Annotated in this window: 44 protein-coding genes, 6 tRNA genes and 1 riboswitch (1 of these 51 running past the window's edge); of the genes, 29 read left to right on the top strand and 21 right to left on the bottom strand. The window is 71.4% G+C overall.

Annotated features, from left to right (window positions below; all coding sequences use genetic code 11):
• The 8 genes from purQ to purM form a co-directional block, all read left to right on the top strand.
• Nucleotides 1–454, top strand: partial view of a phosphoribosylformylglycinamidine synthase subunit PurQ gene (purQ, locus tag IE153_RS15960; RefSeq protein ID WP_189590371.1) — the 3' portion only. It extends 227 nt beyond the left edge of the window; 454 of the gene's 681 nt are visible here — the last part of the coding sequence; its start codon lies beyond the left edge, outside the window; its stop codon occupies nucleotides 452–454.
• On the top strand, nucleotides 451–2709 hold the full coding sequence (gene purL / locus IE153_RS15955) for a phosphoribosylformylglycinamidine synthase subunit PurL (protein WP_189590370.1): 2259 nt from the start codon (nucleotides 451–453) through the stop codon (nucleotides 2707–2709). Before purQ ends, purL begins: the two co-directional genes overlap by 4 nt.
• Before the next feature lie 114 nt (nucleotides 2710–2823).
• Nucleotides 2824–3324 carry an ArsR/SmtB family transcription factor gene (locus IE153_RS15950; protein ID WP_189590369.1) on the top strand — a complete coding sequence of 167 codons (501 nt, stop codon included), beginning with the start codon at nucleotides 2824–2826 and terminating at the stop codon, nucleotides 3322–3324.
• A gap of 20 nt (nucleotides 3325–3344) precedes the next feature.
• Nucleotides 3345–4181 carry a M23 family metallopeptidase gene (locus IE153_RS15945; RefSeq protein ID WP_189590368.1) on the top strand — a complete coding sequence of 279 codons (837 nt, stop codon included), beginning with the start codon at nucleotides 3345–3347 and terminating at the stop codon, nucleotides 4179–4181.
• Nucleotides 4182–4191: 10 nt separating this feature from the next.
• On the top strand, nucleotides 4192–4989 hold the full coding sequence (locus IE153_RS15940) for a maleylpyruvate isomerase family mycothiol-dependent enzyme (RefSeq protein ID WP_189590367.1): 798 nt from the start codon (nucleotides 4192–4194) through the stop codon (nucleotides 4987–4989).
• Between the two features lie 94 nt (nucleotides 4990–5083).
• Entirely contained in the window at nucleotides 5084–5857 is a 774-nt protein-coding gene (locus IE153_RS15935; RefSeq protein ID WP_189590366.1) for an META domain-containing protein, read from the top strand.
• A 63-nt stretch (nucleotides 5858–5920) separates the two neighbouring features.
• A complete protein-coding gene (purF, locus tag IE153_RS15930) occupies nucleotides 5921–7450 on the top strand; it encodes an amidophosphoribosyltransferase (protein ID WP_189590365.1) in 1530 nt (509 codons plus the stop codon).
• 45 nt (nucleotides 7451–7495) lie between these two features.
• Nucleotides 7496–8575: a phosphoribosylformylglycinamidine cyclo-ligase gene (gene purM, locus IE153_RS15925; protein WP_031108295.1), complete on the top strand. Its 1080-nt coding sequence runs from the start codon at nucleotides 7496–7498 to the stop codon at nucleotides 8573–8575.
• 83 nt (nucleotides 8576–8658) lie between these two features.
• Here purM and IE153_RS15920 read toward each other — a convergent pair whose 3' ends face one another.
• Both IE153_RS15920 and IE153_RS15915 read right to left on the bottom strand, forming a co-directional pair.
• Nucleotides 8659–8910: a DUF3073 domain-containing protein gene (locus IE153_RS15920; RefSeq protein ID WP_189590364.1), complete on the bottom strand. Its 252-nt coding sequence runs from the start codon at nucleotides 8908–8910 to the stop codon at nucleotides 8659–8661.
• Between the two features lie 319 nt (nucleotides 8911–9229).
• Nucleotides 9230–10336, bottom strand: coding sequence for a Leu/Phe/Val dehydrogenase (locus IE153_RS15915; protein ID WP_189590363.1), 1107 nt, complete (start codon nucleotides 10334–10336; stop codon nucleotides 9230–9232).
• A gap of 251 nt (nucleotides 10337–10587) precedes the next feature.
• Between IE153_RS15915 and IE153_RS15910 the strand changes: the two genes are divergently transcribed.
• Together IE153_RS15910 and bldC are read left to right on the top strand one after the other, a co-directional pair.
• Complete coding sequence (locus IE153_RS15910; RefSeq protein ID WP_189590362.1) at nucleotides 10588–11433, top strand: DUF8083 family protein; 846 nt, start codon at nucleotides 10588–10590, stop codon at nucleotides 11431–11433.
• Nucleotides 11434–12032: 599 nt separating this feature from the next.
• On the top strand, nucleotides 12033–12239 hold the full coding sequence (bldC, locus tag IE153_RS15905; RefSeq protein ID WP_003949541.1) for a developmental transcriptional regulator BldC: 207 nt from the start codon (nucleotides 12033–12035) through the stop codon (nucleotides 12237–12239).
• A 463-nt stretch (nucleotides 12240–12702) separates the two neighbouring features.
• Here the strand turns inward: bldC and IE153_RS15900 are convergent, their stop codons facing one another.
• The 3 genes from IE153_RS15900 to hrpA form a co-directional block, all read right to left on the bottom strand.
• The gene (locus IE153_RS15900) at nucleotides 12703–12894 is read right to left on the bottom strand and encodes a DUF6274 family protein (protein ID WP_189590361.1); all 192 of its coding nucleotides are present in this window, start codon (nucleotides 12892–12894) and stop codon (nucleotides 12703–12705) included.
• A gap of 156 nt (nucleotides 12895–13050) precedes the next feature.
• Nucleotides 13051–13125, bottom strand: a tRNA-Asp gene (locus tag IE153_RS15895).
• Nucleotides 13126–13218: 93 nt separating this feature from the next.
• Nucleotides 13219–17187: an ATP-dependent RNA helicase HrpA gene (gene hrpA / locus IE153_RS15890; protein WP_189590360.1), complete on the bottom strand. Its 3969-nt coding sequence runs from the start codon at nucleotides 17185–17187 to the stop codon at nucleotides 13219–13221.
• 158 nt (nucleotides 17188–17345) lie between these two features.
• Between hrpA and IE153_RS15885 the strand changes: the two genes are divergently transcribed.
• On the top strand, nucleotides 17346–18518 hold the full coding sequence (locus IE153_RS15885; protein ID WP_189590359.1) for an RNA-guided endonuclease InsQ/TnpB family protein: 1173 nt from the start codon (nucleotides 17346–17348) through the stop codon (nucleotides 18516–18518).
• Between the two features lie 153 nt (nucleotides 18519–18671).
• On the opposite strand, the gene IE153_RS15880 is transcribed toward IE153_RS15885, so the two are convergent.
• The 4 genes from IE153_RS15880 to IE153_RS15865 form a co-directional block, all read right to left on the bottom strand.
• Nucleotides 18672–18745 (bottom strand) — tRNA-Phe (locus IE153_RS15880).
• A gap of 24 nt (nucleotides 18746–18769) precedes the next feature.
• A tRNA-Asp gene (locus IE153_RS15875) sits at nucleotides 18770–18844 on the bottom strand.
• A 35-nt stretch (nucleotides 18845–18879) separates the two neighbouring features.
• A tRNA-Glu gene (locus IE153_RS15870) sits at nucleotides 18880–18952 on the bottom strand.
• Between the two features lie 80 nt (nucleotides 18953–19032).
• A complete protein-coding gene (locus tag IE153_RS15865; protein WP_189590358.1) occupies nucleotides 19033–20607 on the bottom strand; it encodes a metallophosphoesterase family protein in 1575 nt (524 codons plus the stop codon).
• Nucleotides 20608–20690: 83 nt separating this feature from the next.
• Between IE153_RS15865 and IE153_RS15860 the strand changes: the two genes are divergently transcribed.
• The 4 genes from IE153_RS15860 (at nucleotide 20691) to IE153_RS15845 (ending at nucleotide 24418) form a co-directional block, all read left to right on the top strand.
• Nucleotides 20691–21041 (top strand): metallopeptidase family protein, encoded by a 351-nt coding sequence (locus IE153_RS15860; RefSeq protein WP_031108284.1) that lies wholly within the window; start codon nucleotides 20691–20693, stop codon nucleotides 21039–21041.
• Nucleotides 21042–21128: 87 nt separating this feature from the next.
• A complete protein-coding gene (locus IE153_RS15855) occupies nucleotides 21129–21659 on the top strand; it encodes a hypothetical protein (protein ID WP_189590357.1) in 531 nt (176 codons plus the stop codon).
• Nucleotides 21660–22049: 390 nt separating this feature from the next.
• Nucleotides 22050–24131: a DEAD/DEAH box helicase gene (locus IE153_RS15850; protein ID WP_189590356.1), complete on the top strand. Its 2082-nt coding sequence runs from the start codon at nucleotides 22050–22052 to the stop codon at nucleotides 24129–24131.
• Between the two features lie 214 nt (nucleotides 24132–24345).
• A tRNA-Lys gene (locus IE153_RS15845) sits at nucleotides 24346–24418 on the top strand.
• Nucleotides 24419–24478: 60 nt separating this feature from the next.
• Here IE153_RS15845 and IE153_RS15840 read toward each other — a convergent pair.
• Entirely contained in the window at nucleotides 24479–25339 is an 861-nt protein-coding gene (locus tag IE153_RS15840; RefSeq protein WP_189590355.1) for an RNA polymerase sigma factor SigF, read from the bottom strand.
• Nucleotides 25340–25672: 333 nt separating this feature from the next.
• Complete coding sequence (locus tag IE153_RS15835) at nucleotides 25673–26167, bottom strand: MarR family transcriptional regulator (RefSeq protein WP_189590354.1); 495 nt, start codon at nucleotides 26165–26167, stop codon at nucleotides 25673–25675.
• A 136-nt stretch (nucleotides 26168–26303) separates the two neighbouring features.
• Here IE153_RS15835 and IE153_RS15830 point away from each other — a divergent pair, with 136 nt between their 5' ends.
• The 5 genes from IE153_RS15830 (at nucleotide 26304) to IE153_RS15810 (ending at nucleotide 30456) form a co-directional block, all read left to right on the top strand.
• Nucleotides 26304–27476, top strand: coding sequence for a PP2C family protein-serine/threonine phosphatase (locus IE153_RS15830; protein ID WP_229829009.1), 1173 nt, complete (start codon nucleotides 26304–26306; stop codon nucleotides 27474–27476).
• 145 nt (nucleotides 27477–27621) lie between these two features.
• The gene (locus IE153_RS15825; RefSeq protein WP_435811797.1) at nucleotides 27622–28533 is read left to right on the top strand and encodes an STAS domain-containing protein; all 912 of its coding nucleotides are present in this window, start codon (nucleotides 27622–27624) and stop codon (nucleotides 28531–28533) included.
• Nucleotides 28530–28943, top strand: a complete 414-nt coding sequence (locus tag IE153_RS15820; protein ID WP_031104954.1) for an STAS domain-containing protein — start codon at nucleotides 28530–28532, stop codon at nucleotides 28941–28943. Before IE153_RS15825 ends, IE153_RS15820 begins: the two co-directional genes overlap by 4 nt.
• Nucleotides 28943–29386 carry an anti-sigma regulatory factor gene (locus IE153_RS15815; protein ID WP_030850460.1) on the top strand — a complete coding sequence of 148 codons (444 nt, stop codon included), beginning with the start codon at nucleotides 28943–28945 and terminating at the stop codon, nucleotides 29384–29386. Before IE153_RS15820 ends, IE153_RS15815 begins: the two co-directional genes overlap by 1 nt.
• The gene (locus IE153_RS15810; RefSeq protein WP_189590352.1) at nucleotides 29386–30456 is read left to right on the top strand and encodes an ATP-binding SpoIIE family protein phosphatase; all 1071 of its coding nucleotides are present in this window, start codon (nucleotides 29386–29388) and stop codon (nucleotides 30454–30456) included. Before IE153_RS15815 ends, IE153_RS15810 begins: the two co-directional genes overlap by 1 nt.
• A gap of 109 nt (nucleotides 30457–30565) precedes the next feature.
• On the opposite strand, the gene IE153_RS15805 is transcribed toward IE153_RS15810, so the two are convergent.
• The 3 genes from IE153_RS15805 to IE153_RS15795 form a co-directional block, all read right to left on the bottom strand.
• Nucleotides 30566–31069 carry a MarR family winged helix-turn-helix transcriptional regulator gene (locus tag IE153_RS15805; RefSeq protein WP_189590351.1) on the bottom strand — a complete coding sequence of 168 codons (504 nt, stop codon included), beginning with the start codon at nucleotides 31067–31069 and terminating at the stop codon, nucleotides 30566–30568.
• Nucleotides 31070–31187: 118 nt separating this feature from the next.
• On the bottom strand, nucleotides 31188–31829 hold the full coding sequence (locus tag IE153_RS15800) for a GTP cyclohydrolase II (protein ID WP_189590350.1): 642 nt from the start codon (nucleotides 31827–31829) through the stop codon (nucleotides 31188–31190).
• A 132-nt stretch (nucleotides 31830–31961) separates the two neighbouring features.
• On the bottom strand, nucleotides 31962–32477 hold the full coding sequence (locus tag IE153_RS15795) for a MarR family winged helix-turn-helix transcriptional regulator (protein ID WP_189590349.1): 516 nt from the start codon (nucleotides 32475–32477) through the stop codon (nucleotides 31962–31964).
• A gap of 77 nt (nucleotides 32478–32554) precedes the next feature.
• Between IE153_RS15795 and IE153_RS15790 the strand changes: the two genes are divergently transcribed.
• The 4 genes from IE153_RS15790 (at nucleotide 32555) to IE153_RS15775 (ending at nucleotide 36465) form a co-directional block, all read left to right on the top strand.
• Entirely contained in the window at nucleotides 32555–33718 is a 1164-nt protein-coding gene (locus IE153_RS15790) for a dihydrofolate reductase family protein (RefSeq protein ID WP_189590348.1), read from the top strand.
• A 65-nt stretch (nucleotides 33719–33783) separates the two neighbouring features.
• A tRNA-Met gene (locus IE153_RS15785) sits at nucleotides 33784–33857 on the top strand.
• 288 nt (nucleotides 33858–34145) lie between these two features.
• Nucleotides 34146–34302: riboswitch (cyclic di-AMP (ydaO/yuaA leader) on the top strand.
• Nucleotides 34303–34313: 11 nt separating this feature from the next.
• Entirely contained in the window at nucleotides 34314–35354 is a 1041-nt protein-coding gene (locus IE153_RS15780; protein WP_189590347.1) for a M23 family metallopeptidase, read from the top strand.
• A 166-nt stretch (nucleotides 35355–35520) separates the two neighbouring features.
• The gene (locus IE153_RS15775; protein ID WP_189590346.1) at nucleotides 35521–36465 is read left to right on the top strand and encodes an aldo/keto reductase; all 945 of its coding nucleotides are present in this window, start codon (nucleotides 35521–35523) and stop codon (nucleotides 36463–36465) included.
• 16 nt (nucleotides 36466–36481) lie between these two features.
• Here IE153_RS15775 and IE153_RS15770 read toward each other — a convergent pair whose 3' ends face one another.
• From IE153_RS15770 to IE153_RS15755, 4 genes are all read right to left on the bottom strand, one after another.
• The gene (locus IE153_RS15770) at nucleotides 36482–37873 is read right to left on the bottom strand and encodes a PrsW family intramembrane metalloprotease (protein ID WP_189590345.1); all 1392 of its coding nucleotides are present in this window, start codon (nucleotides 37871–37873) and stop codon (nucleotides 36482–36484) included.
• 59 nt (nucleotides 37874–37932) lie between these two features.
• The gene (gene trmB / locus IE153_RS15765) at nucleotides 37933–38820 is read right to left on the bottom strand and encodes a tRNA (guanosine(46)-N7)-methyltransferase TrmB (protein ID WP_189590344.1); all 888 of its coding nucleotides are present in this window, start codon (nucleotides 38818–38820) and stop codon (nucleotides 37933–37935) included.
• Between the two features lie 439 nt (nucleotides 38821–39259).
• Complete coding sequence (gene lhgD, locus IE153_RS15760; protein ID WP_189590581.1) at nucleotides 39260–40462, bottom strand: L-2-hydroxyglutarate dehydrogenase; 1203 nt, start codon at nucleotides 40460–40462, stop codon at nucleotides 39260–39262.
• A 77-nt stretch (nucleotides 40463–40539) separates the two neighbouring features.
• Nucleotides 40540–41964: an NsdA family TPR-like regulatory protein gene (locus IE153_RS15755; protein ID WP_189590343.1), complete on the bottom strand. Its 1425-nt coding sequence runs from the start codon at nucleotides 41962–41964 to the stop codon at nucleotides 40540–40542.
• Nucleotides 41965–42849: 885 nt separating this feature from the next.
• Here IE153_RS15755 and IE153_RS15750 point away from each other — a divergent pair.
• Both IE153_RS15750 and IE153_RS15745 read left to right on the top strand, forming a co-directional pair.
• Nucleotides 42850–44967, top strand: a complete 2118-nt coding sequence (locus IE153_RS15750; RefSeq protein ID WP_189590342.1) for an asparagine synthase-related protein — start codon at nucleotides 42850–42852, stop codon at nucleotides 44965–44967.
• 400 nt (nucleotides 44968–45367) lie between these two features.
• The gene (locus tag IE153_RS15745; protein ID WP_189590341.1) at nucleotides 45368–48634 is read left to right on the top strand and encodes an ATP-binding protein; all 3267 of its coding nucleotides are present in this window, start codon (nucleotides 45368–45370) and stop codon (nucleotides 48632–48634) included.
• A 21-nt stretch (nucleotides 48635–48655) separates the two neighbouring features.
• Here IE153_RS15745 and IE153_RS15740 read toward each other — a convergent pair whose 3' ends face one another.
• Together IE153_RS15740 and IE153_RS15735 are read right to left on the bottom strand one after the other, a co-directional pair.
• Nucleotides 48656–50665 carry a sigma-70 family RNA polymerase sigma factor gene (locus IE153_RS15740; protein ID WP_189590340.1) on the bottom strand — a complete coding sequence of 670 codons (2010 nt, stop codon included), beginning with the start codon at nucleotides 50663–50665 and terminating at the stop codon, nucleotides 48656–48658.
• 347 nt (nucleotides 50666–51012) lie between these two features.
• On the bottom strand, nucleotides 51013–51777 hold the full coding sequence (locus tag IE153_RS15735; protein ID WP_031109790.1) for a TetR/AcrR family transcriptional regulator: 765 nt from the start codon (nucleotides 51775–51777) through the stop codon (nucleotides 51013–51015).
• Between the two features lie 375 nt (nucleotides 51778–52152).
• Between IE153_RS15735 and IE153_RS15730 the strand changes: the two genes are divergently transcribed.
• Together IE153_RS15730 and IE153_RS15725 are read left to right on the top strand one after the other, a co-directional pair.
• Nucleotides 52153–53532, top strand: coding sequence for an NAD(P)/FAD-dependent oxidoreductase (locus IE153_RS15730; protein WP_189590339.1), 1380 nt, complete (start codon nucleotides 52153–52155; stop codon nucleotides 53530–53532).
• 174 nt (nucleotides 53533–53706) lie between these two features.
• Nucleotides 53707–55374, top strand: a complete 1668-nt coding sequence (locus IE153_RS15725; RefSeq protein WP_189590338.1) for an ATP-binding SpoIIE family protein phosphatase — start codon at nucleotides 53707–53709, stop codon at nucleotides 55372–55374.
• A 39-nt stretch (nucleotides 55375–55413) separates the two neighbouring features.
• Here the strand turns inward: IE153_RS15725 and IE153_RS15720 are convergent, their stop codons facing one another.
• Nucleotides 55414–56679, bottom strand: a complete 1266-nt coding sequence (locus IE153_RS15720; protein WP_189590580.1) for an MFS transporter — start codon at nucleotides 56677–56679, stop codon at nucleotides 55414–55416.
• Between the two features lie 122 nt (nucleotides 56680–56801).
• On the opposite strand from IE153_RS15720, the gene IE153_RS15715 reads away from it, so the two are divergent.
• Nucleotides 56802–57350, top strand: a complete 549-nt coding sequence (locus IE153_RS15715; RefSeq protein ID WP_189590337.1) for a MarR family winged helix-turn-helix transcriptional regulator — start codon at nucleotides 56802–56804, stop codon at nucleotides 57348–57350.
• Nucleotides 57351–57671: the final 321 nt, after the last annotated feature.

The raw sequence follows: 57671 nt of genomic DNA, 5'->3' as shown, positions 1-57671 counted from the left end.
GGCGAAGGCCGGTCTGCCGGTGCTCGGCATCTGCAACGGCTTCCAGATCCTCACCGAGGCCCACCTGCTGCCGGGCACGATGCTCCGCAACGACCACCTGCACTTCATCTGCCGCGACCAGAAGCTGCGGGTGGAGAACGCCGGGACCGCCTGGACCACCGACTACTCGGCCGGCCAGGAGATCCACATCCCGCTGAAGAACAACGACGGGCAGTACGTCGCCGACGCGTACACGCTCGACAAGCTGGAGGCCGAGGGCCGTGTCGCCTTCCGGTACCTCGACTTCAACCCCAACGGCTCGCAGCGGGACATCGCCGGCGTCAGCAACGAGGCCGGAAACGTGGTCGGCCTCATGCCGCACCCCGAGCACGCCGTCGAGCCGCTGATCGGCACCGGCCGCACCGACGGCCTCCCGTTCTTCACCTCGATCCTCAAGAAGCTGGTCAACGCATGAGCCGGACGCCTCTGGACACGGTCGAGCACGCGGCCGCGACCCCCGACGTCGAGCTGCCCTGGGCCGAACTGGGCCTGAAGAAGGACGAGTACGAGCGGGTCGTGGAGATCCTCGGCCGCCGGCCCACCGGGGCCGAGCTCGCCATGTACTCGGTGATGTGGTCGGAGCACTGCTCGTACAAGAGCAGCAAGGTGCACCTGCGCCAGTTCGGCGAGAAGGCCCCCGAGTCCGACGCCATGCTCGTCGGCATCGGCGAGAACGCCGGTGTCGTGGACGTCGGCCAGGGCTACGCGGTCACCTTCAAGGTCGAGTCGCACAACCACCCGTCGTACGTCGAGCCCTACCAGGGCGCGGCCACCGGTGTCGGCGGCATCGTCCGCGACATCATCGCCATGGGCGCCCGCCCGGTCGCGGTCGTCGACCCGCTGCGCTTCGGCGCCGCCGACCACCCCGACACCAAGCGCGTCCTGCCGGGTGTCGTCGCGGGCATCGGCGGCTACGGCAACTGCCTGGGCCTGCCCAACATCGGCGGCGAGGTCGTCTTCGACGCCTGCTACCAGGGCAACCCGCTGGTCAACGCCGGTGCCATCGGCGTCATGCGGCACGAGGACATCCACCTCGCGAAGGCGTCCGGCGCGGGCAACAAGGTCATCCTCTACGGGGCCCGGACCGGCGGCGACGGCATCGGCGGCGCCTCGATCCTGGCCTCCGAGACCTTCGACGACGCCAAGCCCTCGAAGCGCCCGGCCGTCCAGGTCGGCGACCCCTTCCAGGAGAAGCTCCTCATCGAGTGCACCCTGGAGGCCTTCCAGGAGAAGCTGGTCGTCGGCATCCAGGACCTCGGCGCCGCGGGTCTGTCCTGCGCCACCTCCGAGCTCGCCTCCAACGGCTCCGGCGGCATGCGCGTCACCCTGGACGACGTCCCCCTGCGCGACTCCACGCTCTCGCCCGAGGAAATCCTCATGAGCGAGTCGCAGGAGCGCATGTGCGCGGTCGTCGAGCCGGAGAAGGTCGACCGCTTCCTGGAGATCTGCGAGAAGTGGGACGTCATCGCCACCGTCATCGGCGAGGTGACCGACGGCGACCGCCTCGAGATCTACTGGCACGGTGGCAAGATCGTCGACGTCGACCCGCGCACGGTCGCGCACGAGGGCCCGGTCTACGAGCGCCCGTACGCCCGCCCGTCCTGGCAGGACGAGCTCCAGGCCGACGACGCGAACAAGCTGCCCCGGCCGGCGACCTCCGAGGAGCTGAAGGACCAGGTACTGAAGCTGGTCGGCTCCCCGAACCAGGCCTCCAAGTCCTGGATCACCAGCCAGTACGACCACTTCGTGCAGGGCAACACCGTCCTCGCTCAGCCCGAGGACTCCGGCATGATCCGGATCGACGAGGAGACCGGCCTCGGCGTCGCCATCGCCACGGACGGCAACGGCCGGTATGCCAAGCTCGACCCGTACCACGGCGCCCAGCTGGCCCTGGCGGAGGCGTACCGCAACGTCGCCACCACCGGCGCCAAGCCGCTCGCCGTCTCCGACTGCCTGAACTTCGGCTCGCCCGAGGACCCGGCGGTGATGTGGCAGTTCGCGGAGGCCGTGCGCGGTCTGGCGGACGCCTGCCAGCAGCTCGGCACCCCGGTGACCGGCGGCAACGTCTCGCTCTACAACCAGACGGGCGAGGCGGCCATCCACCCCACCCCGGTCGTCGCGGTCCTGGGCGTCATCGACGACGTGGCCCGCCGCACGCCCGTCGCCTTCCAGGAGGAGGGCCAGCTGCTCTACCTCCTCGGCGACACGCGTGAGGAGTTCGGCGGCTCGGCCTGGTCCCAGGTGGTTCACGACCACCTCGGCGGCCTGCCCCCGAAGGTCGACCTGGAGCGTGAGCGCCTGCTGGCCGAGATTCTGATCTCCGCCTCCCGCGACGGCATGATCGACTCCGCGCACGACCTGTCCGACGGCGGTCTGATCCAGGCGGTCGTCGAGTCGGCGCTGCTGGGGCAGAAGGGCGCCCGCCTGATCGTCCCGGACGGTCTGGACGCCTTCACCTTCCTCTTCTCCGAGTCGGCCGGCCGCGCCGTCGTGGCCGTGCCGCGCTCCGAAGAGGTCCGCTTCAACGACATGTGCGGTGCGCGGGGCCTCCCGGTCACCCGCATCGGTGTCGTCGACGGTGACGTCGTGGACGTCCAGGGCGAGTTCGCCCTCACGCTGTCCGAGCTGCGCGAGACGCACGAGAGCACGATCCCGGCGCTGCTGAAGTAGGCAACCGCTCCGAAGCCCCCGCCCGGTCCGCCGGGCGGGGGCTTCGCCGTGCCCGGGGCGGACAGGCCGGACTCCCTCTTGCACGAGATTACGTAGTTCCGTAATCTCGGAATCGTGGAACTCGAACAACGCGTCGCCGACCTGGAGCGCCGCCTCGCCGCCCTGGAAGGCGCCCAGCACACCGCCCCCCACATCGACGGGAGCGACTTCTGGGCCCTGAACGGACTGCGGGAACAGCTGACCGAGGCAGGTGAAGCGGGCGGCGGTGTCCTCTACACCGGCTCCGTGCGCCTGCCGACGGGCGAGGAGTACGCCTGGCAGATGACCGCCCTCACCCAGGACCTGCTGGAGGGCGACTGGACCTCGGCCGCGGAGTCGTTCGCCGCACTCGGCCACCCGGTCCGGATCCGCCTGCTGCGCGAGATCCTCGGCGGCCGGCGCACCGCCGCCGAACTCGCCGAGCTGGACGAGGTCGGCACAACCGGCCAGATCTACCACCACCTGCGCCAGCTCACCGCCACGGGCTGGCTGCACACGACCGGCCGGGGCCGTCACGAGGTGCCGCCGGGGCGGGTCGTACCGCTGCTGACGGCGCTGACGACCACCCGCCCGTAAAGGAACTCGGAGGGGACAGGATGTCCGCACGCAAGCTCGGCATGGTGGCCTACCGCGTTCTGTGGCTGGTCTTCTTCGGCCTGATCGCCGCCGATCTCTGCTTCGGCCTGTCCGTGGTTCCCTGGTGGGGGAACTTCGCGCCGGCGGTCCTGGCGTACGCCGTCATCATGCTGGTGAACCGCTGGGGCGGTGCCCCGGACCGGCCGAGCGTGGCCCGCGAGCCCGTCGAGGTCGCTCCTCCCGTCACCGGCCGCTGGTCCGCGCTGAACAGCCCGGCCGACCGCACCCCCAGCCACGGGGTGCACAGTTACGGCCAGACCTTCGCCATCGACATCCTCGCCGAGCCCGAGCCGGGGGCCCGTCCGGCCTTCGGTTGGCTCTGGCCCCTCGCCCGCCGCCCCCAGGCCTTCCCGGCCTACGGAGCCCCCCTCCTGGCGGTCGCCGACGCCACGGTCGTGCGAGCGGAAGACCGGCAGCGCGACCACCTCAGCCGGACCTCCCTGCCGGGGCTGCTGTACCTGATGCTTCCCGAGGGCATGGTGCGGGAGGTCGCGGGCGTCAGCCGCATCCTCGGCAACCACCTCGTCCTCGACCTCGGCGACGGCACCCACGCCGCCTACGCCCACCTCCAGCGCGGCTCCCTCACCGTCCGCGAGGGCGACCGGGTGCGGGCCGGACAGGTTCTGGCCCGCTGCGGCAACTCCGGCAACTCCTCCGAGCCGCACCTGCACTTCCAGCTGATGGACGGCCCGGACCCGGACGCGGCCCGGGGGGTCCCCTTCACCTGGCGGGGCATCGGCGTGCCCCGCAACGGGGAGACCTTCGAGGCGCCCCCGTCTGTCACAGCCCCCACTTAGGCTGACCCCCATGCCACCGGCCAAGAAGCGCACCCGCAGCTACGACCCCGCCAAGATCCGCACGGCGGTGCTCGCCCAGTTCGGGAACGTACGGGCCGCTGCCGCCGGACTCACCCCCGAGCAGCTCGCCCTGCCCACCCGGCTGAGCGACTGGACCGTCCGGGACCTGGTGGCCCACGCCGGGATGAGCCTCGCGGCGGTCTCCCGTCTGACCGGCCTGCCGGAGCCGGCCAAACAGGACGGCACGCTGCTCGACTGGCCCGCCGCGATCGTGGCCGACGCCCCGGACATCGCCGCCCATGCCCGCGAGCTGGCCGAGAGACACCCCGACCCGGCCGCCCACCTCGCGGCCGTCGAGGAGCGCTTCACCGCCGACCTCGCCGCCCACCCCGGCACCCGGCTGCTCGCCACCAGCGCCGGCGCCCTGCCCCTCGCCGACTACCTCGTCACCCGCACCGTCGAACTCGTCGTCCACACCGACGACCTCAACGCCGCCGTCCCCGGCCTGGACATCCCCTACGACCGCCAGGCCCTGGCCGCCTGCACCCGGCTGCTGGCCGACGCGCTCGCCGCCAAGGCACCCGGCGGTTCGACGGAGGTGAGGGTGCCGCCGTACGCGGTGGTGCAGTGCGTCCAGGGGCCGAGGCACACACGGGGCACCCCGCCCAACGTCGTCGAGACGGATCCACTGACCTGGATCCGGCTGGCGACTGGGCGGCTGACCTGGGCCGAGGCACTCCGGGACGCCAAGGTCAGCGCGAGCGGGGAGCGCGCGGACCTGTCGGCCCTCCTGCCGCTGATGGCCTGAGCGTCTGCCGCCCGTCCGCCTGATTGCTCATGGCATAAGAAGGAATCCCCGCCGTAAGGGGAACCGATCCCCCCGGGTCACCCGTCGAAGTGGCATGGACAGGCAGAAGCAGCGCATGACCCTGACGGCCGCCGCCATGCTCGTCCCGCTCATGGCGGCCTGCGGCAGCGAGAAGGCGGACGGCGGCAGCGGCTCGGTCGGTGCCGACAAGCCGGTCACCGGTGTGCGGTGGAGCGTGGACAGCGTCACCGCGGACGGCAGGACGCAGAAGGCCCCCACCGGCGCCCACGTGACCATCGACAAGGGCCGGGCCGAGGGCAGCCTCGGCTGCAACAACTTCAGCGCCGAGGCCACCGTCGACGGCGACCGCGTCCGGCTGGGCAAGACCAGGTCCACCGAGATGGCCTGCGAGAACAAGCCCATGGAGTTCGAGACGACCCTCGCGCGGGCCTTCTCCGACCAGGAGCTGAAGGCGAAGGTGGACGACGACCGCCTCACCCTCACCACCGCCGGGGGCGACACCGTCCACCTGACCAGGGCCAAGGACGCCCCGCTGGCCGGCACCAAGTGGACCGTCACGACCCCGAACGCCGACGGCCGGGCCCACCTCACCTTCGACGAGAAGAAGGGCACGGTCTCCGGCAGCCTCGGCTGCAACAAGGTGAACGCAAAGGCCACGGTCCGCGACGGCCATATCACCGTCGGCCCCCCGGCCACGACCCGAATGATGTGCGAAGACTCACTCATGGACGGCGAGAAGACGCTGCTGCGACTTTTCGACGGGAAGCTGAAGTACGGAGTCGATCACCAAACCCTCACGCTGACCAGCGAAAACGGTACGAGTGTGCGAGCGGTCGCCGAGCGGTGATCCACCGGAAAGTCCGGTATCCCCAATTCGGACCAGTGGTCGACCTCGCCTACACTCGGTGGCGTGCCACGTGGTGACGGACGACTCAACCACGACCTGCTCCCCGGTGAGAAGGGCCCCCAGGACGCTTGCGGCGTCTTCGGTGTCTGGGCTCCGGGCGAAGAGGTCGCCAAGCTCACGTACTTCGGGCTCTACGCCCTCCAGCATCGAGGCCAGGAATCCGCGGGAATCGCGGTCAGCAACGGCTCACAGATCCTCGTCTTCAAGGACATGGGCCTGGTTTCCCAGGTCTTCGACGAGACCTCCCTCGGTTCGCTCCAGGGTCACATCGCGGTCGGTCACGCCCGCTATTCGACCACCGGTGCCTCCGTCTGGGAGAACGCCCAGCCGACCTTCCGCGCGACCGGACACGGATCCATCGCGCTCGGCCACAACGGCAATCTCGTCAACACCGCCCAGCTCGCCGAGATGGTCGCCGACCTGCCCAAGCAGGACGGCGGACGCACCCCGCGCGTCGCGGCGACCAACGACACCGACCTGCTCACCGCGCTCCTCGCGGCCCAGGTCGACGAGGACGGCAAGCCGCTGACCATCGAGGAGGCCGCTCACACGGTCCTCCCGAAGGTCCGGGGTGCCTTCTCGCTCGTCTTCATGGACGAGCACACCCTGTACGCGGCCCGGGACCCGCAGGGCATCCGCCCGCTGGTCCTCGGCCGGCTGGAGCGCGGCTGGGTCGTCGCCTCCGAGTCCGCCGCCCTCGACATCTGCGGCGCCGCTTACGTCCGGGAGATCGAGCCGGGCGAGTTCGTCGCCATCGACGAGAACGGCCTGCGGACCTCCCGATTCGCGGACGCGAAGCCCAAGGGCTGTGTCTTCGAGTACGTGTACCTGGCCCGCCCGGACACCGACATCGCCGGCCGGAACGTGTACCTCTCCCGCGTGGAGATGGGCCGCAAGCTCGCCAAGGAAGCGCCCGTCGAGGCCGACCTGGTGATAGCGACCCCGGAATCGGGCACGCCCGCGGCGATCGGCTACGCGGAGGCCTCCGGCATCCCGTTCGGCGCCGGCCTCGTCAAGAACGCGTACGTCGGCCGGACGTTCATCCAGCCCTCGCAGACCATCCGCCAGCTGGGCATCCGCCTGAAGCTGAACCCGCTGAAGGAAGTCATCAAGGGCAAGCGCCTGGTCGTCGTCGACGACTCGATCGTGCGCGGCAACACCCAGCGGGCCCTGGTCCGCATGCTCCGCGAGGCGGGCGCGGCCGAGGTCCACATCCGGATCTCCTCGCCGCCCGTGAAGTGGCCCTGCTTCTTCGGCATCGACTTCGCCACCCGCGCCGAGCTCATCGCCAACGGCATGACGATCGAAGAGATCGGCACCTCCCTGGGCGCCGACTCCCTGGCCTACATCTCCATCGACGGCATGATCGAGGCGACCACCATCGCCAAGCCGAACCTGTGCCGCGCCTGCTTCGACGGCGAGTACCCGATGGAGCTCCCGGACCCCGAGCTGCTCGGCAAGCAGCTGCTGGAGACGGAGCTGGCCGCCGGCCCGGCCGCCACGGCCGCCGCCGACGCGATCCGCCGCCCGTAGACGGCCCGTAACACCTGCCGTACGACACGAAGGTTCTGCTTAGCCATGTCTGAGAAACCCATTGCCGAGGGCGGCGCCAGCTACGCAGCCGCGGGCGTCGACATCGAAGCCGGCGACCGCGCCGTCGAACTGATGAAGGAGTGGGTGAAGAAGGCCCAGCGCCCCGAGGTCCTCGGCGGCCTCGGCGGCTTCGCCGGCCTCTTCGACGCCTCCGCCCTGAAGAACTACGAGCGGCCCCTGCTCGCCTCCGCCACGGACGGCGTCGGCACCAAGGTCGACATCGCCCGCCAGCTGGGCGTCTACGACAGCATCGGCCACGACCTGGTCGCCATGGTCATGGACGACATCGTGGTCTGCGGCGCCGAGCCGCTGTTCATGACCGACTACATCTGCGTCGGCAAGGTCCACCCCGAGCGGGTCGCCGCCATCGTCAAGGGCATCGCCGAGGGCTGTGTGCTCGCCGGCTGCGCCCTGGTCGGCGGCGAGACGGCCGAGCACCCGGGCCTGCTGGGCGAGGACGACTTCGACGTCGCCGGCGCCGGTACGGGCGTCGTGGAGGCCGACCGGCTGCTCGGCGCGGATCGCATCCGGACGGGTGACGCGGTGATCGCCATGGCGTCCTCCGGTCTTCACTCGAACGGGTACTCCCTCGTCCGCCACGTCCTGCTGAACCAGGCGGGCCTGGCGCTGGACGCGCACATCGAGGAGCTCGGCCGCACCCTCGGCGAGGAGCTCCTGGAGCCGACGAAGATCTACTCGCTGGACTGCCTGGCCCTGATGCGCACCACCGAGGTGCACGCCTTCAGTCACATCACGGGCGGCGGCCTCGCGGCCAACCTCGCCCGGGTCGTCCCGGACGAGCTGCACGCGATCGTGGACCGCTCCACCTGGACCCCGGCCCCGATCTTCGACCTGGTCGGCCGCACGGGCAGCGTCGAGCGCCTGGAGCTCGAGAAGACCCTGAACATGGGCGTCGGCATGATCGCGATCGTGCCGCAGGAGTCCGTGGACGTGGCCCTGACGACGCTGGCCGACCGCGGCGTGGACGCCTGGGTGGCCGGAGAGATCACGGACCGGGGCGAGCACCCCACCGGTGCCGCCCTGATCGGTGACTACGCGAGCTGAGACACGGGGTCATGGCCCTGCAGGCAGCACAGAACCCGGTCGGTGACCTTCAGTCACCGACCGGGTAAGTGCTCAGTGCAGGGTCAAGCGCCGCGACGATGCTGCGAGGACTGGTCGTCCTCGTCGTCGTCGTCCTCATAGAGGTCGGCGTACCGTGCGTACAGGTCGTCGTCCTGATCATCGTCCTCGATCGGCGGCGCGCCGTTAGGCGGCTGCGGATTCGAAGGCGATGCACCCAGCTCCTCGGCCAGGCGTGAGAGGTCAGTCCCACCGCTGTTGTACTTCAGCTGGCGGGCGACCTTCGTCTGCTTGGCCTTGGCCCGGCCGCGCCCCATGGCTCGACCCCCTCAACGACGGGGCTCGACGGCCCCAGAGTCTTGACACGCGTTCATGGTCCGGCACGGACTCTCCGCGGAGAGACCGGTCCGTAGGGCTTCCACGGTACCTGAGCCCGCGCCCATACGGTACGTCGCCCGCATGACGTGCCCGCGCCCAGGACCTTCGAGGCGCCCCGTCCTCGCTGGTCAACCGCGATTTTAACCACTTATCGACGGTCGACCCGCCGGTAGAAGTGAGAGTTCTCTCTAACTGCCCACCGGCGGGTACCGGCCAAACGTACGACACTGCGGGGATCAGTCCCGCACCGCCCCGGCCTCAGCGCCCCCGGCGGGCCAGGGTCGCGTCGTGCATCCGCTGCTCGGCGATCCGGTCGGCCGCGGCAGCCGGCGGAATACCGTCCTCCTTCGCACGTGCGAATATGGCCAGCGTGGTGTCGAAGATCTTCGACGCCTTCGCCTTGCACCGGTCGAAGTCGAAGCCGTGCAGCTCGTCCGCGACCTGGATGACACCGCCGGCGTTCACCACGTAGTCCGGCGCGTAGAGGATCCCGCGGTCGGCGAGGTCCTTCTCCACGCCCGGGTGGGCGAGCTGGTTGTTGGCGGCGCCGCAGACCACCTTGGCGGTGAGCGCGGGGACGGTGTCGTCGTTCAGGGCACCGCCGAGCGCGCACGGGGCGTAGATGTCGAGGCCCTCGGCGCGGATCAGGGTCGCGGTGTCGGCGACGGCCGTCACGCCCGTCGGGTGCGCCGCGAGGATCCGCCCCACGGCCTCCTCGCGCACGTCGGTGATGACGACCTCGGCGCCCTCGGCCCGCAGGTGCTCCACCAGGTGGTGGCCGACCTTGCCGACGCCGGCGATGCCGACCCGCTTCCCACGCAGCGAGGGGTCGCCCCACAGGTGCTGAGCGGAGGCCCGCATGCCCTGGTAGACGCCGTAGGCGGTGAGGACGGAGGAGTCCCCGGCGCCGCCGTTCTCCGGCGAGCGGCCGGTCGTCCAGCGGCACTCGCGGGCCACGACGTCCATGTCGGCGACATACGTGCCGACGTCGCAGGCGGTGACGTAGCGGCCGCCGAGGGAGGCGACGAACCGGCCGTAGGCGAGGAGCAGCTCCTCGCTCTTGATCTGGTCCGGGTCGCCGATGATCACGGCCTTGCCGCCGCCGTGGTCGAGACCGGCCATGGCGTTCTTGTACGACATCCCGCGGGCGAGGTTCAGCGCGTCGGCGACGGCCTCGGCCTCGTTCGCGTACGGGTAGAAGCGCGTACCGCCGAGCGCGGGGCCCAGGGCGGTGGAGTGGAGGGCGATGACGGCCTTGAGGCCGCTCGCACGGTCCTGGCAGAGCACGACTTGCTCATGACCGCCCTGGTCCGAGTGGAACAGGGTGTGCAGTACATCAGCAGGTGCGCCGGTTACGTCGGTCACTGTGGTGACTCCTGAGTAGGTGCGGCGGGTGGAGACCAGCTCCCGTGGGGGTCCCCCCGCGCTTTTGGCTGTGGGGGAGGGTGGCGGGGACTGTTGAGCATGAGATTAGAGCCTGGCGGGCCCGCCGACCGCACCGTGCACAGGATCACCTCCGACCGGAGTACACCCGTGCGACGATTTGCATAGATTTCCCGCGCGATCGTGAGTGGTTCCGCAGGTTTTCACGGCGGTGCGCGGGGGAGGGAGCAGGCGTGCCCAAGGTGACCTCGGTGATCGTCCCCTACGCGACCTACCTGCGCGTGTACGAACCGCTGGCCGCCTTCCCCGAGCCGGAGCGCAGCCAGTGGGCCCGCTACGCCCGCCGCACGGACCGCCCCTCGTACCAGGACGAACTCCGCCGGGCCCTCGCCGACTTGGCCCCCACCCCGCCGGTCCCGGTGCCGGTGCACGAGAGCGACGACGCCTTCGTCCTCGACGTGGACGGCGTCGTCTGCGTCTGTCCCTGGCGCACCCGGCTGCGCGGCTGGCTGGCCCTGGACGAGCTCTCCGAGGAGCTCCCCCCGCCGGTCATGGACGCGGTCCTGCCGCCGGTACTGCGGCGTCAGGCGGCCCAGGACTACGAGCGCTGGCTGACGATCAACCCGGACGCCCGGCCGTGGATCCGGACGGCCACCTGGCAGGTGCCGATCAACTGGTTCGTGCTGGTCTCCGACGAGGAGCGCGAGTACGACAAGGGCGCGTCCGACGACAGCCCGCCCGTGCTGCGCTACCGCACTCCCATGGTCCAGGCCCGGCGGCGGGTGGCCCGGGGCCTGCGCGCCCTGCGGGAGGCGAGGAACGAAGGACCCCTGATCGACGGCCTGATGGACGTCGGCCGCTGGCTGGAGGAGTTCCACCCGCGCTCGCTCGTGGAGCTGGACTACGGCGGCCTGGTGCACGTGGTGCCGGCCGGGACGCTGGAGGACGACCACTCCGCGGCGGACGTGGCCGCGGGCATCGCCGCGCTGCGCCGGGGCGACGGGGCCGGTGCGGGGGAGGCGTACGCCCGGCTCGTGGAGCGGTGGCGTTCCGTACGGAATCTGCGGTCGGCCAACTGACGCCTGACCTTGATGTCCGTACAGACCGCTCGCATTCGGTCACGAACTGACGTTTGACGAACCGCCCGATTTGGGGTTTCGTCCTCGCACCGAGTTCCTGAAGCGGGCTGTGCGTCTCCTGAGACTTCGTCAACAAGGGACGTAGGGCCCGATCCGGGCAGACCTCTCAAGTAGGCCAAGCGTGACGGACTACACGTACGAGGCTCTTGCGTCCCTTGCCCCTCCTCATGCCAAAATAGGACAAGGAGTCCGGGGAGGACTCCTTCCGTCCTGTAGTGCTGCACTATGGGCGGAATCTCAGCATTGCACGCTTTGGGGGGTCTGGTGACTTCCTGATCACCCTGTGACTGATCGTCACAGCGGTGTGACTGTCCGCTATGGCATGGTCCATCGGCTTCCGTCGCTGATGAACACCTGGAGGGGCAATTCCATCGGTTTGGCCGACGCGGCTGGACAGATGGTGTAGTTGTAGTGCCGAGGACAAGCCGTTCGTCCTATAACCGACTCGACTCGCGTCCGCCATTTCGGGCAACGCGGGTCAAGGTGCAGAATTTAGAGGAAAGAACCGAGAAGGTTCGGTTCTCCCGAGGAGGCCGCTCATGACCGCTCGCACCCCTGATGCCGAGCCGCTGCTGACCCCGGCTGAGGTCGCCACCATGTTCCGTGTCGACCCCAAGACGGTCACGCGGTGGGCGAAGGCCGGCAAGCTCACGTCGATCCGCACGCTCGGCGGGCATCGGCGCTACCGCGAGGCCGAGGTCCGCGCTCTGCTCGCGGGCATCCCGCAGCAGCGCAGCGAGGCCTGAACAACTGAATAACCGGGCAAACCGGCTGGTTCCCCCAACCGGCCGCGGCGTCCGGACCACTGCTCCAAGCGACGCGGGATCCTGCCCCAACAGGCCCCACGCCCAAGCCAGTCAGAGCTTTGCAGGCATACAACAGGGTGCGTCGTAGATCGCGCTGGACTCCGCCGGGTCCAGCGCGATCTTTTTTGTGCGCCCGGGGTGGGTCTGTCGCACCTGCTGTGAGCGGCCTTGTAGGAGCCTGGGGAGGGGTGTCGGATCGTCTGTGTGCGGCACCCCGGACAGAGTGCAATTGCACATATTAAATTGACCCTTTGTAGGCGGGGCGTAAGTACCGCACTTTCCAAAACTCATGCGGTGACACCCGTCACATACCGAGCGGCTTGTTAGCTCCGCCACGGGTGCGGTAGAGAAGCCTCCGGCTCCAGCAGCCCCTACCCTGACGGGTGTTGAGGCCGCTCGTGGATCATGCGGGCGCCGGGCTCTCGTCCTCCCTTGCCGGAGCCTCGACCTGAGGCGCACGCGGCGCCGACTCCATCGCCAGCCTCAGCAGGCGATGGCAGATCGGGCAGTGCCGCGTGAGGTGCCGGTACGACGACGCGGCCGACAGGTGCGCGCGGAGCAGCGCCCGCGTCTCGTGCCTGGTCGCTGTCGCCATACGCCACCTCCTGAAGGCCGCACGGGGAACGGCCCTGGTTCTGGGGTACCGACGGAATGAGGGGCCGTCAAGACGGCGTGTGGGGGCCCGAGGGGCTTACGACGAGGTCAGGGCATGCAAAAGAGCCCGGATCCAAAGATCCGGGCTCTCGTGATGCGGTCCTGACGGGATTTGAACCCGCGGCCTCCACCTTGACAGGGTGGCGAGCACTCCAAACTGCTCCACAGGACCAGGTTTCGCGGCGCCATTCGTGCGTTGCGCTGCGAGAAGAGACTGTACAGGAGGGTGAGGCCCTGGTCGAACTCACCCTGTGTACGGGTGCCGTTACGGCGCCGCCGCGTCGATCGCCTTCACGATCCGCTTGTCGGAGACGGGGTACGCCGTGCCCAACGCGTGGGCGAAGTAGCTGACCCGCAGCTCCTCGATCATCCAGCGGATGTCCAGGACCGACGACGGCACCGGCCGGCCCTGCGGCAGCTGCTCCAGGAGCCAGGCGTACTCGTCCTGCATCTCGTGGACCTTCTGCATCCGCGTGGTGTCCCGCTGGACGTTCGTCGGCATCTGCTGCAGACGCCGGTCGGCGGCCACCAGGTAACGCATCAGGTCCGGCATGCGCCGCAGCCCCGCCTCCGTCACGAAGCCCGGCTTCACGAGGGCGTCCAGCTGTGCCCGCACGTCCTGGAGGTTCGGCAGCAGCGCGGGGCTGCGCACGGCCTTCAGACGGCGCTCACAGGCCTGCCAGGCGGCCAGGACCTGCTGCACCTGTCCCACCGCGCGGACGGTCGTGTCGACGATCTCGGCGCGCACCTTGTCGTACAGCTTCCGGTACGACTCCTCCTCCCACGCCGGCCCGCCGAAGTCGCCGATCAGCTTGTCCGCGGCGGCCATCGCGCAGTCGTCGAACAGGCCCTGGATGGAGCCGTGCGGATTCGCGGACAGCGCCAGCTTCTGCGCGTTCGTCAGCTTCTGCGAGGCGAACTTCGCCGGGTTCACCGGGATGTTGCGCAGGATCAGCCGCCGCGTGCCCTTCCACATGGCCCGCGCCTGCTCCGCCTCCGTGTCGAAGAGGCGCACGGAGACCGTGTCGCCGTCGTCGACCAGTGCGGGGTACGCCTTCACCGGCTGACCGGCCCGGCGGGTCTCGAAGACGCGGGTGAGCGTGCCGATCGTCCAGTCGCTCAGGCCCGAGCGCTCCAGGGACTCGCCGCCGGAGCGCTCGGCGGTCGCCGCGGCCGCCTGGGAGAGGGCCTTGCGGGCCTTCGGGCGCAGCCTGAGCTTCAGCGCCTCCAGGTCCTTGTCCTCGGCCAGTTTGCGGCGCCGTTCGTCGACGATCCGGAACGTGACCTTCAAGTGGTCGGGGACCTTGGACAGGTCGAAGTCGTCCGCCTCGAAGGGCACGCCGACCATGAGCCTCAGCTCGCGCGTCATGGTCGCGGTGAGGGGCTCCTGGAGAGGGACGGCCCGGTCCAGGAACCGCTTGGCGAAGTTCGGCGCCGGGACGTAGTTCCGCCGGATCGGCTTGGGCAGGGACCGGATCAGCTCCGTCACCAGCTCCTCGCGCAGGCCCGGGATCTGCCAGTCGAAGCCCTCGTCCGTGACCTGGTTGAGGACCTGCAGCGGGATGTGGACGGTCACGCCGTCGGCGTCCGCGCCCGGCTCGAACTGGTACGTCACCCGGAACTTCAGGTTCCCCTGCCGCCACGAGTCCGGGTAGTCGGCCTTGCTGACCTCACCCGCCTTCTCGTTGATGAGCATCTCGCGCTCGAAGTCGAGGAAGTCGGGCTGCTCGTGCCGCTTGTGCTTCCACCAGGAGTCGAAGTGGGCACCGGAGACGACGTGCTCGGGGATCCGCTGGTCGTAGAAGTCGAACAGCGTCTCGTCGTCGACCAGGATGTCCCGGCGCCGGGCCCGGTGCTCCAGCTCCTCGACCTCGGTGAGGAGACGGCGGTTGTCCGAGAAGAACTTGTGGTGCGTACGCCAGTCGCCCTCGACCAGCGCGTTCCGGACGAACAGCTCGCGGCTGATCTCCGGGTCGATCCGCCCGTAGTTGACCTTCCGCTGCGCCACGATCGGCACGCCGTAGAGCGTGACCTTCTCGTACGCCATCACCGCGGCCTGGTCCTTCTCCCAGTGCGGCTCGCTGTAGGTGCGCTTGAGGAGGTGCGCGGCGAGGGGCTCGACCCACTCGGGCTCGATCTTCGCGTTGACGCGGGCCCAGAGGCGGGACGTCTCGACGAGCTCGGCCGACATCACGAAACGCGGGGGCTTCTTGAAGAGGGCCGAACCGGGGAAGATCGCGAACTTCGCGTTCCGCGCCCCCAGGTACTCGTTCTTCGCCGTGCTCCTCCCGCCCTCCCCTCCGGCGTCCTTCACGTCCTTCATGCCGATGTGCGACAACAGGCCGGCCAGGAGGGAGAGATGGATGCGGTCGTCCGGGGCGTCGTCCTCATTGAGGTGGATGCCCATCTGCTTCGCGACCGTGCGCAACTGCGTATAGATGTCCTGCCATTCGCGGATGCGAAGAAAGTTGAGGTACTCCTGCTTGCACATCCGGCGGAACGAGGACGAGCCCCGCTCCTTCTGCTGCTCGCGGAGATAGCGCCAGAGGTTGAGGTAGGCCAGGAAGTCGCTGGTCTCGTCCTTGAAGCGGGCGTGCTGCTGGTCGGCCTGGGCCTGCTTGTCGGCGGGGCGTTCGCGCGGATCCTGGATGGACAGCGCGGCGGCTATGACCATGACCTCGCGCACACAGCCGTTCTTGTCCGCCTCCAGGACCATTCGGGCCAGCCGGGGGTCGACGGGCAGCTGGGCCAGCTTGCGGCCGGTGTCCGTGAGCCGCTTGCGGGAGTCCTGCTGCGCCGGGTCGAGGGCGTTCAGCTCCTGGAGCAGCTGCACACCGTCGCGGATGTTGCGGTGGTCCGGCGGGTCGATGAAGGGGAACTTCTCGATGTCGCCGAGACCGGCCGCGGTCATCTGCAGGATGACGGAGGCAAGGTTCGTCCGGAGGATCTCCGCGTCCGTGAACTCCGGCCGGGCCTCGAAGTCGTCCTCGCTGTACAGCCGGATGCAGACGCCGTCCGACGTACGGCCGCAGCGGCCCTTGCGCTGGTTGGCGCTGGCCTGCGACACCGGTTCGATGGGCAGCCGCTGGACCTTGGTGCGATGGCTGTAGCGCGAGATCCGCGCGAAGCCCGGGTCGATGACGTACTTGATGCCCGGCACGGTCAGGGAGGTCTCGGCGACGTTCGTGGCCAGAACGATCCTGCGGCCGGTGTGCGGCTGGAAGACGCGGTGCTGCTCCGCATGGGAGAGCCGGGCGTAGAGCGGCAGGATCTCCGTGAAGCGGTAGTTCTTCTTGGTGAGCGCGTCCGCCGTGTCCCTGATCTCCCGCTCACCGGAGAGGAAGACGAGGATGTCGCCCTTCCCCTCTTTCTGGAGCTCCTCCACGGCATCGGAGATCGCGGTGATCTGGTCGCGGTCGGCGTCGTCGCCGTCCTCCTCCAGCAGCGGCCGGTAGCGGACCTCCACGGGATACGTACGACCGCTGACCTCGACGATCGGGGCGTCGCCGAAATGCCGCGAGAAGCGCTCGGGGTCGATGGTGGCCGACGTGATGACGACCTTGAGGTCCGGACGCTTCGGCAGCAACTGCGCGAGATAGCCCAGCAGGAAGTCGATGTTGAGGGACCGCTCGTGGGCCTCGTCGATGATGATCGTGTCGTAGGCACGCAGCTCGCGGTCGGTCTGGATCTCGGCGAGCAGGATGCCGTCCGTCATGAGCTTGACGAAGGTCGCGTCCTGGTTCACCTGGTCGGTGAACCGGACCTTCCAGCCGACGGCCTCGCCGAGCGGTGTGTCCAGCTCCTCGGCGACGCGCTCGGCGACCGTGCGGGCGGCGATCCTGCGGGGCTGGGTGTGCCCGATCATGCCCCGTACGCCGCGCCCCAGCTCCAGACAGATCTTCGGGATCTGCGTCGTCTTGCCGGAGCCGGTCTCACCGGCGACGATCACGACCTGGTGGTCGCGGATGGCGTCGGCGATCTCGTCCTTCTTTTGGCTGACGGGCAGCTGCTCGGGGTAGGTGACCTCGGGCACGAGGGCGCGCCGGCCGGCCATCCGTTCCTCGGCCTTGCCGACCTCCGCCTCGATCTCGGCGAGCACGGCGGCCCGCGCCTCCGGCTTACGGATCTTGCGCGCACCTTCGAGCCTGCGCCCGAGCCGGTGCGCATCGCGCAGGGACAACTCGGTCAGGCGGGGGGCGAGGGCGCCGAGGGCGGGGGCAGGGTGCGTAGACATACGGGATCCAGGATCTCATCCCCCGCAAAACAGAGGCGAACGGATTTCGACCAGACCACGTAAGCGCCATTCGAGCGCTTGCCCGAACGATCATTCGATCGAGTGTCCGGAGATCGATCACCTGACCGCAGCTCTGACCTCGCCCTAGATTCCTCGACGTGAAGCTCGTGATCCGCGTCAAACTCCTGCCGACCCCCGAACAGGCATCGGCACTACAGGCGACCCTCCACGCCTGCAACGCGGCAGCCAATCACGTCTCCCACACCGCCTTCACCACCGGAATCAAACGCAACCGCGAACTACGCGCCCTGACCTACACCCAGGTCAAGACCCGTTGGTCCCTCGGCGCCCAGGCCGCCCAGCACGTCATCAAGAAGACCGCCGACGCCTACGCGGCCCTCACCGGCAACCTCAAAGCCGGAAACCTCGGCAAACCCGGCTCCAAACGCTTCCGCAAAGCCACCGAAAAGCCCATCGCCTTCCGACCCCAAGGCGCCCAGCCCTACGACGACCGCATGCTGTCCTGGCAGATGCCGCAACGCACCGTCTCCATCTGGACCGTGGCCGGACGCATGAAACGCCTCGCCTTCACGGGAGAGGAAACGCAACTCCTCCTCCTCGCCCACCACCGTCAGGGCGAGTCCGACCTGACCAGCCACAACGGTCACTGGTACCTCCTGGCCACAGTCGACCTCCCAGAAAGCCCCACCACCCCGGACCCCCGGGAATTCATCGGTATCGACCTCGGCATCACCAACATCGCCACCACCTCCACCGGCCACCGGCACAGCGGCCGACGCCTCAACCGCAGCAGACAGAACGACCGACGCAATCGAGACAACCTCGCCAGAAAGCAGACCCGGTCCGCCAAACGGCGAGCCAAACGCCGCGCCGGAAGAGAAGCCCGGCGTACCCGCGACATCAACCACAAGATCAGCAAAAACATCGTGACGGAGGCCCAACGCACCGGTCGCGGCATCGCCCTGGAAGACCTGGGCGGCATCCGCGAACGGGCACGGCTGAAGAAGCCCCAACGCGTCACGATCCACTCCTGGGCCTTCGCCCAGCTCGGCGCCTTCATCGCATACAAGGCGCGCAGGGCCGGAGTGCCGGTGGTACACGTCCACCCGGCCTACACCAGCCAGGAGTGCTCCCGCTGCCATCACATCGACAAGAGAAACCGGCCGGCACAGGCCGTGTTCTCGTGCAGGAACTGCGGCTTCGTTGAGCACGCGGACCTGAATGCGTCCCACGTCATCGCCGGTCGCGGCTGGTGGATGTGGGTCTGCGGGGCCGAGTCACAGGTCCCTGCTCTCGCGCTGATCGCGTAGGGCTGGATGCGCCGCGGCCGTCGAAGCCATCGACGGGGCGAGCTGCGAGCTGGAGAGCTTCATCTCTCCGGTAGCGGACGCGGACGCTCGTACACTCGGGCGCGATCACGGGCATACAACAAGGCCCCGATCCGAGGATCGGGGCCTTAGCTGTGGCTGGGGCCGGGGTCGAACCGGCGACCTTCCGATTTTCAGTCGGACGCTCGTACCAACTGAGCTACCCAGCCAAGAGGTTTCACGTGAAACCTCAGCGGTCCTGACGGGATTTGAACCCGCGGCCTCCACCTTGACAGGGTGGCGAGCACTCCAAACTGCTCCACAGGACCAAGCTTTGTACGACAGTGTCGCACAGGGTGGTGCGTGCCCCCAACGGGATTCGAACCCGTGCTACCGCCTTGAAAGGGCGGCGTCCTAGGCCGCTAGACGATGAGGGCTATCGGCCCGCCTGTGCGCTTCGCAGCGCGTCGGGGACGTGAGAAGCATATGGGATGGCGGGAGCTATCGCCAAAACGGTTTAGGGGGAGGGTGAGGAAGTGCCCTCGGACGGGGTGCTGGGGGACTGGCTCGCGCCGGGCTGGTTCTCCTTCGGGAGGTGACGGCTGACCTCGGCCGTCGTGAGGCCCAGGCCGCCCAGTTCGATCTCGTCCCAGGCCTGGAGGTGGCGGGTGTCGCGGTCGAAGTAGAGGATCGATGCCTCGATGGGGTCGGGGTGCTTGCCCTCGATGGCGCGCAGGCCGCTGCCGCCGGTGGAACCCTCGATGCGGAGCCGGGTGCCGTACGGCAGGTCCTCCATCTCGTCGTGGTGGAGGTGGCCGGCCAGGACGAGGGGGACCTCGCCGTCGACCTCGCGGGCGGCGGAGGGCTCGTGGGCGACGGCGACGTCCACCGGGGTGCCCGCGGTGCTCTGGTCGCGCAGGGCCGTGGCCAGGCGGGCGCCGGCCAGTTTCTGGGACTGCTCGGCGCCGACCCGCTGCGAGCGGTCGGGGGTGAACTGGGGGTCGCCGATGCCCGCGAAGCGCAGGCCCTTGATCGTCTGCGCCTTTCCGTCGTCCAGGACATGGACGTTCTTCAGGTCTTCCATGTAGCGCTGGGTGATCATCGAGTCGTGATTGCCGCGGACCCAGACGTAGGGGGCCCCGAGGTCCTCGATGGGGTCCAGGAAGCCGTTCTCGGCGGCGGTGCCGTGGTCCATCGTGTCGCCGGAGTCGACGATGACGTCGACCTTGTACTGCTCAACGAGCGAGGCGATGATCTTCCAGCTCGCCGGGTTGAGGTGGATGTCGGAGACGTGCAGGACGCGGATCGTGGAGGGGTCGGGCGCGTAGGCGGGGAGCGTCGAGGTGGCGTCGTAGAGCTTGGTCACGTTGGTGACCAGGCGGGCCAACTCCTTCTGGTAGACGTCGAATTCCGTGACGATGCTGCGCGCGTTGCCGACCAGGGAGGGGGCCGAGGTGAGCAGGCCGGAGAACTTGGGTTCCAGGACGGAGTCGGGGCGCCAGGTGGCGTATGCGGTGCCGCCCGAGGCCGCGAGCAGGGTGAGGGCGAGGCCGCCGGCGGCCAGGGCGCGGCGCGGGCGGCGGTAGACGGCGAGGCCGAGCGCGGTGGCGCCGGCGACGACGGCGACACCGGAGCGCACGGCCAGGTCGAGGGTGCCGCGGCCGACGTCCTCGGCGACCTCGTCCTGGAGCCCTGAGAGGCGTTCGGGGTGGTCCACGAGGGCCTGGGAGCGGTCGGGGTCGAGCTGGTCGACGTTGACGTCCAGGCGGACGGGTGCGATGTGGCTGTCCAGCTGGAGGGCGCCCAGCGGCGAGATGTTGATCTTGGTGCCGCCGGTGAAGGAGGGGCGCAGGGTCATGGTGGTGTTCATGGGGCCGACCGGGACCCGGACGTCGCCCACGACCAGCAGTCCCAGCCAGGCGCCGAGGACGACCACGGCCACGAGTCCCACCGCACGGGTCCACGGGTGTGGCTGCGCCACGAGCTCGATCGTGGTGGGTGTCTGGCGGGAGCGATATCGGCGGGCCAGGGCGCTCGGGGCCTTGCGGATCGGGTTCAGGACACTCAGGACTGCGGCGGGGACGCGGGCCATTGATCCCGTATGCCCAAGTCCGGGGCCGGATATGCGGCGCCGTACGGCTCTCGTACGGCGGGGTCGTGGCCGACAATGGGCCTGTGCTGGAGATGACGCGTGAGGAGTTCGAGGAGCTGGTCGCGGAGGCGCTCGACCGGATTCCGCCGGAGTTGACGCGACTGATGGACAACGTCGCGGTGTTCGTGGAGGACGAGCCGCCGTCGGACGATCCCGAGCTGCTCGGGCTGTACGAGGGGACGCCGCTGACCGACCGGGGTGAGTGGTACGCCGGTGTGCTGCCCGACCGGATCACCGTCTACCGGAATCCGACGTTGCGGATGTGCGAGTCGCGGGAGGACGTCGTCGCGGAGACGGAGATCACCGTCGTGCACGAGATCGCCCACCACTTCGGTATCGACGACGCGCGCCTTCACGCCCTGGGTTACGGCTGACCGGGTTGTGAATGCGGGGCGCGTGTCCTCTTGTGGGCGGCGGGAGTTGGAGGTGTTGACTCCATCACCCTTTCCGGAGGTGGCCCCGTGCGCCCCTTGTACGTACCCGTCCGACTGGCCGCCACGGTCGTGGCGGTCGCCGCTGCCGCCGGCTGCATGAGTGTCGGCGACGACACGGGTGGGAGCGTCAAGCCGTCGCACTCCGCCGGGCAACGGGGCGGTGAGGCGCCCGACGGCGGGCCCGCGGTGTCGGGCGGCGGCGCCGGGTTCGGTGCGGCCGGGGCCGGTGGCGAGCGGGGGCGCGGCAAGGGCGGGAAGGGCAGGAAGGGCAAGGGCGGCCGGGCGGTGGAGTCGGCCTCCCCCGAGGCGGCGCCGAGCGCTGACGCGAGCCCGACCGTGCCGGGGCGTGACAGGCCGGGAAGGCCGGCGCGTCCCACGCCGAAGCCGCCGGCCCCGCCGACGCCCACCCGCACGGCCGAACCGGAGCCCACGCCGACGCCGCAGGAGCCGACGACGTCACCGGAGCCGACGCCGGAGCCGTCGTCGTCGGCGCACGAGCCGCCCGGGCCTCAGCTCGCGCAGCGGGAGCCGGCGCCGGAGGCGGGGGCACCGGCGTAGGGCTGTGGGGATGCGCTGGCGGGGTGGCGGGTCGTGGGCATGCGTGGGCGGGGTGGCGGGTCGTGGGGATGCGCCGGAGGGGCGGGAAGATTTTCTTCGGGGGCGGGAACAATGGTGGCCGGAGGGTGGTTGGGTCCATCGGGATGCCGTCCGGTCGTCGGACGGTGGCCCGCTGTCGCCTGGACAGTCCGGTTTGCCTTGAGGGGCCCGGGGTGCGTATGGTGGCAGATCGTTTGATCCCATCTTGCCCGGCGCCACTGCAGAGCGCGCCGTGTGGCGCGTACTCTCCCTTGCCGTGGTGGACCGCATTGAGGCGGTCGTATTGCGAATCGCGAATCACGGAGTTGACGGGCGCGTGCCGACTGAGACTCCGGAAGGTTTCGCATTCGCATGTCCATTGCCAGTACTGATCACGTCGTCGTGCCCGAGAACGAGGCAGCCGAGGACGCCCCCGAGGTCACGTTCGCGGACCTCGGTCTCCCCGAAGGCGTTGTGCGCAAGCTCGCGCAGAACGGCGTGACCACCCCCTTCCCGATCCAGGCCGCGACCATCCCGGACGCCCTGGCCGGCAAGGACATCCTCGGCCGTGGCCGCACGGGCTCCGGCAAGACCCTGTCGTTCGGTCTGCCGACCTTGGCGCGTCTCGCCGGCGGCCGCACCGAGAAGCACAAGCCGCGCGCGGTCATCCTCACCCCGACCCGCGAGCTCGCGATGCAGGTCGCGGACGCCCTCCAGCCGTACGGCGACGTCGTCGGCCTGAAGATGAAGGTCGTCTGCGGCGGTACGTCGATGGGCAACCAGATCTACGCCCTGGAGCGCGGCGTCGACGTCCTCGTCGCCACCCCGGGCCGGCTGCGCGACATCATCAACCGTGGCGCCTGCTCCCTGGAGAACGTCGAGGTCGCCGTCCTCGACGAGGCCGACCAGATGTCCGACCTGGGCTTCCTGCCCGAGGTCACCGAGCTGCTCGACCAGGTCCCGGCCGGCGGCCAGCGCATGCTGTTCTCGGCCACGATGGAGAACGAGATCTCCACGCTGGTCAAGCGCTACCTGAGCAACCCGGTCACGCACGAGGTCGACAGCGCCCAGGGCAACGTCACGACCATGTCGCACCACATCCTCATCGTGAAGCCCAAGGACAAGGCGCCGGTCACCGCCGCGATCGCGTCCCGCAAGGGCCGCACGATCATCTTCGTCCGCACCCAGCTGGGCGCCGACCGCATCGCCGAGCAGCTGTGCGACTCGGGTGTGAAGGCCGACGCGCTGCACGGCGGTATGACGCAGGGCGCGCGCACCCGCGTGCTGGAGGACTTCAAGAAGGGCTACGTCAACGCGCTCGTCGCGACCGACGTCGCCGCCCGCGGTATCCACGTCGACGGCATCGACCTGGTGCTGAACGTGGACCCGGCCGGGGATCACAAGGACTACCTGCACCGGTCCGGCCGTACCGCGCGTGCGGGCCGCTCCGGCACCGTCGTCTCGCTGTCCCTGCCGCACCAGCGGCGTCAGATCTTCCGGCTGATGGAGGACGCGGGCGTCGACGCCTCGCGCCACATCATCCAGGGCGCCGGCGCCTTCGACCCGGAGGTCGCCGAGATCACCGGTGCCCGGTCGATGACCGAGGTCCAGGCCGAGTCCGTGGGTAACGCCGCGCAGCAGGCCGAGCGTGAGGTCGCCTCGCTCACCAAGGAGCTGGAGCGGGCGCAGCGGCGTGCGAACGAGCTGCGCGAGGAGGCCGACCGCCTGGTCGCCCGGATCGCCCGCGAGCAGGGTGAGGACCCCGAGGCCGCGGTGGCCGAGGCCCAGGCCGCGGTGGCGGCCGCGGCGGCCGAGGTGTCCGTGCCCGAGCAGCCGGCGGCGCAGGACGTCGACCGGGACGACCGTGGCGGGCGTTCGTACGAGCGTCGTGACGACAACCGCGGTGGCGGTTTCCGCCGCGATGACCGTCGTGACGACCGTGGCGGCCGTTCTTTCGAGCGTCGTGACGACCGTGGTGGCCGTGGTTTCGAGCGTCGTGACGACAACCGTGGTGGCGGTTTCCGCCGCGATGACCGTCGTGACGACCGTGGCGGCCGTTCTTTCGAGCGTCGTGACGACCGTGGTGGCCGTGGTTTCGAGCGTCGTGACGACAACCGTGGTGGTGGCTTCCGCCGCGACGAGCGTCGTGACGACCGTGGCGGCCGTTCTTTCGAGCGTCGTGACGACCGTGGTGGCCGTGGTTTCGAGCGTCGTGACGACAACCGTGGTGGTGGCTTCCGTCGTGACGACCGTCCGGGCCGTTCCTTCGAGCGCCGTGACGAGCGCGGTGGGCACCGTGGCAGTGACCGCCCCTTCAACCGTGACCGTCAGGGTGACCGCCCCGGCTTCCGCTCCTCCGGTCACGACCGCCCCTCCGGCCGTCGTGACGACCACCGCGGCGGTGGTTCGTTCCAGCGTCGCGACGACAAGCCGCGCTGGAAGCGCAACGGCTGACATCAGTGCATGAGAGCGCCGTGGCTCCGCCCCAACGGGCGGGCCACGGCGCTCCGTCGTTGCGGCGGGCGCTCCGGGGCGCGCGCGGACCCGCCCGAACCGGTCGGTCCGTGGCCCTCATCGGCCCTGTTCGTCCCTTTGGCAGGGCCGGGAGACCGATACCCGATCGGAGACTCGGCATCGTCCGGCTATGCTCGTGGGGGCAACATCGCCTGGGCCCTTAGCTCAATTGGCAGAGCAGTGGACTTTTAATCCATTGGTTGTGGGTTCGAGTCCCACAGGGCCTACAAGGAAGCCCCGGTTCGGATCGTCTCCGGACCGGGGCTCTTGTCGTTGTCGGGGGCGGGTCAGCCGGTGGTCAGCATCCCCGACCGCAGGCGGGCCACCGTGCGGGAGATGAGCCGGGAGACGTGCATCTGCGAGATGCCGAGCCGGGCGCCGATCTCCGCCTGGGTCAGCTCCTCCACGAAGCGCAGGTGCAGGATGAGGCGCTGGCGTTCGTCGAGTTCGGCGACCAGCGGGGCCAGGGCGTGGAAGTCCTCGACGAGTTCGAGGGCCGGGTCCTCCTCGCCGATGAACTCCGACAGCGTCGTCTCGCTCTCGTCCGGGTCGCCGGTGACCGTCGCGTCGAGGGAGGACGACAGGTAGCCGTTGGCGGCGATCTGGGCCTCGACGACCTCTTCCTCCGACAGGTTCATCAGCGCCGCCAGTTCGGCCACCTTCGGCGCGCGGCCGAGGCGGGAGGCCAGCTCCTCGGTGGCCTTGGCGAGTTCCGTACGGGCTTCCTGAAGGCGGCGCGGCACGTGCACGGCCCAGGACGTGTCACGGAAGAACCGCTTGATCTCGCCGATGATGTACGGCACCGCGAAGCTGGTGAACTGCACCTCGCGGGAGACCTCGAAGCGGTCGATGGCCTTGATCAGCCCGATGACGCCGACCTGGACGATGTCCTCCATCGACTGGCCGCTGGTGCGGAACCGGCGGGCCGCGAAGCGCACCAGCGACATGTTCATCTCGATGAGCGTGTTGCGGGCGTACTGGTATTCGGGCGTGCCCTCCTCGAGCACGGCGAGCCGGTCGAGGAACTGTCCGGTCAGCCCGCGCGCGTCCTGCGGGGCGAGCTTCTGGGGCTCGGCGATCTGCGGCAGTTCCTCACCGGTGCAGGTGGCGGAATCCGTCGTCGTGCCGATGCGCATGGTCGCCGTCACGGGCCCTCCCTCTCGTTCCGGCCCGCTCCGATCCCCCGACAGGCCACCTCCAGCGCCGTTACCCGCGCTCGCCCCGGTCATGCCCCGCATATGCCCCGGCGAGATGTAGACCACAGTCGGCGCAGGTCGAGGCGGTGTCGGGGTACCCGGACCGGTACTGCGACGGTACGAGCAGGGAGGGCGGGCGGTGGAGTGCGGGAGAGAAGACCGAGGGGCTCACGGAACGGACAGTTGTCGTTTGACAACTATAGGTGGAGGGCAACAGCCTAGGCGTGCCGAACGTGCCCGGGGAAGAGACCGGAAGGAACGACTCCGTGCGGGGCGGCGGGTAATTCAGGCAGTCCGGGTACCGGACGAGCGGGAGTCTTCGGAGTCGTCGTGTATCTGGGCCGCCGCCGCGTCGCAGAACGCCTCCAGCCCCTGCAGCAGCGCGACCCGCTTCGCCGCGGGCATCTGGTCGAGCACCGCGCGCAGCGCCTGCTCCCGGCGCATCCGCAGGTCGGCCAGGAAGGCGCGGCCCCGGCCGCTGAGGTGCAGGCGGACCTCGCGCCGGTCGGACGGGCTCACCTCGCGCTCGACGAACCCGGCCGCCTGCAGCCGGTCGCACAGCCGGCTGGTCGAGGGCGGTGTGGAGGCCAGGGAGTCGGCGAGCGTGCGCAGGTTGATGTCCTCGTGGTGTTCGAGGATGAGCAGCACCCGCAACTGGGACGCGGAGGCCGGCGCGGTCGAGGCCCGGCCCCACAGGACTTCCAGCAACTCCGCGGCCGTGGAGGTCACACGGGCGACCTCTGCTGGCTCTGGGCGGGGTCGGAGGGAAGTCACAGTCACACTCTCGCAGGCGCCGGGATGGCCGTCAGCGTACTAGGCGTGAGCTGAACCGCCCGGGACCCGTTTCCCGGCCCGTGGACAAGAACCCGTTTCGAGGACGCCTCGGCGTCCCACCGAGGATGGTGAACAGACGACCGTGACCACGATCACGAGCAGATTCGTGGCCGCCGAGCGCGCCCTGCGCACGGCGGCCCCCCATCAACTGCTGGACGCGGTCCGTCGTGTACTGACCGATCAGTACGCGGCGGACTCCGTCGAGCTCTTCCTGGCCGACTACGGACTGACGGTGCTTCAGCCCGTGTCCGTGCTGCCGCACACCCTCCAGCCGGTGTCCGTGCACAACAGCCCGGCGGGCCGGGCCTTCGGCGCGCAGCAGCCGTACGTGGAGGCCCTCTCGGGCGACCTCGTGCGGGCCCACCTGCCCGTCACCGTGCGCGGCGACCGGCTCGGCGTGCTGACCGTGACCCTGCCCGGCGGCGAGCACGCCGAGGACTGCCTGGGCGAGCTGGCCGAGATCGCCGAGGTGCTCGGGCACGAGGTCTTCGTGGCCGAGCGGGACACCGACCTGTACCTCCAGGCCCGCCGCCGGGACCGGCTCACGCTCGCCGCAGAGATGCAGTGGCAGCTGCTGCCGGGCCGCTCCTGCGCCCGCCCCGAGTACGAGCTGGGCGCGCAGCTGGAACCGGCGTACGCGATCTTCGGCGACAACTTCGACTGGTCCGCCTCGGCCGACCGGCTCAGCCTCTACGTCACCAACGGCATGGGCGAGGGCATCGAGGCCTCCCTGCTGACGAACCTGGCGATCAACGCCCTGCGCAACGCGCGCCGGGCCGGACTGTCCATCGACGACCAGGCGGCCCTGGCCGACCAGGCGGTGTACGCCCACTACCGGGGCCGCTGCTACCTCTCGGTGCTGATGCTCGACTTCGACCTGGCCACCGGGCGGGTCCGCGCGGTGGACGCCGGGTCGCCGCAGATGCTGCGGCTGCGCCGGGGCGGGGTGGAGCGGGTGCCCTTCGACGCCCAGCTGCCGCTCGGCATGTTCGAGGAGACCGACTACGTGGTCCAGGAGTTCGACGTGGAGCCGGGCGACCGGCTGGTCTTCGTCAGCGACGGGGTCTACGACGTCGCTTCCCCGGGCGGCGAGGCCTACGGGGACGCCGCTCTGGCCAGGGCGATCCAGTCGACCCGGCTGCTGCCGGCCGCCGAGGTGCCCCGGGCCATCCTGCGTGAACTGACGGGTCACCGCGGCCGGTCGACCCCGGACGACGACGCCCTCGTGGTGTGTCTGGACTGGCGTGGCCGGTGAGGGACGGGGAAGGCGCAGGTCTGGGGCGCCCGTGGGCAGTTGTTTGATGGTGCCGTACACCGGCACTAATGTTTGTCATACGGCAAGTAATGGCTGAGGCGTCGTCGCGCGACCTCGGTCCGGCCCGTGCAAGGGAGCGATGCAAGTGTCGGTGTCGGAAGAGAACGCGGAACAGGAGCCGGCCGCATACCAGGTGAGTGCCTTCCTGGAGCGGCGTCGGGAGCAGATCGCCCAGCGGTGGGCGGACGCCGCGCTGTTCCGCACGGTCTTCACCGTGTCCCGGGACGAGGCGGTGGAGGCGGGCAGGGCCGTGACGGCGGCGCTGGCGGCGGTGGCGGCCGCCGGGCGGATCGACGACATCCGGGCGTCCGGGTTCGCGTCCGTGCGCGACCAGTTGGGGCGGATGGCGGCCTCCCGCGCCCGTACGGGCATCGACCCGGACGGCGTCGCCTCCGAGGTGGCCGCGCTGCGCGAGCCGGTGACCGAGCTGCTGCGCGCCGAGTTCCCCGAGCCCTACGCCCCCGAGGCCCAGGAGGCCGTGGTGGCGCTGACCGTGCTGATGGGCACGCTGCGCCTGGTCGTGATGGAGACGACCCTCAGCGCGGGCGAGGAGCTGATCGCCCGGCAGCGCGAGCAGCTGCACGAGGTGGCGACCCCGGTGATCAAGCTGTGGGACAGCACCGTTGCCGTACCGCTGATCGGCACGCTGGACAGTGCGCGCAGCCAGGTGGTCATGGAGAGCCTGCTGGACGCGATCGTCGCCGAGCGTGCCCGGTACGCGATCCTCGACATCACCGGCGTGCCCACGGTCGACTCGCTGGTCGCCCAGCACCTGATGAAGACCGTGGCGGCGGCGCGGCTGATGGGCGCCGAGTGCATCGTGTCCGGCATCCGGCCCGCGATCGCGCAGACCATCGTCCACCTGGGCATCGACCTCGGCACGGTGCTCACCCGCTCGAGCCTGGCGGACGCGCTCGCCTACGCGCTGAGCGAGCAGGGGGTCGAGATCGCACCGCTGCGGGCGGCCGGCGCGGCGGCGGACGCGGGCACGCGGTGACCGCCTTCGCGGGACATGGGCCCGCGGGCGGGCACGGCTTCACCGTGCCGGTCCTCCAGCTGGGCGATGTCCTGCTGGTCACCCTCCAGGGGGAGTTGCACGACGGGATGGCGGAGCAGCTCCAGCAGGACATCACGACCCGGATCTCGGACAGCCGGGTGAGCGGGGTCGTGATCGACATCTCCGGCGTGGAGATCGTCGACTCCTTCCTCGGCAGGGTCCTCGCCGAGATCGCCGCCGGGGCCAAGCTGCTGGCGGCCCGTACGGTACTGGCCGGGATGCGCCCGGCGGTGGCGATCACCCTGGTCGAGCTGGGGCTCACCCTGCCCGGCCTGCGGACCGCCCTGGACGTCGAACGTGCCATGGAGCTGCTGGGCGTGACCACGCGCCGGGGCGAGGGGAGTCCGTGATGCAGGCTTCCCGCCATGCCGGTCCGGCCAGCCTGCCGATCGGCTCGGACGCCGATCTGGCGTGGGTGCGGCAGCAGGTCCGGCAGGCAGCCGCCGAGCTCGGGTTCGGGCTGGTGCAGCAGACCAAGCTCGTCACCGCGGCGAGCGAGCTGGCCCGCAACACCCTCGTCCACGGCGGGGGCGGCCATGTGCGGATCACTCCGTTGGACGCCGGGTCGTCGCACGGGCTGCGGCTGGACTTCGTCGACACCGGGCCCGGCATCCGGGACCTGGACCAGGCGCTGACCGACGGCTACACCAGCGGCGGCGGGCTCGGGCTGGGCCTGAGCGGAGCCAAGCGGCTGGTGCAGGAGTTCGAGGTGGACAGCCGGCCCGGTGAGGGGACCACCGTCACCGTCACCGCCTGGGCCACCGTCGTACCGCCTTCGCGGACGGTGCCGTGATGAGCAGGGTCTGGGACGTGCCGGTGGACGACTCGACCCGGGTGCGGGACGTGCGAGTGGCGGTCGAGGAGGCCAGCGCCTGCGCCGCCCTGCCCTCGAGCCGCACCGCCACCGCCGCGCTCGTGGCGACGGAGCTGGCCACCAACCTGCTGCGGCACGCGGACGGCGGGCGCATCCTGATCAACCTCGTCGAGCGGGGGCACGACGACGGCCGCCGGGCGGCCGTGCAACTCGTCTCGCTCGACCACGGCCCCGGCATCCCGGACGTCGCGGCGGCGATGCGCGACGGCTACACCACGACCGTCGCCGCCTCGCTCGGCGCCGGGCTCGGCACGTGCCGGCGCATAGCGAACGACTTCGACCTGCACAGCGCGCCCGGCCGGGGCACCGTCGTGATGGCCCGGATCGGTCACGAGCCCGCCGTCCGCAACCAGGGGCCGCCCCCGCCGGGTCCGCGCGCCGGGGGCGTCAACGTCCCCCTCGGCCGGGCCGAGTACTCCGGGGACGCCTGGGGCCGGGTGCGCGGCGGCGACCGTCTGACCCTGCTGCTCGCCGACGGGCTGGGGCACGGTGCGAAGGCCGCCGAGGCCTCGGGCCTGGCGGTGAAGGAGCTGCGCGGCCTGTCCGAGCTGCCGCCCGCCGAGATCCTGCGGAGTCTGGGCCGGGCTCTGCGGCCCACCCGGGGCGCGGCCGTCGCCGTCGCCCAACTGGATATGGCTGCGGGACAGTTGAGCTTCGCCGGGATCGGCAACGTCGGCGCCCGGCTGCGGACCGACGGCACGTGGAAAGCGCTGCTGTCCCACCCCGGCATCGTGGGCGCGCAGGCCCCGGCCTCCGTGCCCGTGCAGAGCGTTCCCTGGCACGCGGACAGCCTGCTGGTCCTGCACAGCGACGGCCTGCCCAGCCGCTGGACACCGCCCGACGACGGCGTGCTGCCGGGCTGCGACCCGGCGGTGGCGGCCGCGGTCGTGCTCCGGGACGCGGGCAGCGCGGCCCGGCCGGTCCGGGACGACACCTGCGTGGCGGTCCTGACCGCCGGCGGCGTGAGCCGCCACGGCTCGGGGACGTGAGGGGCCGGGGGGAAGAAGGGGCGGGCGGAGAGGGGCCGGGCAGAGGAGGTCCGGGCAGAGAGGGTCCGGGCCGAGAGGGTCCGGGCGCGCGGCACCCCGTCGCCTTATGTCACCGCCCCTTCGCCCCGCCGGTGTCGGACGCCGTGTTCCGGGCCGCCAGGAAACCCCGCAACCCCCTGCTCAGCGCCTCCCGTTCGGCCGGTTCCATCGCGGTCAGTGCCGCGGCCAGGGCCTGGGCACGGCGGCCGGCGACGTCGCTCAGGACGTGCTGTCCGTGTGTCGTGAGCCATAGTTGGACCTCCCGGCGGGTGTCCGGGTGCGGGGCCCGTTCCAGCAGGCCGGCCGCGGCCAGGCGGTCGCAGAGGCGGCTGGCCGTGGGGAGGCCGATGTCCAGACCGTCCGCAAGGCCCGTCAGGTTCAGGCCGGGCGCCGCCTGCACGGTGCGCAACGCCCGCAACTGGTGCAGGGACAGGCGCAGGGACGCCTCCTGCGCGGCGATCGACCACAGCGCCGTCAGGCTCTCCACGGCATCGGCGATCTGCGATGCGACGGCCTCCGGGCCGTCGCCCGGGCCCCTCGCCCGGTGGTTGCCGGGGCCGCCGAGATCGGTCACGAAACGGTCACTTCCATAAAGCTCCGGGTACTGATGAGGTCGCCCTCTTTCAAAGGCTGTACCCGATGAACCGAGGGGCAAGCAACCCGGTTCGGAGCCCGGCCGGACCGGGGGCGGCTCAGCCGGCGCTGAGCTCCGTCAGTGCGGCGAGCGGCAGCGTGTGCTGCGTCTGGAGGACCTTCGCGCGCAGGTAGCGGACGTTGTGGGCGGTGGTGAAGACACCCGTGGGGATCCGGTCGCGGACGTCGACGCCCAGGGTCCGCAACTGGTCGGCCTTGTCAGGGTTGTTGGAGAGCAGGTCCAGTTCGCCGATGCCCAGGGCCCTGAGCATCTGGGCCGCGGCCGTGTAGTCGCGGGCGTCCTCGGGCAGCCCGAGTGCCGCGTTCGCCTCGTATGTGTCGAGCCCCTCGTCCTGGAGGGCGTACGCGTCGAGCTTGTTGTAGAGGCCGATGCCCCGGCCCTCCTGGCGGAGGTAGAGGAGCACGCCGCCGCGCTCGGCGATGCTCTCGACCGCCTCGCGCAGCTGCGGGCCGCAGTCACAGCGGGCCGAGCCGAACACGTCCCCGGTCAGGCACTCGGAGTGCAGTCGCACCAGCGGGACCGGGCCGGGTTCGCCGAGGACCACGGCGACGTGCTCCCGGCCGTCGGCCAGCCCGTGGAAGGTGACGAGCTCGGCGTCGGCCTCGTAGCCGTCGTGGAAGCGCAGCGGGACCCGGACGCGGGAGCGCGGGGTGGCGATGACGGCGGGGGTGTCGGGCATGCGGGGCCTCCGGGTTCCGTTCCTGTTCGGCTGCACAGCCGTAGTGCTTCAGATTTGAAGCAGATCCACGATCGGAACCCTACTCGTGCTTTAAATTTGAAGCAATGAGAATCCGACTCTGCGTGATGCGCGTCACGAACAGGACGACGACGACCTCCGCCGCCACGGCACGTCGTCCGCCGCCGGCCGGGTCCCGTCCTCCTGGAGCCCCTGTGCGATCGCCGCGGAGATCTCCTCCAGCTGCCCCACCTGCTCCTCGCTGAGCCGGTCGAACAGGAAGCCCCGCACGGTCTCGACATGCCCGGGCGCCGCCCGCTCCAGCACGGCGAACCCCTCGTCCGTCAGCGCCGCGATGCTGCCGCGCTTGTCGTAGCGGCAGGCCTCGCGCCGCAGCATCCCGTCCTTCTCCAGCCGCGTGACCGCGTACGTCAGCCGGCTGCGCGTGATCTTCAGCCGCTCGGCGAGATCGGTCATGCGCAGCCGCCGTTCCGGGGACTCCGACAGGACCGACAGGATGGAGTAGTACAGGTGCGGCATGCCGGCGTCCTGCTGGAGCTGCCGGTCGATCGCGTCCTCCAGGAGCAGCGAGGCGGCGATGTAGGCGCGCCAGGCGCGCTGCTCATCGGGGCTGAGCCAGCGAGTCGTCATGCCGCCAGTGTAGTTTTGTTTCAAACTTGAACCAAGGCCTGTCCCGTCCCCCCGTCCCGACCAGCCGCGGAGCACCGATGCCTCACCCGTACGTCCTGCTGTCCGCCGCCGTCTCCCTCGACGGCTACCTGGACGACACCGGACCCGACCGGTTGCTCCTGTCCAGCCCGGCCGACTTCGACCGGGTCGACGAGGTCCGGGCCTCCGTCGACGCGATTCTGATCGGCGCCGGCACCATCCGCGCCGACAACCCGCGGCTGCTGGTGAACTCGGAGAAGCGCCGGGCCGCCCGCACGGCCGCGGGCAAGCCCGAGTACCCCCTCAAGGTCACGGTCAGCGGCTCCGGCGACCTCGACCCGGACGCCCGCTTCTGGCACGCCGGCGGGGAGAAGGTCCTCTACACCACCGACCAGGGCGCAGAACGCGCCCGCGCCCTGGGCCTGGCCACGGACGTCGTCCCGCTCGGCGCCGACCTCGACTGGCGGCGGCTGCTCACGCACCTGCACGACGTCCGGGGTGTAGGGCGGCTCATGGTCGAGGGCGGCGGCCTGATCCACACCCAGCTCCTCACCCAGGGCCTCGCCGACGAACTCCAGCTGGTCCTCGCCCCGCTCTTCGTGGGCGACCCCCGGGCCCCCCGTCTCTTCGGCCCCGGCGGCTACCAGGGTGGCCGGCTCCGGCTGCTGGAGTCGCGGCAGATCGAGGACGTCGTCCTGATGCGCTACGAGCCGACCGCCCCGGGCACCGGCCGGCTCCCCACCGCCGCCGACCACCACTGGCTGGCCCTCGCCTGCGAACTGGCCCAGTGCTGCCCGCCGTCGGACACGGCGTTCAGTGTGGGCGCGCTCGTGGTCGCCGCCGACGGCACGGAACTGGCCCGCGGCCACTCCCGCGAGGCCGGCGACCCGGTCGTGCACGCCGAGGAGGCGGCCCTCGCCAAGCTCGACCCGGCCGACCCGCGCCTGCCCGGCGCGACGGTGTACAGCAGCCTGGAGCCGTGCGCCCGCCGCGCCTCACGCCCCGCTCCCTGCGCCCGGCTGATCCTCGACGCGGGCGTACGGCGGGTCGTCACGGCCTGGCGCGAGCCGGACACCTTCGTGGCCGACGCCGACGGCAGCGGCCTCCTCGCGGCCGAGGGGGTGGAGGTCGTCGTCCTCCCGGAACACGAGGAGCGGGCCAAGGCCCCGAACCGTCATCTGGAGGAGCGGGCCAAGGCCCCGAACCGGCCTCTGCCGGGCTGAGCGCGGCCCGGTCGGTGGGTGTGCGCGAGTGGTCCCGCGGATGGCGTACACTGGTGACACAACGACGCGGGGTGGAGCAGCTCGGTAGCTCGCTGGGCTCATAACCCAGAGGTCGCAGGTTCAAATCCTGTCCCCGCTACTGAAGGCCGAGGGCCGGAATCCGAAAGGGTTCCGGCCCTCGGTGCGTTCCCCGGCACCTGATCACGTTCGGTGAGCGAACCACCCCGTTCCGCATAACAACTGACACACCGTCAAAACCCGTCAGTCACTTGCGCCGCGGCCAACTCGCCCGATTTAAGCCGGTCATGGCAGGTAAGTCCGCGCGAAAAAGGTTAATGATCAAGTGGAATCGCTGGAATACCCCTCGCGCCTCCATTAACGTTCGATAACGCAGCGCGGTCGTCCCAGCCGTCACAGAAGGCGGCTCCGTGCGCACGCGCCGAATCCCGAAAGGGAACCGGGGAACCACCACTTGGGGTGAATCGGGCGAATACCACCGTGGAAGCACGGCAGGTATACGCGCGTAGGAGACCTTCCTGCTCCGAACCCGTCAGCTAACCCGGTAGGCGAGAAGGAAGGAAAGGAGTACGCCCACGTGGCGTCCAACCGGCCTGCCCCCGCGGCCCCGTACGCGCCGAAGCGCGAGAACGACACCTTCGGCTTCGGCGGTCAGCGCACCGACGAGGGCCCGTTCCAGGAGTGGAACCCCACCGAGGAGTCCATCCGTCCCGTCCGTGGCCGGCATCGCGTCACCAAGCAGCGCGGCGGAGGTCTCGCCCGCAGCTCCACCGTCCTGGGCGTCGGCGTCATAGCCGCCGTGGGCGCCGGCGGCATGGCCAGTGCCCAGACCGGCAAGCCCCCGGTGTCCATCTCCGTGCCGGACCTGCCCTCGGTGGGTTCCCTCATCTCGGACGACGACACCCCCGAAGGTTCCGCCACCCCGCTCAGCAGCCTCGGCACCGCCACCGCGGACACCGCGAAGGGCACCTCCGGCGCCCGCGCCGGCGCCGGTGACGCGCTGCGTGCCCGGATCATGGCGCAGGTCGAGCACCAGCAGGAACAGATCGAGACCAAGGCCGCCGAGGACGCCGCGGCCGCCGCAGAGAAGGCGGCCAAGGACGCGGTCGCCAAGGCGGAGAAGGAAGCCAAGGCCAAGGCCGCCGAAGCCAAGCGGAAGGCCGAGGAAGAGGCGAAGAAGAAGGCCGAGGCCGAGCGGCTCGCCGCCCTCGCCAAGCAGTTCACGCTGCCGACCTCCTCGTACACCCTCACCTCGACGTTCGGCCAGGCCGGCGCCTACTGGTCCTCCGGCTACCACACCGGCCTGGACTTCGCCGCCCCCACGGGCACGCCGATCAAGGCCGTGCACAGCGGCACCATCACCGAGGCGGGCTGGAACGGCTCCTACGGCTACAAGACCGTCCTCACCCTCGATGACGGCACCGAGATCTGGTACGCGCACCAGTCCTCCATCGGCGTCAGCGTCGGGCAGAAGGTCAGCACCGGCGACGTCATCGGCCGCGTGGGCGCCACCGGCAACGTGACCGGGGCGCACCTGCACCTCGAGGTCCACTCCGGTGGCTCCGCCAGTGGCATCGACCCGATGGCCTGGCTGCGGGGCAAGGGACTGACTCCGTAGACAGTGCACGTTCGTTGAAGCATCGGCGGCCCTGACGACGACCCCCCGACGTCAGGGCCGCCGGCTGTGTGGTGTGGCATGGCGTCGTGTGGCGTGGCGTGGTGTTTACGGGAGTTTTGCGTCCGTTGCGGAATGAGGCGTTCCTGCGCGGTCGTTGACACCGAGCATGACGTCTCTTCGTAAGCTCGGCACTTCCGACCTCGAGGTCTTCCCGCTCGCCCTCGGCGGCAACGTGTTCGGCTGGACCGCCGATCAGGACCGTTCGTTCGCCGTCCTCGACGCCTACACCGCCGCCGGCGGCAACTTCGTCGACACGGCCGACGTCTACTCGGCGTGGGTCGACGGCAACCAGGGCGGTGAGTCCGAGACCATCCTCGGCACGTGGCTCGAGGCACGCGGCAACCGCTCCGACGTCGTCGTCGCCACGAAGGTCAGCCAGCACCCCGACTTCCAGGGCCTGTCCGCCGCCAACATCAAGGCCGCCGCCGACGCCTCCCTGCGGCGCCTGCGCACCGACTACATCGACCTGTACTACACGCACTTCGACCAGCCCGACGTGCCCGTCGAGGAGATCATCGGCGCGCTCGACGAACTTGTGAAGGCCGGCAAGGTGCGGCACATCGCCGCCTCCAACATCTCCGCCGAGCGGCTCCGGGCGTCCCTGGAGTTCTCCGACCGCGAGGGCCTCGCCCGGTACGTCGCCCTCCAGCCGCACTACAACCTGGTCTCCCGTGACACGTACGAGGGCGAGCTGCAGGACCTCGCCGAGCGGGCCGGCCTCGCGGCCGTTCCGTACTACGCGCTCGCGTCCGGCTTCCTCACGGGCAAGTACCGGCCCGGTACGGAGGTCGAGAGCGCGCGGGCGGGTGGCGCCGCCAAGCATCTGGAGACCGAGCGGGGGCGGCGGGTTCTCGACGCCCTCGACGAGGTCGCCGGAGCGCACGACGCTCCCGTCGCCACCGTGGCCCTCGCCTGGCTCGCCGCCCGGCCGACCGTGGCGGCGCCGATCGCCTCCGCGCGGACGGTGGAGCAGCTGCCCGCGCTGCTCGGCGTCGGGGAGCTGACGCTCTCGGAGGCCGAGGTGGAACGGCTCACGGAGGCCTCGGCCTGAGCGGCGCCCAGGAGCTCTAGGAGCGGTAGGGGTTGTACGCGGCGGAGCGGTAGGGGTTGTACGCGGGGTACGGCGCCGGCTGGTGGCCGTACCCCGCCGGCTGGTGGCCGTACCCGTACACCCCGTAGACCGGCCAGGGCGGGGCCGTCACCGGGACCGGAGGGGCGGTGATCCGGCCCGCGTGGTTCAGAGCGGGGCGGGCCACCTCCCGGCGCCGCCACAGTTCGCCGAGCAGTTCCCGCTCCCGTACGGCGAAGTCCGCCCCGGGGCTGCCCCGCCGGGCCCGGTGCCGCAGGAATGCCAGGGACGTCGCGTACGCCTCGTACCGGGCCACCTCCCGGGCCGCCGCCCTGCCCGCGTGCCGGCGGGCGTACTGCCGGGCGATCCGGCGGGCCCGCATCGAGCCGAGCGCGTACGGCTCGGTCGGGGTCAGCCAGCCGGCCACGGCGTAGGCCGGAAGCTCCGCCCGTACGGTCTTCAGCTCCCGCTGCCGCGTCCAGATCACGAGCCACGTCAGCAGCCCGAAGATGGGCACCATGAACGCCGCGTACACGGCGAAGAACCCGTACTCGCCGAAGGCCGACGAGCCGTTCCACATCGCGTGCATCCCCATCGCGAGCAGCAGCCCGCCGAGCGGGAAGGCGGCACGGCGCAGCGGCCGGCGGTCCACCGAGAGCGCGGCGATGCCGAAGCCGATGCCGGTGAGGACCGTGAACAGCGGGTGCGCGAACGGCGACATGATGATGCGCACGAAGAAGGTCGCCGCAGTCACCGAGGCGATGCCGCTGCCGCCCGTGAGCTGGTCGGTGCCGAAGGCCGTGCCGAGGTAGAGGATGTTCTCGGTGAACGCGAAGCCGGTGGCCGTCACGCCGGCTATGACGACCCCGTCGACGATGCCGGTGAAGTCGCGGCGCCGGAAGAGGAAGACCAGAAGGACGGCCGCCGCCTTGGCCGACTCCTCGACCACCGGCGCTATCACCGTCGCGCCGAGGGTGTCCGCGCTGGACGGGTCCGCCGTCGCCGTCGCTATCCATCTCGTCGCGAAGCTGTTGGCGACGATCGCTATCAGCGCCGCCGCGCAGGCGCCCCAGGCGAAGCAGAAGATCAGGTTCCGCCAGGGGCCGGGCTCCACCCGGTCCAGCCAGCGGAACGCGGCTATCAGCAGGGGCACCGGGAGGACGGCCAGCCCCAGCCCGACCAGGAACCCTTCCGTGCCGGTCTCCTCGCGGACCAGGGCGAGGATGACCAGGCCGGATATCGCGAGGAGCGTGCTCAGCGCGCCGTAGCGCACCCAGGCGCGGTGCCACCAGTGGGCGTGCCGCGAGGAGCCGGCTGTGCCCGAGTCGGCGAAGGGTGCGCCGTCGGTGGGACCGACGGGGTACGACGGATGAGGGGGGCTGGTGGCCACGGCATTGACCCTAACGACGGATGGGCGCTGTCCGCAGGCGGGAGAGGTGCCAGGGGTGGTCAGGCGCCGGCGGGGGGCTGGTCCACGTGCTGTACGCGGCGGAAGAGGAGGTCGTTCACGACATGTCCCTTGTCCAGTCCCTGGCCCTCGAAACGGGTCAGCGGACGGAAGTCGGGGCGCGGCGCGAAACCACCGTCCGCCTGCGTGTTCTCGAAGTCTGGGTGTGCCGTGAGGACCTCGAGCATCTGCTCCGCGTACGGCTCCCAGTCGGTGGCGCAGTGGACGATCCCGCCGGGTCTGATGCGGGTGGCGGCCAGGGTCAGGAAGTCGGGCTGGATGATCCTGCGCTTGTGGTGCCGCTTCTTGGGCCAGGGGTCCGGGAAGTAGACGCGGAGGCCGCCGAGGGAGTCCGGGGCGAGCATCTCGCGCAGGAGGATGATCGCGTCGCCGTTGCCGACGCGGATGTTGGACAGGCCGTTGCGGTCGGCGAGGTTGAGCAGGTTGCCCTGGCCGGGGGTGTGGACGTCGACGGCCAGGATGTTCGTGGCCGGGTCGGCGGCGGCCATCTGGGCGGTGGCCTCGCCCATGCCGAAGCCGATCTCCAGGACGACGGGGTTGTCGTTGCCGAACAGCTCGGGCAGGTCGAGGGTCCGGCTGCCGTCGATGTCGAGGCCCCACTTGGGCCACAGGCGCTGTAGCGCGTCCGCTTGGCCGGCGGTGACGCGGCTGCGGCGGGGCTGGAAACTCCGGATGCGCCGCTCGAAGTGCGACCCGGCGGGGTCGGCCTTAGGCCCGTCGGGGAAACGCGGCTCGCCCTTGGCCCGGGTACCCCGGACGGAGACACCCGGGGTGTGCGGGTGCGGGTGCGGGTGCGGCTCCGGGACCGGGTGCGGGTTCGGAGCCGGGTGCGGGTTCGGGGCTTCGGGGGTGTTCGCGGAGTCAGACACAGTGCCCCTGATTTTACGGCTGAGGTGCTTCGCCTGACGCCGGTGGTGGGTCGGGGCCGCGCCGGGGGGTCTCCGTCCTCGGAACGGCGCGATGGACCTTCATACCGACTGACTGGCGTTGACGCGCCAACCGCTGCGGGCGGACACCCCCCGACACGACCCCTTGCGTACGACGGCGGGTGCGGGAGCGTCGTGGCGCACCCCAGCCGCGGGCACGCGACGCTCAGCTGCGAGCCGCCCCCGCTGCGGGCATGCGTGCCGCTGGGGGCGATGGGGGTCCCCCCTGCTCGAGCGGAGCCGAGAGCTTGGGGGAGGGTGGGCGCAGCGGCACCCCGTTCCGCCGGGCTGCGGACCCACCCGGCCTCGGCCCCGGCGCCGAGCACCCCGCTACGCCGCGTCGCGGACCCACTCGGCGCCAGCAGGAACGGCCCGCAGACCCCTACAGCGCGCGCAGTGCTCTGCGGGCCACTTCCCGGCCGATCGGCAGGGACGCCGTGGCCGCGGGGGACGGTGCGTTGAGGACGTGGACGGTTCTGGCGCCCTCGCGGATCAGGAAGTCGTCGACCAGGGTTCCGTCACGGAGAACCGCCTGTGCGCGCACACCCGCGGCCGTCGGGACCAGGTCGTCCTCGGACACCCCGGGCAGCAGCCGGCCCACCGCGTCCGTGAACGCCGTCTTGGACAGGGACCGGCGCAGCTCACCCGCCCCGTACCGCCAGTGCCGGCGGGCTATCTGCCAGGAGCCGGGCCAGGCCAGGGTCGAGCCCAGCTCGCGCAGGCGGACCGTGCCCCACCCGTACCCCTCGCGGGCCAGGGCCGGCACCGCGTTGGGCCCCACATGGACACCCCCGTCGATGCCCCGCGTGAGATGCACCCCGAGGAACGGGAACGCCGGATCGGGCACGGGGTAGACCAGGCCGCGCACGAGCTCCGGCCGGGCCAGCTCGTAGTACTCGCCCCGGAACGGCACGATCCGCATGCCCGGGTCGTCCCCGGTGAGCCGGGCGACCTCGTCGCACTGCAGACCCGCGCAGTTCACCAGGACCCGCCCGCGTACGACGTCGCCCGCGGCCGTGAGCACGGCGACCCCCCGCTCGGGACGCCGGTCGACGCGCACGACCCGCGTGCCGTAGCGGATCTCCGCGCCCGAGCCGTGGGCCAGCTGGCGGGCGACCGCGACGAAGTCGCAGATGCCCGTCGTGCCGACGTGTATCGCGGCGAGCCCGCGCACCTCCGGCTCGTACTCCGCGATCTGGGGGCCGCCCAGCTCCCGCACCGGGATGCCGTTCTCCCGGCCTCGCTGCACGAGCGCGTGCAGGCGGGGCAGCTCCGCGCGGTCCGTGGCGACGATCAGCTTGCCGGTGACCGCATGCGGGATGCCGTACTCGGTGCAGAACTTGACCATCTCCGCGGCGCCCCGCACCGCGTAGCGCGCCTTGAGGGAGCCGGGGCGGTAGTAGATACCGCTGTGGATGACGCCGCTGTTGCGGCCGGTCTGGTGGCGGGCCGGGCCCGGTTCCTTCTCCAGGACGGTGACACGTGTGCCCGGTGCGGCGCGTGTGATCGCGTACGCCGTCGACAGGCCGACGATGCCGCCGCCGATCACCAGCACGTCACAGTCGTATGTGATCCGCACTCGCACCACCTCCCGCTTCGATAGTGCACTGCGCCACTGACAATGCCTTCAAACGCGGGCCGGGCCGCATGACTGTTCTGGGTTTACGCCGGGGTCATCAGCAGCGGCCGTGCGCGCTCCCGGAGCTCCACCACCCGGGGCTCGTCGCCGTACGGCTCCAGGCGGTGCAGGAGATCCTTCACGTACTCGGTGGTGCGGGCCGAGGAGATCCGCCCTGCGACCTCCACCGCCCGCACCCCCTGCTCGCACGCCGCGTCCAGGTTCCCCGACTCCAGTTCCGCGACCGCCGAGACGACCAGGCGCAGGCCGTGCGAGCGGACGAACTCCTCGGTCGGCTTCGACAGGGCCTGCTCGGTGAAGCGGCGGACCTGGCGGGGCGCCTTGAGGTCGCGGTAGCACTCGGCGGCGTCGGCGGCGAAACGGTCGTAGGAATAGAAGCCGAGCCAGCTCGGGTCGTTGTCGCCGGGGCGGGCGCGCTCCAGCCAGCTCTCGGCCGCCTTCAGTGCGCCGCCGGCCGCCGGGGCGTCGTTCGCGCGAGCGTGCGCGCGTGCCTCGACGAGGCGGAAGAAGCTCATGGTGCGGGCCGTCGCCAGTCCGCGGTTGCGTTCCAGGGCGGCCTGGGCGAGGTCCACGCCCTCGTCGCCGAAGCCGCGGTAGGTGGCCTGGAGGGACATGGAGGCCAGCACGTAGCCCCCGAGGGGGACGTCGGCCGCCGCCCGGGCCAGGCGCAGGGCCTGGATGTAGTAGCGCTGGGCCGCTTCCTGCTGGCCCGTGTCGAAGGCCATCCAGCCCGCCAGCCGCGTGAGTTCGGCGGAGGCGCCGAAGAGGGCCCGGCCGACCTCGTCGGAGTACGAGCCGAGCAGCAGCGGGGCGGCCTCCACCCGTAAGCACTCGGGGACCATGGACGAACGCCAGTCGCCGCCACCGTACTTGGAGTCCCAGCGCCGCGCGTCCTCGGCGGCCTCCCGCAGCTTCTGCACATCGCTGTGGCCGACTTTGAGCGGTGCGCCGGAGCCCTCGCCGGGGCCCACGTCACGCGCGACCGAACTGTCGGCCGGGGTTATCAGCCATCGTGAGGCGGGCGTTGCGTATGCGCTCACCGCGAACGATCCGGCCAGCGACTGCCAGATGCCTCCGGAACCGGCCCGGCGGCCGGCGAGGTCGAGGCGGTAGAGGTCGGTCGCGGACCTGACCGCCTGACCGACGTCCCGCGGGAAGGCGAGGCCGACTTCGGGTGCGGGGTCCGCGTCCGCCAGGCCGATCTCGTGCAGCGGCACCGGGCGGCCGAGTTTCTGGCCGATGGCGGCGGCGATGAGGTGCGGGGCGGCACCCTGGGGCACCATGCCCTTCGACACCCAGCGCGCCACCGACGTCTTGTCGTAGCGAAGCGTCAGACCGCGCTGGGCGCCGAGGTCGTTGACACGCCGCGCGAGGCCTGCGTTGCTGATTCCCGCGAGGGCGAGAACGGCGCCGAGTTTCTCGTTCGGCCCGCGTTGCTCCCTGGACATGAGCCACCCCTCGACACAGACGGCTGCCGGCACTGGCATAACCACGCGGCATTCGTAAACCCAGCGTAGTTCGCCGCATCCCAAGCGTTAAGGGGCATTGTTCCGGTTGGCGGGATTGTGGTCCGTACTGAAGTGCGGTTCAGATACGGGCTGTTGCGACGTGCTCCCACTGTGTGGCCGTGCGCCCGCCCGTGCGCTCTTCTCCGGCCATCGCGGGAGCGGTTCCATGGTCATTGCGTGGGTCGGCCCGCTGTACTGGATCCAGTGGGCTGGGGGATACCGCCGCCTACATCCCCGCGGGCGGCGGAACGGTCCGGGAGGCGTGCTCCGTCTCCCGGACTGCGCGACCGGGTGGCAGCGTGCCGAGTCTGTACGGAGCGTGTTCGAAGCTGTACGCGTCACGCCGATTTGGCTGAAAATCAGCCCTGCCGATCGCGGGGTATCAAGCCTCCTACCACGGCACTTGAGGGCGCGTCGGGTGTGATTGGGGCGCGTTTCGGGGGCGCATTCGCGTCGCAGTCGTACTGCAGACATGTCGCTGGCGTGCCTTGATTCTTGGCCGACTGTTCGCTGCTCCGTGGGTCTTCTTGCTTCTGAGGCCGTCCTGTTCGGTGGCTCGTTCGGTGCTTCCCCGGTGCTTCGCTCGGTGCTTCGTTCGTCTCTTCGGCCGTCCTGGCGTCCGTCCCTTCAGTCGGTGTCTTGTCCGCCCGTGTTCGCGGGCGGTGTGCGGGTGTTCGGGGGGTTCGGGGCGGTGTGGGTGGCTCCGCCGGGGCGCATTCGGCGGAGCGCAAGCGGCGTCGGCACCCTCTGGAACGCTTCCTTCATGGCAGCATGGTGAACCGGTTCGTACGGTGCACTGGTTGTCCACAGCCTGTGGAGGCGGCGATGCGGTGGTTGGTGGGATGGAGCAGCACCGCCGCGGGAGCCGTCGCTGCCGGTTCGGCGGGGGCGACCGGCAGCGAGGGCGAGACGCTGCACCCGGTGGGGTCCCAACTCCTGTGGGGTGATCCCGATCCGCTGTGGGCGGTCGGCGACTGGCGCCCCGACGAGGTGCGGGTCGTGAAGGCCGACGACCGGACCAGGATCGCCGTCCTCGGCATCTGCGGCGCCACCGACGAACAACTGCGCGTCGCGCTGTTCGCCGCGCGTGGTGGGGCACTTCGGCATCTGACCGCCTGGTCGGGCAGCTACACCGCGATCGTCCAGGTCGGCAGGCGGATCACCGTCTGCGGCGACCTCGCGGGCGCACGGCCGGTGTTCCACACGCCCTGGGCCGGCGGTACGGCGTACGCGACCGCCGCGCTGCCGCTGGCCGACCTCATCGAGGCCAACCTCGACTTCGGGCATCTCGCCGCGCTGCTGGCCGCTCCGGACGTGCCCGCCGCGCTGCACGACTCCACGCCGTACGACGGCGTGAAGCGCATTCCGCCCGGGCATGCCCTCATCCTGCGCGCCGGGGCGCGCGAGATCGCCGGGTACGAGCCGGTCGCCTCACTGGCCGTCGCGGCGCCCCCGGCCGATCCCGACAGCGCGGTCGACGCGGTGCGCGACGCGCTCGTGGAAGCCGTACGGACGCGGCTGTCCGCTCCGCGGCACGTCCCGGGGATGGACATAGACCCGGGCCCCGTGCCCGGCATGGGACCCGCCGAGCGACGGGCCGCCCGCGGGATGCCGGTGCCGGGGATCGGCGCGGACCTGTCCGGCGGGCCGGCCTCCGGGGCGCTGGCGCTGCTGGCCGCTGGGCTCCCCGGGATGCCGGGCACGGTGCTGGGGCACGGCACGGGCGCGGGGGAGCGGCTGCTGGCCGTCACGTTCAACGACCTCGCCGTAGGAGGGCGGGAGGCCGAACTGGAGCGGGCGGGCGCGCTGGCGGCGAACCCGCGGCTCCACCACGTCGTCGTGGCGGGCGGCGAGGAGACCCTCCCCTACGCCGACCTGGACGGGCCGCTGACCGACGAACCCGGGCCGTGCCTGGTGTCGGCGGCACGGCATCGCGCCCGGCTGGCGGCGGGCAGTGCGGACCACTTCACGGGGTACGGGGCGCGGCAGGTGCTGGACGCCCATCCCGCGCGGCTCGCCGACCTGCTGATGGACCGCCGGCGGCGGCATCTCGTACGGCCGGTCGCCGCGCTGGCCAAGGCCGACGGGTCGGTGCTGGTGCCCGCGCGCGTGTACGCGGCGGCGCGGCGGCTCTCCCGTACGCCGTACCGGTCGGGGCTCGAGTCCCTCGCCGAGCGCCTCCTCGACCCTCGCTCCGACGACGGCCTCGACGCGCCCGGGGGTGCGCTGGACGCCTCGCTCGCCGCGCTGACCTGGGGCAGACCCGGGCCGGCCGCGCGCTGGCTGACCGGTGAGGCACTCGCTGAAGTATCGGTTCGCCTTCAGGCGGCGACACACCGGTCGGAGCTGGTGGGGCCGGGGCAGCGGCCGGGTGACTTCCGCGCGCGTGCGGCGCTGGCGCGGCACGCGGCGGACCTGCGGGTGCTGGAGCAGGCGGCGGAGGTCCGCTTCCAGCGGCTGCACGCGCCGTTCCTCGACAACCAGGTCGTCCGGGCGGCTCGGGCGCTGCCCGAGGCGCTGCGGGTGCGGCCGGGGGCGCGGGCGGCGATCCTGCGTACGGTGCTGGAAGGGGCCGGTGTCCGGGAGTTGCCGCCCGGCTGGGGTGCCCCGACCCAGGCGACCGCGGCGGCCGCGGAGCGGACGGGGCTGCGTGTGGCGGCGGACTCTCTGGTCTCCCTGTTCGACACCCCGTTGCTGGCGGAGGCCGGTCTGGTCGAGGCCCGCGTGGTCCGCAAGGCGCTGCGCGGCGCGGCGGCGGGTGAACCCCTGCCCCTGGACGGCCTCGCGGACCTGGTCTCCCTGGAGCTGTGGCTGCGCCGCCTGCTGTCCCGCCGCGGCACATGCTGGACGGGCACGCCCGCCAGGCAGCGAGCGGTACCGGCGGGGATCGCTCCGCAGCGGGGGGCGTTGGGGGCGGGGGCCGGTGGGGGGCGGCGGGTGTAGCGGTGGATCGGTGGGTGCGGGTACGCGTCCGCTTCGCCTTCGCGTGGGCGCCAACCGCTGCGGGCCCGCTTAGCTGCGGGCATGCGTGCCGCTGGGGGCGATGGGGGTCCCCCCTGCTCGAGCGGAGCCGAGAGCTTGGGGGAGGGTGGGCGCAGCGGCACCCCGTTCCGCCGGGCTGCGGACCCACCCGGCCCCAGCACCGAGGCAACGGCACCCCAGAGCCGGGTCGCGGACCCACCCGCCCCCAGTACCAACGCAGCAGCACCCCCCCAACGCCGGGTCGCGGACCCACCCGCCCCCAGGCCAGCCACAACCCCGCGCACCCGCCCACGAGCCCCCGAGCAACGCCCGGCACGGAAAACCCCCCGGCCCTCGCGCCGACCCCGGCGACAATGACCCCGTGCGGTACAGAATCCTGGGCGTCACCACGGCAGAGGACGAGCACGGCTCAGTCGTACCCGTCGGCGGACCACGGCTCCGTGCCCTGCTCACCGCCCTCGCCCTGCGCCCCTCCCGCGTCACCACCCCCCAGACGCTGATCGACGAGGTCTGGCCGGAGGAGCCTCCCCAGGACGCCCCCGCCGCGCTCCAGGCCCTCGTCGGCCGCCTCCGCAGGACCCTCGGCAAGGACGCCGTCACCTCCGAGACGGGCGGCTACCGACTCGCGGCGGGCCGGGACGACATCGACCTCTTCGTCTTCGAACGGCTCGTCCAGCAGGGCACCGACGCCCTCACCGGCAACGACCCCGCCCTGGCGGAGCACCACCTCGACGCCGCCCTCGCCCTCTGGCACGGGCCCGCCCTCGCCGACCTCCCCGACCGCTCCGCCGCCACCCGCCCGGAGGCGATGCGCCTGGAGGCGACCCGGGCCAGGGCAGAGGCCCGGCTACGGCTCGGCCGCGCACTGGACGTCGTACCGGAACTGCGGGAACTGACGGCCGTACACCCGTACGACGAGCCGCTGCACGCGCTCCTCATCCGCGCCCTGCGCGACACCGGCCGGGACGCCGACGCCCTCGCCGCGTACGAAACCGCCCGCCGGGCCCTGGCCGAAGGCCTCGGCACCGACCCCGGGCCCCGGCTGCGCGCCCTCCACGCCGGACTGCTCGACCCCGCCCCGCCGGAGGAGAAGCCGCCGCCCGCTCCGCCGGAGCGCGAGCGCATACCGCCCGGCACCATTCGGCCCCGTCTGACCTCCTTCGTCGGCCGGGAACCCGAGATCGACGCCATCCGTTCCGAGATGCACAGGGCCCGTCTCGTCACCCTCACCGGACCGGGCGGCTCCGGAAAGACCCGTCTCGCCGAGGAAGCCGCCGCCGGGCTCCCGCAGGCACGGCTGGCCGAGCTCGCCCCGCTCGACCGCCCGGAGGCGGTGCCGGGAGCGGTGGTCAGTGCGCTCGGTCTGCGCGAGACCGTGCTGCTGACCAGCGAGCACACCGCCGTGCAGGACGACCCCGTCGGCCTGCTCGTCGAGTTCTGCGCGCCGCGCAGCCTCGTTCTGATCCTTGACAACTGCGAGCACGTCATCGGCGCCGCCGCGCACCTCGCGGAGACCCTGCTGACCCGTTGCCCGGGGCTCACGATCCTGGCCACCAGCCGTGAACCCCTGGGGGTTCCGGGTGAGTTGGTGCGTCCGGTCGAGCCCCTGCGCCCGGACCACGCCCGCCGGCTGTTCGCGGAGCGGGCCGCGGCCGTCCGTCCCGACGCGGACGCCGTGCTCCGCGACGAGCGGGCGGTGGCGGAGATCTGCCGGCGGCTGGACGGGCTGCCGCTCGCCATCGAACTGGCGGCAGCCCGGCTCCGGCTGCTCACCCCCCGGCAGATCGCCGACCGGCTCGACGACCGCTTCCGCCTCCTCACCTCCGGGAGTCGTACGGTCCTGCCCCGCCAGCAGACCTTGCGCGCCGTCGTCGACTGGTCGTGGGACCTGCTCGACGACGCCGAGCGGACGATCCTGCGTGAGGTGTCGGTGTTCGCGGGCGGCTGGGACCTGGAGGCGGCCGAGGCCGTGTGCTCCGGGCCCGCCGCCGAGCTGATCGGGGCCCTCGTCGACAAGTCCCTCGTCGTGGCGGCCCCCGACGCGGACGACTCCGGCATGCGCTACCGGCTGCTGGAGACCATCCACGAGTACGCCGTCGAGCGCGCCGCCGACGCCCCGCGGCTGCGCACCGAGGCCGAGGTCCGGCACCGCGCGTGGGCGCGTGCGCTCGCCGAGCGGGCCGATCCGCTGCTGCGCTCCGCCGGGCAACTGCCGTGGATCTCCCGCCTGGAGACCGAGCTGGACAACATCCGCGCCGCCCTCGAACGGGCCCTCACCGCCGGGGACGAGGAGACCGCCGCCGCCCTCGCCCTGGCCATGGGCTGGTTCTGGTGGCTGCGCAACTACCGCCACGAGGGCATGGAGTGGCTCGAGCGGACGCTGCGACTGGGCGCGGCCCTGGACGCCGGAGGGCGAAAAGCGCCCGGCCACATCGAGCACTTCCTCACCGCGCCGGACGGGGAGACGGGGCATCCGCTGCACGCCCTGCGGATGGATGTCCGCATGCTGCATCTGTTCTTCATGACCGAGGCCGAGTCCATGGAGACGATCGTCGACGAGCAACGGCCGTACATGGAACGGGTGTGGGCCCACTTCGAGGGTGGCGGCCCGCACGCGGCCCGCATCCCGGGGCTCGTCTGCCCGATCCTCTCCTCCTTCCTGGGCGACCAGAGCGAGGTCCGGGCCGTCCTGGACGCGGCCGTCGCCAACTGCCGTGCGTACGGGGGCGACTGGGAGCTCTCCGTCGCGCTGATGTTCCGCGCGCACACGGTCGTCGATGGACCCGGTGGCCTGGAGGGCGTCGACGACGACCTCGCCGAGTTGCGAGTCCTCAGCCGCCGCGCGGGCGACCGCTGGCTGCGCGCCCAGGTGTGCAGCGCGGTCGGCGAGGCCGCCATGGCGCGCAGCCGCTTCGAGGACGCCAAGGGGGAGTACGAGGAGGCGCTGCGGCTCGCCTACGAGGTGGGCGCCTACGCCGAGTCGCCGTTCCTCATCGCCCGGCTCGCCGAGATCGCCTACCGCGCGGGAGACCGGGCGGCCGCGACGGCGTCCCTGGACGAGGCCACGGCCGCCGCCGAACGGTACGGCGTGCGGGACTCCAAGGCGTACGTCCTGCTGATGCGCACCCAGATGGCGTTCGAGGACGGGGACACCGGCCGGGCGCGTGCGTGGTGCGACGAGGCCCGCGCGAACACCGCACCCGGCCCACCGCCACCCCAGTTCGCGGTGATGCTGCTCCTGCTCGACGCCATGATCACCGCGAGGGAGTCCGGCTCCCGGTCCGCCCTGCCCAAGCTGACCGGCGCCCTGCGCGAGGCCGTGGAGAAGCGGTGCTCGGACGTGATCCGGGCCACGGTCGTGGACGGCGCGGCCGGGCTGCTGGCCGATCTCGGCGACTTCCCGCGCGCGGCCCGGCTGCTCGGCACCGCCGAGCACTTGCGAGCCGGCCGCCCGCGCTCCCTGCCCGAGCGTGCCCCGGTCGAACGGGCCGAGGCCGCTGCTCGCACTGCCCTGGGAGACGCCCGGTGCGACGCCGAGCACGCCCGGGGCGCGGCCCTCACCGCGGACGACGTCCTGCGCGAGCTGGACGAGGCGCGCGGTGCTTACGCCGGCGGCCTGGTGACGTGAACCGTCGTACCCCCAACAGGCCTAGCCGCAGGTGAACCTGGACTCTGCCCAGTCCACCGGCATCAGGTTGTCGAGGGCGCTGCGGGGTTCCACCACCAGCCGGACCGTGCTGCGCCCGGCGAGGTTCACATGGACGGCCACGGCCGGGTCGCCGCCCTCGACCAGCGGGGACCGCCACAGCCGGGCCCCGTCGGCGTAGACCGAGAAGTACACCTTGCCGAGCCTCAGCGTCATGTCGTCCACCCCCACGAGCGCGTCGTACGACGAGCAGGAGCGGTTGAGGTCGATGGTGACGGACGAGCGGCCGTGCACGGTGACGCCGTGGGCGTAGCGCTGGTCGCCGACCGACAGGCCGGAGCGCTTCCAGACCCAGCTGCTCGAACCGATCCGCATCTCGGGCTTCGTGCCGTCGCCGCTGATGTCGTACGACAGTTCGCTCCACTGGTAGACGGCCGGGGCGGGAGGCGGGGGCGGCGGGGGAGTGGGCGTCGGTGTGGGGGCGGGGGGTGGTGTCGGTTTCGGGGGCTCGGGTGGGGGAGCGGGCTTTCGGGGCGGGGTGGGGGTAGGGTCCTGGTCCGGGGCCGGACTGGTCCTGGAGCTCGGTGTCGGCACGGGTGTCTCGGCGCGCGCGGGCATGATCCCCGGCGGGCGCGGACCCGGGTCCGGGTCCGGGTCCTGCCGTGAGGGTGGGGGTGGGGGCGTGGGCTCACCGGGTCGCACCACCGACGACGGCTTGGGGGACGAAGGAGCGGTTCCGGCCTCCTCCTTCGGCTTCTCGTTGCCGGCCAGGGCCATCACCACCGCGGCCACCACCCCGACGGCGACCACACCGGCCGCGATACCGGCCTTCAACGGCGCGCCGAGCCCCTCGGAGGCCGCCGCACCACCCCCGCCTCCGGCCCCTCCGGCCGATCCGCCGCCCGTCGCTGCCGAACCGCCCGCCGAGGCCGCCCCACCGGTCGTGCCTCCCGTCGCCGCTGCCGCCCCCGCCGCACCGGCCGCTCCCGCGCCCCCGGCGATGAGCCCGGCCGCCTTCGCATACCCGGCGGCCCCGAACCAGCCGATGACCGCGACCGGCACGACCGCCGGGATACCGCCGGCCACTTCTTCGATCTGCAGCGCGGCCAGCCGGCACTTCGCGCACTCCTCCAGGTGCTTGCGCAGCCCCCGCTCGGCCCGGGTGCGCAGCCGCCCGCGGGCATACGTGCCGAGCTGGTCGGCGTAGCGGGCGCACTCCTCGTCGGCGGTGAGCGTGGCGCTGACGTGGGCTTGGAGGTAGGCCTGCTTGAGGCCCTCGCGGGCCCGGCTGGCGAGCACGCGTGTGCCGTTGGCGTCGAGCCCGAACAGCGTCGCGACCTCGCTGGGCGACTCGTCCTCGATCTCGGTGTGCCACAGCACGGCCTGCCAGCGCTCCGGCAGTGACCGGAAGGCCCGCATGGCCATGGACTGCTCGGCCTCGTGCATCGCCCGTACGTCTGCGCCGAGTTCGAGCGTGTCGTCGTCGGACACGTCGGATCCGCGTGCGGACCGGGCGGCGAACACGGCGAAGTCGTCGACGAGTTGCTCGCGCCGCGCCGACCGTGTCCAGGAGGCGGCGACGCGCCGGACGGAGGTGAGCAGGTACGCGCGCACCGCGTGCGCGGGCCCCGCGCCGCCGCGTACCGCCTGGAGCATGCGGGCGAAGACCTCGGCGGTCAGGTCCTCCGCGGTGTGGGCGTCCCGGCAGCAGGTGCGGGCGTACCGGCGCACGGCCTGCGCATGGCGCCGGTACAGCTCCTCGTACGCCGTGTCGTCGCCCGCGCGCATGCGGTCGATGAGGTCGGCGTCGGACGGCGGCATCTCGCGCGGCGGCGGCAGGACGCTGTCCGCGTGCCAGTCGCGCTGGGCCGGGACCGAGCCGTCGGCGGGGTGACCGCCGGGCGGCACGCTCGCGCGTCCGCCCTGGCTCGGCACCTTCGGCGGCACCGGGCCGCCGGCCGTGGCGTCGCCGCTCCCGCCGCCGCTCGACTCGTCCCGCCCGTCACCGCTCATCGCGGAAAGCCCCCGCCAGCCGCCCAACCCGTCCAGACCACCGGGTCAGCGTGCCATATTGGCATTTGGTCAGAACCCCATAGTTCGGACGATCACTCATCCGTGGGGATTCGCCACATGGCAGTACTAGCCGTCACCCATTCGGGGAAGGCTCCTCTTTCGCTCCGGGCGGCTCCGGGCGGGGAGGGCTCCCTGTTCTCGCTGCGGCGGGGAAGGCTCCCCTTCTCGCTGCGGGCGGGGAGGCTCGCTCCCCATTCCGCGCAGGGCCGGGACGTCCCGCCCGAGCCCTGGGGCCCACCCGGCCCGGGCCTGTTCGCCCCGAGCCGCGGGCCCCGAGCCCCGGTGGGTCACGCCGGTCGCGAGCGCAGCCCCTCCAGCAGGATGTCCAGCAGCCGGGCCGACGCGGCCGCCTGCTGAGCGGCGTCCGGCAGTGAGGGCGCGGCTGTGGCGATCACCAGCAGCACGTCCGACACCGACACGTCCGCCCGCAGCTCACCGGCCGCACGCGCCCGGTCCACGAGCTGGCCCACGACCTCGAGCAGCGCCGACGTCCCGGCGTCGTCCTCGGCCCCGACCGCCGGTACCGAGGCGACCGCGACGGGCTGGTCCGGCACCAGCCGCAGCTCCGTCGTGCCCGGCTGGGTCCGCTGCTGCGGCACCCGCGGCCCTGAGGCACCGTCCTCGACCGAGACCCGCAGCACCTGCGGCGGCAGCAGCCGCCCGGCGCCGGAGGCCACCGACGTCCGCAGGAAGCGCGACAGCGCCGACCACGGCTCGTCCTCCTGCCCGAGCGCCGCACGCGCCTGGTCGGTCAGCCGGGAGGTCTCCTCCTCGGCTATCCGCCGCACCAGGACGTCCTTGCTCGGGAACCGCCGGTACACCGTGCCCACACCGACGCGCGCACGCCGCGCCACGTCCTCCATCGGCGCGCCGTACCCCAGCTCGCCGAAGACCTCGCGCGCCGCACGCAGCACGTGCTCCAGATTGCGCTGTGCGTCCACGCGCAGCGGCGTCGTCCGCGACGTGTCGCGTCCGTTGCCCGCCGCGCTCATCGTCATGCCGCCCGCCGCGAGTGCGGACGCGGGCGACCAATGAGAGTCCTGAACATGCATAAGCATTCCCCCGGTAATGACGTCTCCCCCCGGAGACACTCCCCGCCATTCGATACCGGAGCGAGGGAACGGCCCGGTCCCGCGGCCCGCCCGTCGCGGACCCCGGTGAGCACATCCCCCTACACCCCGTCGACACACGAACATAGTTGAGAGGGAGTCAATTCAGAAGGGGCAGGTTCCGCACGGAGCGCCCACCGATCGGAGTACGGGCCGCATACGTCCCGAATGTGCCCCCGCACGCCCCCCGCACCACCCCTCCTGACCTGCATCTATGTGCACAAGGTCGGTATTCCGGCCAACTCCGCGCGCCGTCCCGCTCCGGTCACACAATTCGTCGAGGCTGTGGACAAACGCAAGCGACGGGTGCGTCATGGGGTGGTGAAGGAACGTGCGCGCATTCTCGTTGTCGGTGGCGGCTACGTCGGGATGTACACGGCCCTGCGCCTGCAGCGCAGACTGAAACGGGAACTGGACCGGGGCGAGGTCGAGATCACCGTCGTCACCCCCGACCCGTACATGACCTACCAGCCCTTCCTCCCCGAGGCCGCCGCCGGCGCGATCTCGCCGCGCCACGTCGTCGTACCGCTGCGCCGCGTCCTCGACCGGTGCCGGATCCTGATCGGCGAGGTCACCGCCGTCGACCACGCCAAACGCACCGCCACCGTCACCACCCTCGCCACCGAGGAGGAGGGCACGGGCGGACAGCGGCTCTCCTACGACCAGCTCGTCCTCGCCCCCGGTTCCGTCTCGCGCACCCTGCCGGTCCCCGGCCTCGCCGACCACGGCATCGGCTTCAAGACGGTCGAGGAGGCCATCGGCCTGCGCAACCACGTCATCGAGCAGATGGACATCGCCTCCTCCACCCGCGACCCCGCGATCCGCGACGCGGCCCTCACCTTCGTCTTCGTCGGTGGCGGCTTCGCGGGCGTGGAGGCACTCGGCGAACTGGAGGACATGGCCCGCTACGCCGCGCGGTACTACCACAACGTCCAGCCCGAGGACATGAAGTGGATCCTCGTCGAGGCCTCGGACCGGATCCTGCCCGAGGTCGGCGAGGAGATGGGCCGCTACACCGTCACCGAGCTGCGCCGCCGCAACATCGACGTGCGCCTGGAGACCCGCCTCGAATCCTGCGCCGACCGGGTCGCCGTCCTCAGCGACGGCGCCCGCTTCCCCACCCGTACGGTCGTCTGGACGGCCGGCGTGAAACCCCACCCGGTGCTCGCCGCCACCGACCTGCCCCGCAACGGTCGTGGACGCCTCACCTGCACGCCGGAGTTGTCGGTCGACGGCACCACGCACGCGTGGGCCGCGGGAGACGCGGCCGCCGTCCCCGACGTCACCGCCGAGGAGCAGGGCCGCGAGTGCGCCCCCAACGCCCAGCACGCCGTCCGCCAGGCCAAGGTCCTCGCCGACAACATCGTCCACTCCCTGCGCGGCGAACCCCTTGAGACATACGAACACGCCTACGTCGGCTCGGTCGCCTCCCTGGGCCTGCACAAGGGCGTCGCCCATGTGTACGGGCGCAAGCTCAAGGGCTACCCCGCCTGGTTCATGCACCGCGCCTACCACCTCAGCCGCGTGCCCACCTTCAACCGCAAGGCGCGCGTGCTCGCCGAATGGGCGCTGGCCGGCCTGTTCAAACGGGAGATCGTCTCCCTGGGTTCACTCGAACACCCCCGGGCGGAGTTCGAACTCGCGGCCGGTGGAAAGCCTTCTCTGGACCCCCCGCACAACCCGAAGGGGTCGTCCTGACCGGACCCAGGAACTCCATCGGCCGGCCCGGCGTCTGACGGATGTCGGTCCGGTCCGCGCACTGCCAGACTGGTCCACCACCGCGGGCATGCCACCACTCGCCCCGGTGCGGGCCCCCCGGGGCCCCGGCCGGTTCCGGTGCCGGCCGCCGACCACTACACGAGGCAAGGATTCGTGAACTTCACGCGCTGGAGCGCCCGGCTCCCCGGAACGCAGCGCCGCGCCGCAGCGCGGACCGAGCAGACGGCCTCCCCGGACCGGCGGGGGGAAGGCTCCGTACCCGCCGCCCGTGCCGAACGACCGACCGACGAGTCACCCTCCGTACCCGCCGTCGACGAACTGCGGGTGCGTGAGGTACTCGACCGCGTCCCCTCCCTCGTCGCCCTGGTCCACGGCCCCGACCACCGCATCGCCTACGTCAACGACGCCTACACGACCGCCTTCGGCGTACGCCCCCTGGGCGAGCGCGCCCGCGAGGCGCTCCCCGAGCTGGACGCCCTCGGCCTGTTCCCCCTCCTGGACCAGGTCCAGCGCAGCGGCAAACCGCGCACGGTCAAGTCCCGCAAGGCTCCCGACGGCCGCTCCTACACCTTCACCTGCATCCCGGTCGCCCAGGGCGACGGCAAGGGCGGCAGCGACGGTCGCGGCGTCCTCGTCTTCGCCACCGACGTCACCGACCACGCCGAAGCCGCCGAACGCCTGCGCGCCAGCGAACGCCGCCAGCGCGAAACGGCGGTCACCCTCCAGCGCTCCCTGCTCCCCCAGGAGCTCGAGCAGCCGGACGACCTGCGCATCGCCGCCACCTACCACCCCGGCGGCACCGAAGCCGCGGTCGGCGGCGACTGGTACGACGTCATCACCCTGGGCGGCGGCCGCACGGCCCTGGTCATCGGCGACGTCATGGGCCGGGGCGTCCGCGCCGCGGCGGTCATGGGCCAGCTCCGCACGGCGGTCCGCGCCTACGCCCGCCTCGACCTCCCCCCGCACGAGGTCCTCCAGCTTCTGGACGGCCTGGCCGCCGAGATCGACGCCAACCAGATCGCCACGTGCGCGTACGCCATCCACGACCCGAACGAGGGCAAGCTGGTCTACTCCTCGGCCGGCCACCTGCCGATCCTCGTCCGCGACGAGAACGGCACGGTCCTGCGCGCCGACGAACCCACGGGCCCCCCGCTCGGAACCGGCGGCTGGATGCACGCCTCGGGCTCGATCCCCCTCGCCCCCGGCTCCACGGCCGTCCTCTACACGGACGGCCTGGTGGAGCGCCGCGACGCGGACCTGGACGAGGGCATCGCCGCCCTGGAGCGCGCCCTGGCCGGCGCCACAGGAACACCCCAGGTCGTCTGCGACCGCCTGGTCCGCTCCGCCGGCGTAACCCCCGACCACGACGACGACGTGGCCGTCCTGGTCCTCCAGCACCCCGCCCGCACGGGAGCGGACGGCGAGCTCTTCCGCAACGCCGCCCTGGAACTCCTGGGCGGCGTGGAAGCGGCCCCCCGCGCGCGTGCCTTCGCCTCCGGCGTCCTGACCAGCTGGCGCTTCCCCGCCGACCTGCACGACCTGGGAGTCCTGGCCACCAGCGAACTGGTCGCCAACTCCCTCCAGCACGGCACCCCGCCGATGAGACTGCGCCTGCGCCGTACGGACAGACGGCTGATCATCGAGGTCACCGACGGCGACGACCACCTCCCCAGACGCCGCCGTGCGGAACCGGGCGACGAATCGGGCCGCGGCATCGCCATCGTCGCCACGATCGCCTCGAACTGGGGCTGCCGCCGCACACCCGGCGGCGGCAAGGCGGTCTGGTGCGAGTTCGCACTGCCCCGCACCCAGACCACCTAGGTGTGCTGACCGGACGACAGGCCCTGGACGGGAACGGGATCAGACGTCCGCGGAAACGGGCGCCCCACCCCGTGCCACGACCCGGCTCTTGCCGATCCACGGCTGATCCTGCACATCGGTCAGCTGCCGCCCCAACCGCACGGCCAGGACGGTGATCCCCAGCGAGAACACCAGGAACGCCACGATGTACGGCGCGTGCAGGGAAGCCCCCAGCGGCCCGCCCACCGCCGGCCCGACGGCCAGCGCGAGCTGCTTGACCAGGGCGAACGCGGAGTTGTACTGCCCCGCCATCCCCTCCGGCGCAAGATCCGCGACCAGCGGGGCCACCGTCGGCGACAGCATCGCCTCGCCGAGCCCGAACAGCGCGTACGTCGAGACGAACGCGGCCGTCGCCATCTCCTGGCTCCCGTGCCCGAGCCCCGCGTACCCGGCGACGGCCCACGCCACGGCCCAGATCAGTCCGACAGCGGCGATCACCCGCGACCGCCGGCGCCGCTCCACGAACCGCAGCACGGCGAACTGCGCGACGACGATCATCAGCGTGTTGGCGGCGAGTGCGGTCCCCAGCGCGGACGTCGAGATCCCGGCGGCCTCGACCCCGTACGCACTGAGCCCCGACTCGAACTGCCCGTAGCAGGCGAAGAACAGCACGAAGCCCAGCACGCACAGCTGCACCATGGCCCGATTGCCCATCAGCTGCTTCCAGCTGCCCCGGCCCGAGGCCTGGGGAGCGCCCTCGATCCGCGGCGCGTGCGGCAGCCGCACGGTCACCATCACCACGACCAGCAGCAGGAACATCGCCGCCTCGATCGCGAAGAGCAGGGTGAAGGAGGCGGCGCTGGTGGTGTCGACCAGATGCCCGCCGATCAGGCCACCGACGCCGAGCCCCAGGTTCTGCAGGAAGAACTGCATGGCGAAGGCACGCGACCGCGTGTCCGCCGACGAGCAGTCGACGATCATCGTCGCGAGCGCCGGCTGCATCACGGCCTGCCCGGCCCCCAGCAAGGACGCCGACACCAGCACGGCCGCCGCGCTGCTCGCGATCCCCAGACTGAGCGCGCCCGCAGCGGCGGTGACCAGGGCGGTGAGCAACACAGGCAGCGGACCCCGCCGGACGATGGCCCGCCCGGCGAACGGCAGCACGACCAGCGCTGCCACGGCGAAGACGGCGAGTACGAGACCCGCCGTCATGGCCCCCAGCCCTCGCACCTGCGCCACGTAGACGTACAGGTACGGGACCGTGAAGCCGAGCCCGAACGCGCTGAGTGCGTTACCCACGTGAATGCGGCGCATCGCTGCGCCCATCGCCCTGGTCACGTTCACCTCTCTCACAAGTTAGGAGTGAAGACTTCGAAGCTAAAGTTCGAAGCTAAAGAGTACATACCCAAGGACTTCAAGGCAAAGAACGACCGTGCGATACTGCGCACATGGGTGACACCCCCGGCCCCAGCGAGCCGACCCTCGAAGAGCAGATCGCCGCGTACCAGCGCGAGTTCCAGGACCTCGACCCCCAGGTCGAGCAGATCGTCTCGGCCCTCTCCCGCCTGAACCGCCGCATGAACGTCGCCTACGGCCGTCAGACCTCGACCCTCGGCATCAGCAACACGGAGTGGGAGGTCCTCAAGGCCCTCGTCCTCTCCGGTGCTCCCTACCGACTGGGCCCCAGCGACCTCGCCAAGCGCCTCGGCCTCACCCCGGCCGCGATGACCCACCGGATCGACCGCATGGTCGCCGAGTCTTTGGTGACCCGTGAGCGAGACGAGTCCAACCGCGTACGAGTCATCGTGGAACTGACATCCGAGGGGCGAGAGAAGTGGCTGGAGGCGATGCGCCTGGCGTCGGTCTTCGAGGAGGACCTGCTCCAGGACCTGACCCCCGACGAGCGCACGGCGCTGGGCGAAGTGCTCACGCGTCTGCTCCGGCGGGTCGAGGACGCCCAGCCGGACGCCGGCGGACGCCTCACCGACCTGGAGTGACGCCAGGACCGAAAAGACCTTGACAGGGGCGGCTTGACAGCCCCCTGGCGGATCCGTAGAGTTCTTCGGGTTGCCGCGGGGCCGTAACGGTTCTTCGGCAGCACTTCCGCCGCAGCAGCGGCACCCAAACCACCAGCTCGACCTCCCGACAGGGTTGATTTCGGCACGCCCGAATTCAATTCGAATTGGGACTCGACGACCGATCGACTCCACACCGGCTTCGATTTGGGAATCGCCGAGAGGGCGCGCTAAGGTTAGGGACGTCGGAACGGCCCAACAGCCGCAAAGACAAACCCCGCTGACCGGGGATCAGGCCCGAAA

The sequence above is a fragment of the Streptomyces massasporeus genome, assembly GCF_014648995.1.
In the GTDB taxonomy this organism is placed as follows: domain Bacteria; phylum Actinomycetota; class Actinomycetes; order Streptomycetales; family Streptomycetaceae; genus Streptomyces; species Streptomyces massasporeus.
This window is presented reverse-complemented; position numbering and strand designations above follow the sequence as displayed.

Coding starts and splice junctions, on each gene's coding strand:
- purL (WP_189590370.1), top strand. CDS start 451: ATGAGCCGGACGCCTCTGGACACGGTCGAGCACGCGGCCGCGACCCCC.
- IE153_RS15945 (WP_189590368.1), top strand. CDS start 3,345: ATGTCCGCACGCAAGCTCGGCATGGTGGCCTACCGCGTTCTGTGGCTG.
- IE153_RS15940 (WP_189590367.1), top strand. CDS start 4,192: ATGCCACCGGCCAAGAAGCGCACCCGCAGCTACGACCCCGCCAAGATC.
- IE153_RS15935 (WP_189590366.1), top strand. CDS start 5,084: ATGGACAGGCAGAAGCAGCGCATGACCCTGACGGCCGCCGCCATGCTC.
- purM (WP_031108295.1), top strand. CDS start 7,496: ATGTCTGAGAAACCCATTGCCGAGGGCGGCGCCAGCTACGCAGCCGCG.
- IE153_RS15920 (WP_189590364.1), bottom strand. CDS start 8,910: ATGGGGCGCGGCCGGGCCAAGGCCAAGCAGACGAAGGTCGCCCGCCAG.
- bldC (WP_003949541.1), top strand. CDS start 12,033: ATGACCGCTCGCACCCCTGATGCCGAGCCGCTGCTGACCCCGGCTGAG.
- IE153_RS15900 (WP_189590361.1), bottom strand. CDS start 12,894: ATGGCGACAGCGACCAGGCACGAGACGCGGGCGCTGCTCCGCGCGCAC.
- hrpA (WP_189590360.1), bottom strand. CDS start 17,187: ATGTCTACGCACCCTGCCCCCGCCCTCGGCGCCCTCGCCCCCCGCCTG.
- IE153_RS15865 (WP_189590358.1), bottom strand. CDS start 20,607: ATGGCCCGCGTCCCCGCCGCAGTCCTGAGTGTCCTGAACCCGATCCGC.
- IE153_RS15850 (WP_189590356.1), top strand. CDS start 22,050: ATGTCCATTGCCAGTACTGATCACGTCGTCGTGCCCGAGAACGAGGCA.
- IE153_RS15815 (WP_030850460.1), top strand. CDS start 28,943: ATGCAGGCTTCCCGCCATGCCGGTCCGGCCAGCCTGCCGATCGGCTCG.
- IE153_RS15810 (WP_189590352.1), top strand. CDS start 29,386: ATGAGCAGGGTCTGGGACGTGCCGGTGGACGACTCGACCCGGGTGCGG.
- IE153_RS15800 (WP_189590350.1), bottom strand. CDS start 31,829: ATGCCCGACACCCCCGCCGTCATCGCCACCCCGCGCTCCCGCGTCCGG.
- IE153_RS15795 (WP_189590349.1), bottom strand. CDS start 32,477: ATGACGACTCGCTGGCTCAGCCCCGATGAGCAGCGCGCCTGGCGCGCC.
- IE153_RS15790 (WP_189590348.1), top strand. CDS start 32,555: ATGCCTCACCCGTACGTCCTGCTGTCCGCCGCCGTCTCCCTCGACGGC.
- IE153_RS15775 (WP_189590346.1), top strand. CDS start 35,521: ATGACGTCTCTTCGTAAGCTCGGCACTTCCGACCTCGAGGTCTTCCCG.
- IE153_RS15755 (WP_189590343.1), bottom strand. CDS start 41,964: ATGTCCAGGGAGCAACGCGGGCCGAACGAGAAACTCGGCGCCGTTCTC.
- IE153_RS15750 (WP_189590342.1), top strand. CDS start 42,850: ATGCGGTGGTTGGTGGGATGGAGCAGCACCGCCGCGGGAGCCGTCGCT.
- IE153_RS15740 (WP_189590340.1), bottom strand. CDS start 50,665: ATGAGCGGTGACGGGCGGGACGAGTCGAGCGGCGGCGGGAGCGGCGAC.
- IE153_RS15735 (WP_031109790.1), bottom strand. CDS start 51,777: ATGCATGTTCAGGACTCTCATTGGTCGCCCGCGTCCGCACTCGCGGCG.
- IE153_RS15720 (WP_189590580.1), bottom strand. CDS start 56,679: ATGGGCGCAGCGATGCGCCGCATTCACGTGGGTAACGCACTCAGCGCG.
- IE153_RS15715 (WP_189590337.1), top strand. CDS start 56,802: ATGGGTGACACCCCCGGCCCCAGCGAGCCGACCCTCGAAGAGCAGATC.